The sequence below is a fragment of the Acinetobacter sp. 102 genome (assembly GCF_037028485.1).
Classification (GTDB): domain Bacteria; phylum Pseudomonadota; class Gammaproteobacteria; order Pseudomonadales; family Moraxellaceae; genus Acinetobacter; species Acinetobacter higginsii.
Genome location: NZ_JAZEZK010000002.1, coordinates 1 through 57,671 on the forward strand (window position 1 = coordinate 1; position 57,671 = coordinate 57,671).

50 protein-coding genes and 1 riboswitch (1 of these 51 running past the window's edge) are annotated in these 57,671 nt (G+C 40.3%); of the genes, 28 read left to right on the plus strand and 22 right to left on the minus strand.

Annotated features, from left to right (window positions below; translation table 11 throughout):
- The 5 genes from WA352_RS02255 to WA352_RS02275 form a co-directional block, all read left to right on the plus strand.
- A partial coding sequence (locus WA352_RS02255) for a hypothetical protein (RefSeq protein WP_336141100.1) occupies nucleotides 1-964 on the plus strand: 964 nt, incomplete at its 5' end.
- Between the two features lie 354 nt (nucleotides 965-1,318).
- A complete protein-coding gene (locus WA352_RS02260) occupies nucleotides 1,319-2,590 on the plus strand; it encodes a sensor histidine kinase (RefSeq protein ID WP_033133846.1) in 1,272 nt (423 codons plus the stop codon).
- Nucleotides 2,591-2,662: 72 nt separating this feature from the next.
- Complete coding sequence (gene glnE / locus WA352_RS02265) at nucleotides 2,663-5,410, plus strand: bifunctional [glutamate--ammonia ligase]-adenylyl-L-tyrosine phosphorylase/[glutamate--ammonia-ligase] adenylyltransferase (RefSeq protein ID WP_033133890.1); 2,748 nt, start codon at nucleotides 2,663-2,665, stop codon at nucleotides 5,408-5,410.
- 30 nt (nucleotides 5,411-5,440) lie between these two features.
- Nucleotides 5,441-6,367: a branched-chain amino acid transaminase gene (locus WA352_RS02270; protein WP_004652473.1), complete on the plus strand. Its 927-nt coding sequence runs from the start codon at nucleotides 5,441-5,443 to the stop codon at nucleotides 6,365-6,367.
- 175 nt (nucleotides 6,368-6,542) lie between these two features.
- Nucleotides 6,543-7,298: a hypothetical protein gene (locus tag WA352_RS02275; RefSeq protein WP_005206212.1), complete on the plus strand. Its 756-nt coding sequence runs from the start codon at nucleotides 6,543-6,545 to the stop codon at nucleotides 7,296-7,298.
- Between the two features lie 86 nt (nucleotides 7,299-7,384).
- Here the strand turns inward: WA352_RS02275 and WA352_RS02280 are convergent, their stop codons facing one another.
- The 3 genes from WA352_RS02280 to WA352_RS02290 are packed head-to-tail and all read right to left on the minus strand — an operon-like array spanning nucleotide 7,385 to nucleotide 10,493.
- Complete coding sequence (locus tag WA352_RS02280) at nucleotides 7,385-8,410, minus strand: NAD-dependent epimerase (protein WP_033133847.1); 1,026 nt, start codon at nucleotides 8,408-8,410, stop codon at nucleotides 7,385-7,387.
- Nucleotides 8,407-9,576, minus strand: coding sequence for a nucleotide sugar dehydrogenase (locus tag WA352_RS02285; protein WP_033133848.1), 1,170 nt, complete (start codon nucleotides 9,574-9,576; stop codon nucleotides 8,407-8,409). Before WA352_RS02285 ends, WA352_RS02280 begins: the two co-directional genes overlap by 4 nt.
- A 35-nt stretch (nucleotides 9,577-9,611) precedes the next feature.
- A complete protein-coding gene (locus WA352_RS02290) occupies nucleotides 9,612-10,493 on the minus strand; it encodes an ATP-grasp fold amidoligase family protein (protein ID WP_005206207.1) in 882 nt (293 codons plus the stop codon).
- A gap of 375 nt (nucleotides 10,494-10,868) precedes the next feature.
- Here WA352_RS02290 and WA352_RS02295 point away from each other — a divergent pair, with 375 nt between their 5' ends.
- The 3 genes from WA352_RS02295 (at nucleotide 10,869) to WA352_RS02305 (ending at nucleotide 13,610) form a co-directional block, all read left to right on the plus strand.
- Nucleotides 10,869-11,867 carry a Stealth CR1 domain-containing protein gene (locus tag WA352_RS02295; RefSeq protein WP_033133849.1) on the plus strand — a complete coding sequence of 333 codons (999 nt, stop codon included), beginning with the start codon at nucleotides 10,869-10,871 and terminating at the stop codon, nucleotides 11,865-11,867.
- Nucleotides 11,868-11,870: 3 nt separating this feature from the next.
- Nucleotides 11,871-12,629 (plus strand): glycosyltransferase family 25 protein, encoded by a 759-nt coding sequence (locus tag WA352_RS02300; RefSeq protein ID WP_005322391.1) that lies wholly within the window; start codon nucleotides 11,871-11,873, stop codon nucleotides 12,627-12,629.
- Nucleotides 12,630-12,698: 69 nt separating this feature from the next.
- Nucleotides 12,699-13,610 (plus strand): glycosyltransferase family 32 protein, encoded by a 912-nt coding sequence (locus WA352_RS02305; protein WP_033133850.1) that lies wholly within the window; start codon nucleotides 12,699-12,701, stop codon nucleotides 13,608-13,610.
- Nucleotides 13,611-13,628: 18 nt separating this feature from the next.
- Here WA352_RS02305 and WA352_RS02310 read toward each other — a convergent pair whose 3' ends face one another.
- On the minus strand, nucleotides 13,629-14,525 hold the full coding sequence (locus WA352_RS02310; RefSeq protein ID WP_033133851.1) for an LPS biosynthesis protein: 897 nt from the start codon (nucleotides 14,523-14,525) through the stop codon (nucleotides 13,629-13,631).
- Nucleotides 14,526-14,602: 77 nt separating this feature from the next.
- Nucleotides 14,603-15,505: a hypothetical protein gene (locus tag WA352_RS02315; protein WP_004802739.1), complete on the minus strand. Its 903-nt coding sequence runs from the start codon at nucleotides 15,503-15,505 to the stop codon at nucleotides 14,603-14,605.
- 115 nt (nucleotides 15,506-15,620) lie between these two features.
- Here WA352_RS02315 and WA352_RS02320 point away from each other — a divergent pair, with 115 nt between their 5' ends.
- The 4 genes from WA352_RS02320 (at nucleotide 15,621) to WA352_RS02335 (ending at nucleotide 20,500) form a co-directional block, all read left to right on the plus strand.
- Nucleotides 15,621-17,588 carry an HAD-IA family hydrolase gene (locus WA352_RS02320; protein WP_033133852.1) on the plus strand — a complete coding sequence of 656 codons (1,968 nt, stop codon included), beginning with the start codon at nucleotides 15,621-15,623 and terminating at the stop codon, nucleotides 17,586-17,588.
- A gap of 386 nt (nucleotides 17,589-17,974) precedes the next feature.
- Entirely contained in the window at nucleotides 17,975-18,787 is an 813-nt protein-coding gene (locus tag WA352_RS02325) for a glycosyltransferase family 25 protein (protein WP_081406954.1), read from the plus strand.
- On the plus strand, nucleotides 18,784-19,557 hold the full coding sequence (locus WA352_RS02330) for a glycosyltransferase family 25 protein (RefSeq protein ID WP_033133853.1): 774 nt from the start codon (nucleotides 18,784-18,786) through the stop codon (nucleotides 19,555-19,557). The genes WA352_RS02325 and WA352_RS02330 overlap by 4 nt, the downstream gene beginning before the upstream one ends.
- 136 nt (nucleotides 19,558-19,693) lie before the next feature.
- Nucleotides 19,694-20,500, plus strand: coding sequence for a glycosyltransferase family 25 protein (locus WA352_RS02335; protein WP_033133854.1), 807 nt, complete (start codon nucleotides 19,694-19,696; stop codon nucleotides 20,498-20,500).
- Between the two features lie 24 nt (nucleotides 20,501-20,524).
- Here the strand turns inward: WA352_RS02335 and WA352_RS02340 are convergent, their stop codons facing one another.
- The 4 genes from WA352_RS02340 to WA352_RS02355 all read right to left on the minus strand — a co-directional run bounded on the left by WA352_RS02340 (nucleotide 20,525) and on the right by WA352_RS02355 (nucleotide 24,474).
- Nucleotides 20,525-21,391 carry a lysophospholipid acyltransferase family protein gene (locus WA352_RS02340; RefSeq protein WP_033133855.1) on the minus strand — a complete coding sequence of 289 codons (867 nt, stop codon included), beginning with the start codon at nucleotides 21,389-21,391 and terminating at the stop codon, nucleotides 20,525-20,527.
- 4 nt (nucleotides 21,392-21,395) lie between these two features.
- On the minus strand, nucleotides 21,396-21,617 hold the full coding sequence (locus tag WA352_RS02345) for a hypothetical protein (RefSeq protein ID WP_004802750.1): 222 nt from the start codon (nucleotides 21,615-21,617) through the stop codon (nucleotides 21,396-21,398).
- A gap of 160 nt (nucleotides 21,618-21,777) precedes the next feature.
- Complete coding sequence (aspS, locus tag WA352_RS02350) at nucleotides 21,778-23,559, minus strand: aspartate--tRNA ligase (RefSeq protein WP_005322405.1); 1,782 nt, start codon at nucleotides 23,557-23,559, stop codon at nucleotides 21,778-21,780.
- 144 nt (nucleotides 23,560-23,703) lie between these two features.
- The gene (locus WA352_RS02355) at nucleotides 23,704-24,474 is read right to left on the minus strand and encodes a DUF4184 family protein (protein ID WP_033133856.1); all 771 of its coding nucleotides are present in this window, start codon (nucleotides 24,472-24,474) and stop codon (nucleotides 23,704-23,706) included.
- 202 nt (nucleotides 24,475-24,676) lie between these two features.
- On the opposite strand from WA352_RS02355, the gene WA352_RS02360 reads away from it, so the two are divergent.
- The 4 genes from WA352_RS02360 (at nucleotide 24,677) to WA352_RS02375 (ending at nucleotide 30,641) form a co-directional block, all read left to right on the plus strand.
- Complete coding sequence (locus WA352_RS02360) at nucleotides 24,677-25,933, plus strand: O-antigen ligase family protein (protein ID WP_033133857.1); 1,257 nt, start codon at nucleotides 24,677-24,679, stop codon at nucleotides 25,931-25,933.
- A gap of 224 nt (nucleotides 25,934-26,157) precedes the next feature.
- Nucleotides 26,158-28,236, plus strand: coding sequence for a zinc piracy TonB-dependent receptor ZnuD (gene znuD, locus WA352_RS02365; RefSeq protein ID WP_033133858.1), 2,079 nt, complete (start codon nucleotides 26,158-26,160; stop codon nucleotides 28,234-28,236).
- A 106-nt stretch (nucleotides 28,237-28,342) separates the two neighbouring features.
- Complete coding sequence (locus tag WA352_RS02370; RefSeq protein WP_336141109.1) at nucleotides 28,343-29,806, plus strand: phospholipase D family protein; 1,464 nt, start codon at nucleotides 28,343-28,345, stop codon at nucleotides 29,804-29,806.
- A gap of 25 nt (nucleotides 29,807-29,831) precedes the next feature.
- Nucleotides 29,832-30,641: a hypothetical protein gene (locus tag WA352_RS02375; protein WP_004802762.1), complete on the plus strand. Its 810-nt coding sequence runs from the start codon at nucleotides 29,832-29,834 to the stop codon at nucleotides 30,639-30,641.
- A gap of 84 nt (nucleotides 30,642-30,725) precedes the next feature.
- Here WA352_RS02375 and WA352_RS02380 read toward each other — a convergent pair whose 3' ends face one another.
- A complete protein-coding gene (locus WA352_RS02380) occupies nucleotides 30,726-31,163 on the minus strand; it encodes a hypothetical protein (protein ID WP_004802764.1) in 438 nt (145 codons plus the stop codon).
- 179 nt (nucleotides 31,164-31,342) lie between these two features.
- Here WA352_RS02380 and WA352_RS02385 point away from each other — a divergent pair, with 179 nt between their 5' ends.
- Together WA352_RS02385 and WA352_RS02390 are read left to right on the plus strand one after the other, a co-directional pair.
- Entirely contained in the window at nucleotides 31,343-31,834 is a 492-nt protein-coding gene (locus WA352_RS02385) for an RcnB family protein (RefSeq protein ID WP_336141110.1), read from the plus strand.
- A 152-nt stretch (nucleotides 31,835-31,986) separates the two neighbouring features.
- Entirely contained in the window at nucleotides 31,987-32,358 is a 372-nt protein-coding gene (locus WA352_RS02390) for an RcnB family protein (RefSeq protein WP_101235562.1), read from the plus strand.
- 41 nt (nucleotides 32,359-32,399) lie between these two features.
- Here the strand turns inward: WA352_RS02390 and WA352_RS02395 are convergent, their stop codons facing one another.
- A complete protein-coding gene (locus WA352_RS02395; protein WP_004652444.1) occupies nucleotides 32,400-32,897 on the minus strand; it encodes a phosphate-starvation-inducible protein PsiE in 498 nt (165 codons plus the stop codon).
- A gap of 189 nt (nucleotides 32,898-33,086) precedes the next feature.
- Complete coding sequence (locus WA352_RS02400; RefSeq protein ID WP_336141113.1) at nucleotides 33,087-33,797, minus strand: glutathione S-transferase family protein; 711 nt, start codon at nucleotides 33,795-33,797, stop codon at nucleotides 33,087-33,089.
- Between the two features lie 104 nt (nucleotides 33,798-33,901).
- Here WA352_RS02400 and WA352_RS02405 point away from each other — a divergent pair, with 104 nt between their 5' ends.
- Nucleotides 33,902-34,798, plus strand: a complete 897-nt coding sequence (locus WA352_RS02405; protein ID WP_336141114.1) for a LysR substrate-binding domain-containing protein — start codon at nucleotides 33,902-33,904, stop codon at nucleotides 34,796-34,798.
- A 77-nt stretch (nucleotides 34,799-34,875) separates the two neighbouring features.
- Here the strand turns inward: WA352_RS02405 and WA352_RS02410 are convergent, their stop codons facing one another.
- From WA352_RS02410 to WA352_RS02420, 3 genes are all read right to left on the minus strand, one after another.
- Nucleotides 34,876-36,657: an acyl-CoA dehydrogenase C-terminal domain-containing protein gene (locus WA352_RS02410; protein WP_004652441.1), complete on the minus strand. Its 1,782-nt coding sequence runs from the start codon at nucleotides 36,655-36,657 to the stop codon at nucleotides 34,876-34,878.
- Between the two features lie 162 nt (nucleotides 36,658-36,819).
- Complete coding sequence (locus WA352_RS02415; protein WP_005193034.1) at nucleotides 36,820-38,622, minus strand: acyl-CoA dehydrogenase C-terminal domain-containing protein; 1,803 nt, start codon at nucleotides 38,620-38,622, stop codon at nucleotides 36,820-36,822.
- Nucleotides 38,623-38,933: 311 nt separating this feature from the next.
- Nucleotides 38,934-39,308, minus strand: a complete 375-nt coding sequence (locus WA352_RS02420; protein WP_336141117.1) for a heavy-metal resistance — start codon at nucleotides 39,306-39,308, stop codon at nucleotides 38,934-38,936.
- 131 nt (nucleotides 39,309-39,439) lie between these two features.
- Between WA352_RS02420 and baeS the strand changes: the two genes are divergently transcribed.
- The 4 genes from baeS to WA352_RS02440 all read left to right on the plus strand — a co-directional run bounded on the left by baeS (nucleotide 39,440) and on the right by WA352_RS02440 (nucleotide 44,477).
- A complete protein-coding gene (baeS, locus tag WA352_RS02425) occupies nucleotides 39,440-41,113 on the plus strand; it encodes a sensor histidine kinase efflux regulator BaeS (RefSeq protein WP_336141119.1) in 1,674 nt (557 codons plus the stop codon).
- Between the two features lie 45 nt (nucleotides 41,114-41,158).
- Nucleotides 41,159-41,845 (plus strand): response regulator, encoded by a 687-nt coding sequence (locus WA352_RS02430; RefSeq protein WP_336141121.1) that lies wholly within the window; start codon nucleotides 41,159-41,161, stop codon nucleotides 41,843-41,845.
- Between the two features lie 164 nt (nucleotides 41,846-42,009).
- Nucleotides 42,010-43,365, plus strand: coding sequence for a hypothetical protein (locus WA352_RS02435; protein ID WP_171550212.1), 1,356 nt, complete (start codon nucleotides 42,010-42,012; stop codon nucleotides 43,363-43,365).
- 20 nt (nucleotides 43,366-43,385) lie between these two features.
- On the plus strand, nucleotides 43,386-44,477 hold the full coding sequence (locus tag WA352_RS02440) for a hypothetical protein (RefSeq protein WP_442892210.1): 1,092 nt from the start codon (nucleotides 43,386-43,388) through the stop codon (nucleotides 44,475-44,477).
- 552 nt (nucleotides 44,478-45,029) lie between these two features.
- On the opposite strand, the gene WA352_RS02445 is transcribed toward WA352_RS02440, so the two are convergent.
- The 3 genes from WA352_RS02445 to WA352_RS02455 form a co-directional block, all read right to left on the minus strand.
- A complete protein-coding gene (locus tag WA352_RS02445) occupies nucleotides 45,030-45,611 on the minus strand; it encodes a L,D-transpeptidase family protein (protein ID WP_336141123.1) in 582 nt (193 codons plus the stop codon).
- 9 nt (nucleotides 45,612-45,620) lie between these two features.
- Nucleotides 45,621-47,063: a protein adenylyltransferase SelO gene (locus tag WA352_RS02450; protein WP_336141125.1), complete on the minus strand. Its 1,443-nt coding sequence runs from the start codon at nucleotides 47,061-47,063 to the stop codon at nucleotides 45,621-45,623.
- Between the two features lie 137 nt (nucleotides 47,064-47,200).
- Complete coding sequence (locus tag WA352_RS02455; protein WP_005208818.1) at nucleotides 47,201-48,370, minus strand: acyl-CoA desaturase; 1,170 nt, start codon at nucleotides 48,368-48,370, stop codon at nucleotides 47,201-47,203.
- A gap of 211 nt (nucleotides 48,371-48,581) precedes the next feature.
- On the opposite strand from WA352_RS02455, the gene WA352_RS02460 reads away from it, so the two are divergent.
- Complete coding sequence (locus tag WA352_RS02460) at nucleotides 48,582-49,106, plus strand: META domain-containing protein (protein ID WP_004802787.1); 525 nt, start codon at nucleotides 48,582-48,584, stop codon at nucleotides 49,104-49,106.
- Between the two features lie 37 nt (nucleotides 49,107-49,143).
- Here WA352_RS02460 and WA352_RS02465 read toward each other — a convergent pair whose 3' ends face one another.
- The 3 genes from WA352_RS02465 to WA352_RS02475 all read right to left on the minus strand — a co-directional run bounded on the left by WA352_RS02465 (nucleotide 49,144) and on the right by WA352_RS02475 (nucleotide 52,420).
- Entirely contained in the window at nucleotides 49,144-49,860 is a 717-nt protein-coding gene (locus tag WA352_RS02465) for a glycerophosphodiester phosphodiesterase (protein ID WP_336141128.1), read from the minus strand.
- A 23-nt stretch (nucleotides 49,861-49,883) separates the two neighbouring features.
- Nucleotides 49,884-50,471 carry a cob(I)yrinic acid a,c-diamide adenosyltransferase gene (locus WA352_RS02470; protein ID WP_004652430.1) on the minus strand — a complete coding sequence of 196 codons (588 nt, stop codon included), beginning with the start codon at nucleotides 50,469-50,471 and terminating at the stop codon, nucleotides 49,884-49,886.
- Nucleotides 50,472-50,575: 104 nt separating this feature from the next.
- Complete coding sequence (locus WA352_RS02475; protein ID WP_336141130.1) at nucleotides 50,576-52,420, minus strand: TonB-dependent receptor plug domain-containing protein; 1,845 nt, start codon at nucleotides 52,418-52,420, stop codon at nucleotides 50,576-50,578.
- A gap of 37 nt (nucleotides 52,421-52,457) precedes the next feature.
- Nucleotides 52,458-52,671, minus strand: a riboswitch (cobalamin riboswitch).
- Between the two features lie 119 nt (nucleotides 52,672-52,790).
- Between WA352_RS02475 and WA352_RS02480 the strand changes: the two genes are divergently transcribed.
- The 3 genes from WA352_RS02480 to WA352_RS02490 are packed head-to-tail and all read left to right on the plus strand — an operon-like array spanning nucleotide 52,791 to nucleotide 55,182.
- Complete coding sequence (locus WA352_RS02480; RefSeq protein ID WP_336141132.1) at nucleotides 52,791-53,447, plus strand: phosphoribosylanthranilate isomerase; 657 nt, start codon at nucleotides 52,791-52,793, stop codon at nucleotides 53,445-53,447.
- Nucleotides 53,431-54,660 carry a tryptophan synthase subunit beta gene (trpB, locus tag WA352_RS02485; RefSeq protein ID WP_336141134.1) on the plus strand — a complete coding sequence of 410 codons (1,230 nt, stop codon included), beginning with the start codon at nucleotides 53,431-53,433 and terminating at the stop codon, nucleotides 54,658-54,660. The genes WA352_RS02480 and trpB overlap by 17 nt, the downstream gene beginning before the upstream one ends.
- Nucleotides 54,661-54,669: 9 nt before the next feature.
- Nucleotides 54,670-55,182, plus strand: coding sequence for a DUF1543 domain-containing protein (locus WA352_RS02490; protein WP_336141136.1), 513 nt, complete (start codon nucleotides 54,670-54,672; stop codon nucleotides 55,180-55,182).
- 61 nt (nucleotides 55,183-55,243) lie between these two features.
- Here the strand turns inward: WA352_RS02490 and WA352_RS02495 are convergent, their stop codons facing one another.
- Nucleotides 55,244-57,022: a bifunctional metallophosphatase/5'-nucleotidase gene (locus tag WA352_RS02495; protein ID WP_442892212.1), complete on the minus strand. Its 1,779-nt coding sequence runs from the start codon at nucleotides 57,020-57,022 to the stop codon at nucleotides 55,244-55,246.
- A gap of 213 nt (nucleotides 57,023-57,235) precedes the next feature.
- On the opposite strand from WA352_RS02495, the gene WA352_RS02500 reads away from it, so the two are divergent.
- Nucleotides 57,236-57,671, plus strand: partial view of a DUF2804 domain-containing protein gene (locus tag WA352_RS02500; RefSeq protein WP_004802803.1) — the start only. The gene runs 560 nt beyond the window's last position; 436 of the gene's 996 nt are visible here — the first part of the coding sequence; its start codon is at nucleotides 57,236-57,238; its stop codon lies off the right edge, out of view.

Below are 57,671 nucleotides of genomic sequence, written 5' to 3' on the forward strand. Positions count from 1 at the left end.
GCTTTCTCCAATTCAAAAAATAATTTTCAATGATTTTAAATTTTTAGTTGAAATTTTTTTACCTATTTTTAAATTTGGCATGGGTTTAGGAGCAGCATGTTTAATTTATTATCTTATAGAAATTCAATATTTACCTAATGAAATTTCTTTGGGTGATGGTTTTGTTCTCTTTTTTATCGCAATGGTTTTTGGTTTTTTACTACTATTTTTTATTTTGTCTGAAATTGTAATAGGGATGATGATTTGGAATGCTATTTCTTCTATTTTTGTTAAAATTTCAAGTAAAAACTTTAGAATGTTATTAGATTGTAAAGTTAATAAATGGTTAGGTGCAGAGAAAGGAAGAAATAGATTTCTCACCCCTAAAGTAAAAAAAAGTACTTATATTTTTCTCTCACCATTAGTTTTAATTCCTCTTATATTTTTTGAATTTGATAAATTTGGAATCCTTTGGGCTGTACTAATTGGCCTCTTTTCTTTCCTTTTTTTTAATGTAATTTATACTTTGTCTAAGGAGTATAACTTTTTTTATAGATTTAAAGATCATGTTGATATTGAAGGGGATTCATCTTTTTATAAAGGTTTAATAAATAGAATTAATTTTAAAAATATTGACAATCAAAATACTGTTAGGTTTTCACTTTTGGTGGTTGTGTTTTTCCCATTTTTTTATAGTGCATATCAGTTTAATGTACCCTTTAAAATGATTTCTTCTTCTATGAATTTAGTTAGTATGAGGAAGGAGAGAACAATTATCTATGTCAAGAAAGAGTATGCAGAAATAATAGTAGGCTCTAAAGCCGCAACTTCAAAAGAAAATTACTATCCTATATCTGAAGTCACAATACTTTTTAAAGGTATTGGGAAAAACACCTATTTGCAATTTGAAAAAAATGACACGATTCAAAGGTTAGAAATTCCTAATGACGCAATACTTAACACGGTCATTATGAAAGAAGACTAAATTGACGCTTCAAGCTCAAGTTGCATGGTCAAGCCACTTGTTGAATAACGATAAGTGGCTTTTTCTACGATCCATTTTAGCTTGTCCACCTGTGATTTAAAGTCATCAAGGTTAATCCGTATTTTAGTCAAAATTGAGGTAATGCCTAAAGCATTGATAATACTGTTAGTTGCTTTGTAGGTAGCAGGTGTGGAATTACAAAGTTAAAATTTAATGAAACTTCACGTTTTGTTGCGAATTGATTGAATCAACAATTGCCTTTTCTGTTAAAGTTTGTTAATACTAAGTGATAGTTTTCACATTTTTTTTATAAAACGTAAAGAACCGTATAACGAAAATATTCGAGAGGCGGGAATGACGATTCAATTATTAGAACTACAGCAAGCCGAAAAGTTAAGTGCTTGTAAAATCTCTCTTTCTTTGGGGCTAACTTCAGAGCAGAATTTGCTTGAGCAATTTTTACAGTTCAACCGAAAACTGATGCAGGCCAGTACTGCATTACTGTCATTTCACCAAGAACCCTATCTGTGGCATCGTTGCCCTGAAAAACTCAAAGCCATTGATTCTGCAAAAATTACTAAAAGTCTAAATACGCTATTTGTGAATGGAGATCTGGTTGATAGCGATCATCCGCAATACTCAACCTTACTGGCATTCCTTGCACCACTGAAAAAGAAAATCCAAACTGCGGTTGCTCTACATCTCAGGCATCCAGATCAAACTTCACTGGGTTATATCATCCTGTTTGATGAAGCTGCACAAGGCTTTAGTGACTTGCAAAAACAACTGCTGCAAGAACATTGCATCAACTTCATGCAACAACTGGAATTGAAGTTTAACCATGACGAGCTGAAAGAATTATACGAACAAGAAGCTGCACTCAATTTTAGTAAAACCAAATTCTTTTCGATTATTTCCCATGACTTACGTGCACCATTTCATGGGCTATTAGGCTTCTCGGAAATATTGGCGAAAGAACGTGAAACCTTAGATGAATCCAGTATTCAGAATATTGCCGACTATCTTTATGATACTTCGCAATCGACTTATAACTTATTGGAAAGCTTACTGAATTGGGCGATGGCCGAAGGTGGGCGGTTCGTCTATCACCCCATCAACTTTAAGCTGCGCCAGATCACCAATATCGTGACCGATATTCTTAAAACTTTAGCAATTAAGAAGAATATTCAACTGATTAATGAAGTCGATGAAAATCTTAAAGTCTATGCTGATATGAATATGATCACCTCGGTGATTCAGAACTTGGTGTCTAATGCGCTGAAATTTACCGATGTCGATGGTACGGGCAAAGTCTATATCCAAGCACAACATAAAGGCACTTATGTGGAAGTCTATGTCAAAGACACCGGTCTTGGTATGACTCAACAACAAATCAACGATTTGTTCCAGCCACGGATTACTATGAGTTATAAAGGCACTGCAGGAGAGAAGGGTGCAGGTCTGGGCTTAAGCTTGTGTAAGCGCTTTGTGGAAATGAATTTGGGTGAAATCAATGTCAGCTCCAATGAAGGCGAAGGTACGGTGTTTACCGTGTTGCTGCCAATCGAACGTGAACAGGTTGATTTATGTACGGATCAACAAAAAAGCAAAGCGAAATTAGTCTAAAGAGATTTTAAAGATAAGCTTGTAACTGATATAACTAACCTAGATGACATGACATCAGTCGAGTTTTTTTATATGAATGCGCAACAGCTACAAAAAACCTTAGTTGCAAGCCAATATGCTGAACAAGTTTTAAATTTATACACATTACAATTAGAACAAGACTATTCCGAAGATCAATTTCTGGACTCGCTGTCGACCGAAACCATCTATCAAAAAGTGCAACTGGCTGTGGCTGAGGTCAGCGATGAACAATCATGGATGAAAGCCTTACGCATACTCCGTGCCAAGCTGATGTTTCGCTGGATTTGGCAAGATGCCAATCAACTCACCAATGTGGTGACACTAACACGTGAGCTATCAGATTTTGCTGATGCCAGTATTTGTGCCGCCAAAGCTTTTGCATTACCGCCTTTATTAGCCAAACATGGCGAGCCAATTGGTTATTCAGGTCAGTTACAAGATCTGATTGTGATTGGTATGGGCAAGCTCGGTGCGCAAGAGCTGAATCTTTCTAGTGATATTGACCTGATTTTTGCCTTCGATGAACAAGGCGAAACCAATGGGCGTAAATGTATTGATGTACAGCAGTTCTGCATTCTGTGGGGACAGAAGTTGATTTATCTGCTCGATCATATTACTGCTGATGGTTTTGTATTCCGTGTTGATATGCGTTTGCGTCCGTGGGGCGATGGTTCAGCCTTGGCGATTAGCCATAGTGGCCTAGAAAAATATCTGAGCCAGCATGGGCGTGAATGGGAGCGCTATGCCTGGATTAAGGCGCGGGTGATTACCGGTGGCAAAGCGGGCGAAGAGTTGCTAGACATGTCACGTCCCTTCGTATTCCGTCGTTATGTCGATTATTCCGCTTTCGCCGCCATGCGTGAAATGAAGGCCATGATCGAACGCGAAGTCATGCGCCGTAATATTGAAGAGGATATTAAGCTAGGCGCAGGCGGGATTCGTGAAATCGAGTTCATCGTGCAGGTGTTCCAGTTGATCTATGGCGGATCGAAGCGCGAACTACAAGATCGTCAATGTCTGGTCAATTTGCATCATTTGGGTGAAGCGGAGCTGCTGGATCAGCAAGCAGTGATTGATCTGGAAGATGCTTATTTATTCCTAAGACGAGTTGAACACGCTATTCAAGCCTTGAATGATCAGCAAACCCAATCTTTACCCACTGAGCCTGAACAGAGACAACGGATGTTGGATACGCTTGGCTTTGCTGATTGGGCTGCCTTCTTGGATGTGTTGAATCAGAAACGTGACAAGGTCAAAGTCCAGTTTAAGCAGTTGATTCAGGAAAAAGAGTTTGCTGAGCCAGTTGATGATTTTGTGCAGCTTGAACAAAAACTTAATGCCGTATTGGATGATGATGCCAAGAATTTAATTCAAAACTTTTGGCATGGTCAGGCATTACGCAAAATCCCAGCCAGTGCCTTAGAGCGTTTAAAGAAATTCTGGCCACATTTGATCGAAGCGATTTTACAGTCGGATCAACCACAAATGGCGCTATTGCGTTTGATGCCATTGGTTGAATCGGTGCTACGTCGTACCGTCTATCTGGTGATGCTGATGGAAAGTCGTGGCGCGTTACAGCGACTGGTCAAGATGGCAACGGTCAGTCCATGGATCTGTGAAGAACTGGCACAGTATCCAGTGTTGTTGGATGAATTCCTGTCCATGGATTTTGGTCTGCCACAGCGCAAAGATTTGGAAGATTCATTGCGTCAACAATTGCTACGCATCGAGATTGATCAAGTTGAAGATCAGATGCGGGTACTGCGCTTATTTAAAAAGAGTAATGTATTGACTGTTGCCGCCAGTGATGTACTGGCAGAAAGTCCGTTGATGAAAGTCTCCGATGCCCTGACTGATATTGCTGAAGTCAGTGTACAAGCGACTTTACGTTTGGCTTATGAGGCGGTTGCACAGCGTCATGGCTATCCAGTTGGAAATGATGGACAGCGTTGCAGTCTCGATAACAAAGGCTTTGCCGTGATTGCCTATGGCAAATTGGGTGGCATTGAGTTGGGCTATGGTTCAGATTTGGATTTGGTGTTTATCCATGCCTTTGAAGAGCAAAGTGAAACCGATGGCCGTAAGGGCATTAGTGGGGCCGAGTTTGCGATTCGTGTGGCACAGAAGTTTATGTCCTTGATGACCACACAAACCTTGGACGGGCGTGTCTATGAAATTGACACTCGTCTGCGACCATCAGGTGAAGCGGGGATGTTGGTCACCAGTTTAAAAGCTTATGAGCAATATCAACAAAAGAGTGCCTGGTTATGGGAGCATCAAGCTTTGGTGCGTGCTCGCTCAATTGCAGGAGATCGTGGATTATGCACGCAATTTGAACAGATTCGCTGTCAGATCCTGACCCAAGTACGTGATGAAAATGTGGTGCGTGAAGAAGTGTTGAAAATGCGCCAAAAGATGAAAGATCATTTGGGATCATCTTCTGAGCAAAAAAAACATGGGATTTTTCATTTAAAACAGGACTCAGGTGGTATCGTTGATATCGAATTTATGGCACAGTATGTTGTGCTTGCATGGAGTGGGACGAATACAGATCTCGCCCATTTTTCCGATAATGTAAGAATTCTAGAAGATGCTGCTAAAGCAGGCTGCTTATCCAGTGAAGATGCCACAGCATTAATACACGCTTATCTCCGTGAACGAGCTGAGAGCCACCGTCTAGCGCTTGCAAATCAATCTATGCAAGTCAATGCTGCGGATTGGCACGATACCCGCGAGATCGTTTGCAAGTTATGGCAAAGATTAATTGATCCAACTGCGCAAGCATTGGAAAGTGAATAATTGTGTAAAAAAGAAAATGGAGTATGTGCGATGAGTTTGGCTGATCGTGATGGTTTTATTTGGCAAGATGGAAAATTAGTTGACTGGCGTGATGCAAAAATTCACGTCTTAACTCACACACTACACTACAGCATGGGTGTCTTTGAAGGCGTCAGAGCTTACGAAACCCCAAATGGTACAGCAATCTTCCGTTTGCAAGATCATACTAAACGCTTATTAAATTCAGCAAAAATTTATCAGATGAATGTTCCATTTGATCAAGCGACATTAGAACAAGCACAAATTGATGTAGTGCGTGAAAATAAATTAGCATCTTGCTATTTACGTCCATTGATTTGGATTGGTTCTGAAAAACTCGGTATCGCGGCAACAGACAACACCATTCATGCCGCGGTTGCAGCATGGGGCTGGGGTGCATACCTTGGTGAAGAAGCAATGGCACGTGGTATTCGTGTGAAAACCTCTTCATTCACGCATCACCATCCAAACGTGACCATGTGTAAAGCAAAGGCATGCGGTAACTATACCGTGTCGATCTTGGCACATCAGGAAGTGGCACGTTCAGGTTATGACGAAGCAATGTTGCTTGACCCACAAGGCTTTGTTTGCCAAGGTGCGGGCGAGAACGTATTCCTGATCAAGGATGGCGTGTTGCATACCCCTGATTTAGCCGGTGGCGCGTTAGAAGGGATTACCCGTCAAACCGTGATTACCATTGCTAAAGACCTGGGTTATGAAGTGGTTGAACGTCGTATTACTCGTGATGAATTCTACATTGCAGATGAAGCATTCTTTACAGGTACTGCTGCGGAAGTAACCCCGATTCGTGAATATGATGACCGTGAAATTGGTTGTGGTTCACGTGGTCCGATTACCACTGTGATTCAAAAGACTTTCTTTGATGCAGTACAAGGTCGCAATGACAAATATGCACACTGGTTAACTTATATTAAATAAGCTGTAATCGTGCACAAAGGCGAAGCTTAGGCTTCGCTTTTTTATTGACGAATTAATACTAAAAAAAACAATCCGCTCTATGCTAAGATGAGCGTATATTCAGTGCATATGATTGAACACTTTTGTTTTTTTGGACAAAGTGTAGCCTCGTATCTCAAGCATTTAAGGTTTTCAGATGGTAGATATTCAACAAAATTCGGCAACTCATGAAGACAATGTGATCTTGTGCATGAAGTGGGGAACCAAGTATGGTGCTGAGTACGTCAACCGTTTGTATAACATGGTCAAACGTCATTTGACTCTGCCTTTTAAAATGGTGTGCTTGACTGATCGTACCGAGGGCATTGATCCGAATGTTCAATGTTTTCCAATTCCATCTCTAGATTTACCTGCTGGTAGCCCTGAGCGTGGCTGGAATAAACTCTCGACTTTTGAACCTGATCTGTATGGCTTAAAAGGCAATGCTTTATTCCTCGATTTGGACGTGGTCATTATTGATAATATTGACTGCTTCTTCCAAGCGGAAGGTGAGTTCTTGGTGATTCACGACTGGAAACGCCCTTGGCGTATCACAGGCAATAGTTCGGTTTATCGTTTTAAACTGGGTGCTTTTCCAGATATCTTGCCGTACTTCCGTGCAAACTTTAAAGAGATCAGTCAAAAGTTCCGTAATGAACAAGAGTACCTGTCTTGGTTTGTGCATAAAGAAGGCAAATTGAGTTATTGGAATAAAGAGTGGTGCAAAAGCTATAAATACCACTGTTTAAGACGAGTGCCATTTGCATATTTCCAGCCGCCTATTAAACCAAAAGGCGCAAAAATCATTATTTTCCATGGTGAGATTAATCCACCTGATGCGATCAGTGGTGGTGGTGGTAAGTGGTATCGCTATGTATTGCCATCGGATTGGATTAAAGAGTCTTGGCAATAATCCAAGTGTTATTCATCTTGAAATTGAATAGATGAATAGGATAAAAAAATCAGGCGGAATGCCTGATTTTTTTGCTTTAGGAGTTATTAAATATTGTGATATTGGCGATACCAATCGACAAAGTTTTTCACTCCATCAACCACTGAAGTAGCTGGTTTGTAGTCCACATAATTTTCTAGCGCAGAACTGTCGGCAAAGGTATCTGGTACATCGCCAGGCTGAAGAGGAAGCAGGTCTAAAATTGCTTCTTTACCTGCTGCTTTTTCAATCGCCTGAATATATTCAATCAGTTTTACCGTACGGTTGTTACCAATATTGAAAATTCTAAACGGAGCATTGCTGGTGGATGGATTTGGATGGTTACTGTCCCAAGTCTCATCAGGGGTCGCAATCTTGTCGCTAGTACGGATAATCCCTTCAACAATATCGTCGATATAGGTGAAGTCGCGGGTGTGATTGCCATGATTAAACACAGGAATCGGTTTGCCTTCAAAAATATTCTTGGTGAACTTAAACAAGGCCATATCTGGACGTGTCCACGGACCATACACGGTGAAGAAACGTAAGCCAGTGGTCGGTAATTTAAATAAGTGGCTGTAGCTATGTGCCATTAATTCATTGGCGCGTTTGGTTGCAGCATAGAATTGTAGCGGATGATCTACACCATGTTGTTCGCTAAATGGCATGGTGGTGTTGGCACCATAGACACTACTGGTGCTGGCATAGGTTAGGTGGGGTGTTGCGGCGTAACGGCAGGCTTCCAAAATGTTGGTAAATGCAATTAGGTTGCTCTCCACATAGCTATGTGGATTTTCAAGTGAATAGCGTACACCGGCCTGCGCGGCCAAATGAATCACACGCTCAAAACGATGATCTTGGAAGCATTGATCCACCACGGCTTTATTGGCGAGATTGTCACGAATCAGTGTGAAACTGCCTGTATCGTTGCGCTCAGCCAGTAGTTGTAATTGCTGAGCACGGGCCTCTTTCAGGGATGGATCATAATAATCGTTAAAATTATCAAAACCGACCACATCATCACCGCGTTCCAGCAGTTTTTTTGCAACACTAAAGCCGATGAATCCAGCAGCACCTGTGACTAGAACTTTCATTCATCGCCTCCAAAAATATCTCGGGTATAAACTTTATCTTGTACATCTAGCAATTCATTGGAGAGGCGATTGGCAATAATCACATCACAAGATTGTTTGAACTCATTTAGATCTTGAGTGACTTTAGAGTTAAAAAAGCTGTCTTCGTGAAAGGTCGGTTCGTAGATAATGATTTCCAGACCTTTGGCTTTTAATCGCTTCATCACGCCTTGAATCGCTGAAGCACGGAAATTATCTGAGCCACTTTTCATCACTAGCCGATAGATTCCCACCGTGCTTGGGTTTCTTGCCAGAATCGAATCCGCAATAAAATCTTTACGTGTTCGATTGGCATCCACAATCGCTTTAATCAGATTGCTAGGTACGTTGTTATAGTTGGCCAATAACTGTTTGGTATCTTTCGGTAGACAATAGCCGCCGTAGCCAAAAGATGGATTGTTATAATGACTGCCAATACGAGGGTCGAGACAAACACCGTCAATCACTTGTTTGGTATCTAGGCCAAAGCTTTGTGCGTAAGTATCCAATTCATTGAAGAAGGCCACCCGCATCGCCAGATAGGTATTGGCGAACAGTTTAATCGCTTCAGCTTCAGTTGAATGGGTCAGCAAGACTGGAATATCCTGCTTGATTGCACCTTCTACCAGTAAGTCTGCAAATTGCTGGGCACGTTCAGACTGTTCCCCAACGATAATACGCGATGGGTAGAGGTTGTCGTGCAGCGCTTTACCTTCACGTAAAAATTCAGGTGAGAAAATAATGTTTTCAGTCTGATATTTATTTTTGACTTGCTCGGTGAAACCCACAGGAACTGTAGATTTGACGATCATGGTTGCATTGGGGTTAATGGCCAGTACATCCTGAATGACGCTTTCTACACTTTGCGTATTAAAGTAATTGGTTTGAGGGTCATAGTCAGTTGGGGTGGCAATAATAATAAAATCAGCATTTTGAAAAGCCTGCTGTTTATCGGTAGTCGCCGTGAAATTGAGCTGTTTTTCTTTTAAAAAAAATGAAATATCATGATCTTGAATCGGTGATACTTTGTTGTTCAGTAAATCTACTTTACTTTGTAGGATATCCAGGGCAATGGTTTCATGGTGTTGTGCAAATAGCATTGCATTTGACAACCCGACATATCCTGTTCCAGCAATCGCTATTTTCATAAGTACCTAACAGATTCGATATACATGATGGACGGCTAATAGGATAACCAGAGTGAGCCTAATTTTAAATCCCATTCTACAGGTGTAATCACCATTCGTCCTGCATTTGGAGTGAGCGTGATTTCACTAAAGTACACATGATCTTGAGAGAGTAAGAAATCTACTCGGCTATAACCATACGCAAAACAAAGCTTTTCTGACAGTTGAATGATCTCTTGCAATTGTTTCGGTGCAGCTAATGCGGATGGTGAATTATCTTTTAGATCGACCCGAAATGGTTGTAACTGCCATTGTGTATCATACATATTTGAGTAGTCGTTGCCTTGAGCATCTTGGACATCAATTTCTAGATATTCCGGACGGCCTTCAAAACAGTGCACACGACACGTGGTAATGGCAGATTGACTGGCAGGATCGACATAGAGCTCTACATATTCTTCAACTAGTACTTTAGGGCAAATATCTTTGTAGTGCCATTCACGCTTTCTAAAATACATATTCATTTTAAGATGATTTTTGATTTTAGCGGTTGCTGCTTCGACACTAAACTTGCTTTTATCGCGACAGACCATGGCGCTGCCACTGTCATGAGTGCATTTTAAAACAAATTGATTGGGTAACTGGTTAAAATCAATCTCATCAATACATTTGTAAATGCCAATCAATGGAACAAAATAGGCATCACCAACCTTTGCTGAAACCAACTGTCTGACTGCACATTTATCTGCTAATTTTGTGAACAGGGGGCTCCGCTCGAAAATCATTCGGGCAGTGACTTTTTCATTGAAGCTTTTTGGCGAGCAAAAATCAGGGGTATAACCTAATTTGCAGATAAACCGTTTAGTGAGATACGCTTTATCTGAAACAAATTTAGTTCTAATTATTTTTGCTTGATACTCAAAGTAGTTATAAATCATCAGTCAAAAGATTAAATCCCGTCAAAGTAACCTGTAATTATAATAAAAATACCCAAATTCGTCTAATAAAAATGTGGTGGTTTTAGGTGTAAAATGATTCCAAAAGGTTTGATTTTGTTAGGGATTGTCAGGGGTTAAGCTGATGTTAATAAAGCCACTAAATAAGGTGGAATTATAGATCTGCTGATTACCTCATCGATATTAAAATTTAAACAATTATAATATATTGATTTATATGGAATGATTGCACAATGAATACCTCCGCTATTACGAAAAGAGACTGACTGTGAACAGATCAGTGGTGTTATCATATGCTCCTAGATTAAACATGTTTGGCCGTATTTTCGGGCTTTCGGATCGTTTAAGAGTGAATTGATGAGTGAAATGATGCAACCGGTTGATGTGGTGATTGCTTGGGTGGATGGCAATGATCCGAAGTTGAAACAGAAGCGCATGCAGTATCAGGGCAAAACACAAGCTTCTGATGCCGTTAGTGATACCCGTTTTGCCAGCAACCATGAAATTTATTATAACGTTGCATCTATTTTAAAATATGTCCCATTTTGTCGACATATCTATATTGTGACAGATGGTCAGCAACCGCAATGGATTGATGACTTTGTTCAGGATGGGATTTGTGAGGCGGGTAAAATTCGAATTGTTGATCATCGTGAAATATTTATGGGGTATGAGCAATACTTACCTACTTTCAATACACGTTCGATTGAAACCATGCTCTGGAATATTCAGGGTTTATCCGATTACTTTTTCTACTTGAATGATGATTTCTTTTTTAACGCGCCAGCACAATTAGAAGATATTCTGATTGATCAGAAAATGGTGATTTACGGGCATTGGCAAAGCAGTTTTGTGCTCAAGGCCAAGCTTTGGTATCGTCAGGTTTTAAATCAATATTTTTCCAAGCCGATACAACCTAAACATATGATTGCGCAAATGTTAGGTGCAGATATGCTTGGATTTAAAAAGTTTTTTGAGATTCACCATTATCCGCACGCGGTTGACCGTAAAATATTACAAGATTATTTACTTGCTCATCCTAAGTTTCTAGAAAAACAGATTCAGTCTAAGTTCCGCAGTGTCGAACAAATCAATCCGATTTCATTGATGAATCATTTGAAAATTCAAAAGGATGAGGCCTTGTTAAAGCCTGACCTTGAGATTGCCTATTTGAAAAATGAAAGCAGTTTAAGCAGCTTCTTGCAAAGCTTGGGTAATGAACAGATTAAATATGGGTGTATGCAAAGTCTGGATCAATTGAGTGATGCGGCAGCGGCAGAAATTTATGCAGCTTTAAATCAAAAATTGGCAGGCTATATCCCGAAAGTTTTATTGGCTGAAACGGCCAAAGGATAAATGATGAAAGTTGAAACTTATCTAATTAACCTTGATGGCAGTGATCAGCGTCTGGCGAGTGCGACCGCACAATTACAGCAACAGGGATGGCCGTTTACCCGTTTTTCGGCCTATGATGGGCGTGGTAAGGCCTTATCAGAGTTTAAGCAATATGATGATGCCGAAGCTCAACGAATTTTAGGTCGTAGTCTGATGAATTCAGAGTTGGGATGTTATCTGAGCCATTATGGTTGTGCTGAAAAGTTTCTTGAAAGCGACGCTGATTATTTGGTGGTGTTAGAAGATGATATTCAGGTTTTGCCCAACTTTAAACACAAGCTTGAGTCGCTCCTCAATTATCTGGATCAGCATAAAGAACTGGATTGGTATGTGGTCAATATGGCGGCGAAAAAGAAAAAACTCGCCAAAGATATTGTACAGATGGATCAATACAACCTGTGGCATGCTTATTATTTCCCGATTCGTGGGGTTGGGCTGCTTTGGTCGCGTAAAGGGGCGGAAGAGTTTGTAAAACTTGGCAAACAAATACATGTGCCTGTCGATATCTTTTTCCAAGGTTGGCTCAGCAAGAATGGAAAAGGTCTTGGTGTATGGCAGCCTTTTGTTAAACCTGCTGGATTGGACAGTGATATTTTGGGTACGGTTGCAACACAGGGTATTCAGCGTAAAGACTTGGAAAAGCGCGATTCGTCTCATGGTCTAAAGAAACAGAAACGAATGTGGCGTGACCGTTTTTATGCTTTTAAGCATCTTTACTTTTAATTAAATATTCTGGGCAAATCACTTGAGTAAAAAGCTGAGGTGATTTGAAGATATGGCTGAGTGATCTGTATGAAAATATTTAAAAAAATATTCTATCTCTTAAAGTTCTATACGATGTATTCGAACAAAATGAGAGGGATTAATGATGCCATAGACAATGAAGCAGATCTGATTGTACTTAATCCGACTATTTCTGATGCACTCATTCCAAAGAAAATCTGGATGTATTGGGAAGGACCACTGGCTGGATTTGTGGAAAAATGTGTTGAACAGGTTAAAAAGACCAATCCGGATTATGAGGTTCATTTTCTCACGCCAGATACAGTGAAAAGCTTTTGTGATATTGATTTTACTCGTTTCCCAAAGGCAACGCCGCAACAAAAGGCCGATTTGCTTCGTTTTGAGTTGATTTATCAATATGGTGGTATTTGGTTGGATGCAAGCATCCTTGTTTATGAAAGCTTAGACTGGATTCAGGAACTGATTGCGAAGAATCATACCAACAGCTTTGCCTATTACCGTGCCAAGAATACAACACTTAAAGATTTTCCCGTCTTAGAGAATTGGTTATTGGCCAGTGCAGAGAAAAATATTTTCTTTAAAGAATGGTTTGATGAACTGGCGAAAGCGATTGAAATGACGCCTAAAGCCTATCTGCAAAAATTGAAAGAAACAGAACTTGATTATCAAGATATGTTTCAACAGATTGGTCGTCTGGAATATCTAGTGGCCTATGTGGCCTGTCAGAAAGTGATGCGTCATCATTTGCCGAGTATGTGCTTAATTAACTGTGATCAAAATGCGCTGTATTTTCAGGTAAAGCACCAATGGGTGAAAGAAAAAGTGCTGATCGATATGGCAATCAATTACCCGCCTCAGCAAATGCCAAGGTTGATCAAGCTTGCAGGAAAGGAAAGAAAAACCCTGAGTCATTATTATGAAAAAGGCATGTATCTGGAAGGTTCATTACTCGATATTTAAAGCAAGAGCTTTCAGTGTTTAAAGCAAGGTTCTCGGGTCAATCTTCTCAAATGTTTGTACAGCACTGCTTTGAGACAGGTTAAAAACTTTAATTTCTTTTTCTCTAAATAGTGTTGCAGCGACATCAAAGGCTTGAAATACATCATCGACATGATGATTTAGGGTTGTTGGTTGCTGTCCGCCAATACTTTCATAAAAACGTGGCTGAGAAAAATTATTCATGTCTAAACCCGCAATATAGATTTCTTTATACCCCAGCGTAAAGAGAATCTGAAGGGCAACATAAGCCACGGTAAAATAGTCAAAAGTACCTTTATAGACATCGAGTGAGAAACCCATGCCTTTGTGAATAAAGAAGTCAGTTTCATTTTGATCAAAGTGTCTAGCATGGTCTAGAAAGGTTTCGACTTGACCATCGGTAATTGTTTCAATGGTTTTGATCTGACAATGAATATCTTCAATCCGAACGTGTCTTAAAATCAGGTCTAGGCAACGTGGTGTGGTGTAAAAGGTGCAATCGCTATTTAAGACTTTTTGGACCAGATCGAAACGGCAGTTCACAAAGTTATGGTCAATAATGACATAACTAGAAAATGGAATTGAATCAAATGCGATAGCGCCATTTACACCGATATAATCTCGATCACTTTGATGCAGAATTTTGGAATCTAGTTGTTGAATAGAAGGGCCTGTCGCCACCAACATGCATTTTTTATGAGAAATTTTTGCTGGAAGGCGATTATTGGACACCAGTTTTTTCTTAAAATAAATTTTCTCAATACGATTCTGTGAATCGCGCTCCACGCTATAAAGTGGCCAGTAGCGACGATTATGTTTTGCTGCTTTAGGGAATAAAAGCTTATAAACCAATTTATAAATACTTCTAGAAATACGATCTGAAAAGAAGTGAACCATTTAAAAACTCATTTATAAAATCATTGAGACGAATGAAACTAGATAACTTGGTTTAGGTCATCTAGTTTCGATTGATATTAGTCGTCTAAAGAAAAGCTTTTCTTTTTCAATTTGGTTTTTAGACTATGTAATGAACGAGCAAACCAATTTCTATCTTCTGGGCGAGTTACTTTGTTGCCGCGATAATGAATTTGGGTCGCTTTAGAAAAATCACCAAAGGGCTCAATGCGATAGTTCTCTGGGCGATAACCCGCTGCAATGGCTTCTTGATAATATTGGTCGAACAGTTCAGTCAGGTCTTCACGTGGATGCGGCATGATTTTACCGTCGAACCAGTGTTTTTGCCCTTCAGCCTCTAAACGAGGTAAGGAGTATTTATGGCTGAATTGTGTGCCCATATCTGAATAATGCAAGATTTTGATTTGATCAGCAGCCAGACCTTCACCATCAATATTATTATAGGAGTCTTGATAGGGCTGAACTAACTTAGGTTGATCTTTTAACAGCTGCATCAGCTTTTTATGGCTTTGCGGATCCGCTTGAATATCCTTTAATGAAGGAAGGTATGCTTTGGCTTTCTCACAATCCCAAACACACGTACACAGTCTGGCTGAGTTTTTACCGCCTTTGGCAATCACGATTGCTTCATCTTTTTTAGGATGTGCCCATAACTCCGCAATATCACATAACACCACAACATCCGCATCCATATAAATGGCACGGCCTTCGAAATTGCATGACTCTGGGATTGCCCATCTAAAACCTGAAAAAGGGGTCGCCCAATGTTCTGTATGCCAGCCTTCGTCTGTTTGCTGATTGGTATACCATGGACTATTTTGATCGTGGCTAAGCTGCATCCATACAATTTCAACAGGATGTTTGGTATGCTTGCGGACACTATAGTCCAGAACCATCATTTGTTCTAAGTCGCAGTTATTGGGGTCGCAACCAACAAAAATTTTAATTGTGGAGTTAGACATGACTAGCTTCCATTTTTAAGGCTTTATTCATAATTATAGTCTAAAAAGAGGGGCTTTTTTTGAAATATTTCTCTACTTCTGGTTATATTGTAAAGTGATTATGTGAGGCAATGTAATGATAATAAATACATTTATTGAAAAGGCAAAGAGGAAAATTGCCCAAGCAGAGATTGTCTCTTTTGATATTTTTGATACCTTATTGCTACGTCCGTATTTATCTCCACGAGATTTATTTTTACATATCGAGATTGATCAATGCTTGGAAGGTTTTGCTCTGGCTCGAAGAGAGGCTGAATTTAGAGCGAGAAAGAAAAATCCAGATCGACAAGAGATCTGCTATGACGATATTTATAATGAAATTGAGGCTGAGTTTAAGTGCGCCAAAGAAATTGAATTAAACTGGGAATTTATGGTTTTACAGCCGAACCCAGAAATGAAAATACTTTGGGATTATGCTCTTGAATTAAATAAAAAAGTTATTGTAATTTCGGATATGTACCACTCATTTGAGAGTTTACAGAAATTACTGATTAAAAATGAATTTCATGCTTTTGAGCATTTATATGTGTCTAGCAGCTATGGTAAAACCAAGAAAAAAGGCACACTGTTTGAGCAGGTCTTTTCTGATTTAAAGGTGAGCGCACAAGATATTGTTCATATCGGTGATAATAAGAAAGGAGATTATAGAGCGCCTGCGAAACTAGGTGTCCAAGCAATTTTATATAAACAGGTTGCACAGCAGTTCTTAGCTGTTGATGAACGGGTAAGACGATTTACAGAACAAGGCACGCTCAATTTAGGCAAGAGTATTTTGGTCGCAATGCTAGCAATGCGGTGGTTGAACCAGTCATTGGTACAGAATAGGCGTCCATATTGGCAAGAGATTGGTTATGGCTATGCTGCACCTCTGGCTTATGGTTATAGTAAATGGATTGAAACTACAGCACTAGAAAAAAAGCTAGATCATCTTTTGTTTGTTGCTCGAGATGGCTATTTACTGCAAAAGGCTTTCAAACAATTTCATGTTGGTGGAATTAAAACCAGTTATGTATATGCACCACGCCTACTCAATCTGGTTTACCGACTTGATTATGAGAAGCAGAATATTGAAAGTGCTAAAGCGATTGTCGATTTTTATGCGCATAAATATGCAGATATTGCTGCATTAACAGAAGGGCGATCTTTTAACAAAGCCAGTCATTATCACGATTTTATTCAAGAGCATAAACATCATTTTGAACAGCATGCTGAGCAAATGTACGCTGATTATCATCATTATATTGATATGATCATAGGCAAAGATGAACAGGTCGGAATAGTTGATAGTAAGACCGTTGCTTTGACCTCTCAGAAAATGTTAGAAGATGTATTACAGCGTCCAATCAATGGTTTTTATTGGTCTACGTTATTGCCGTATCGCACTAAAAAATATGCATTCGATACATTTATTCCCAATAATTTAAATACTTTAGACTCAAATGTATTTACTAAAAACTGGAAATTTGTTGAGTTGCTTTTAAGTTCACCTGAGTTTCCAATTTATGGCGTTTCGATGAAGGGGCAGCCGATATATAAAGATAATCCAAGTAAGGATGAGCGTCTCATTAAGGAAAACTATGCAGAAATTGTTCAGGGAGCTGAAGCATTTTTTGCAGATATAAAAGCTATTTTTGGTCAAACCAATCTTTATCTAGAAGGTGGAGATCTTGTCGCGTGGACCAATATCTTTTGTGACTATCCACGTGGCGTTGATGTTGAAAAAATGACAGAGGTTCGGTTAGCCGTTGATGTTTCACATCATCGCGCTATACCACTATTTTCGATGAAGACCTCGTTGGCAGATTTCCTTAAACAGCCTAAAACAACCTTAAATATATGGAAGGGGTTAGTTTGGAGAACCCCTATACAATCATTGCTTTTACATGTTTTTAAGCCATTAAAGGTGAAGAAAAGTCATGCTAAGCACATTAAAATCGGTGTTCTGCCATATCTTAAGACAAGATATTTTATCTGGACATTGTTATTGTTTAAGCGGTTTTCGCTGCAATTAACCTTAGGAAATTATAACAAACATCATTCTTGAGTTTAAAAGGCGCTGGTCGTGCCCTATGTGGAATTGCCAGCTCTTATCTTTTAATTTGAATAAGAGCATATAGTTTGGGCCTGTTTTTAGTGTCGGTGCTGCGGGGGAAATTTATCTTCTTGTCAGTAATTTGTTGTCTTTATTTTTATTCTGGAAAAACTAGTGTTTTAAAATTTAATTTATAGCTTTGATTTTATTTGATTTATTGTGGTTCTATTTTGGGTTTTGTAATCTTGTCTGTGTTCGCTGTGAGAAGAAAAAAATAACTATTTTTGAAATGTTGATGCTTATCCATAACTTACATGTTGTTAGCTTAGGCAACAGTCAGGCAAGATTGAAATCATGTACATCATAATCAAAAACAAGTATTCTTAGCGCCTGTAGGTATGTCGCCTAATTTGTCTGAATTACTCCTATCCCATATGAAAAAGTTTGTTGTCAGTCTCTCAAGCGCAATCGAGCGCCGTAATCATATCTCATCTCAATTTGAGAGACAGGGAATAGAGTTCAGCTTTTTCGATGCAATAACTCCTGATGTGGCCGCATATGATGCACAAGCCATGAATCTTAGTGTGCATGAAAACTATATTGCCAAAGGTGAACTTGCCTGTTTTATGAGCCATGTACATTTATGGAAGAAGATTGTCGATGACAATATTCCCTATATGGCAATTTTTGAAGATGATATTCATTTAGGGGAAAAGGCTAACAGGTTCTTAAATCAATCTGACTGGATCGAACCAGACTGGCATCTCATTAAGTTAGAAGCATTTACGCCGAAAGTGATATTGGGGGCTAAATGTAAAGAATTCCCGCAAGAAGGGCGAGAAATCTATAGGTTAATTGGAAAAAACTTAGGAACTGCGGGCTATATCCTGTCATTGCAGGGCGCAAAATTTTTATTAAATGAAATTGAAAAGATTGACTATATTATTCCCTTAGATAACTTGATGTTTGAGCATGTTGTTAAAGATCATAAGTTTATAATGTGTCAAATGCAGCCCGCACTGTGTATTCAAGACACCATATTGCATTATAGATCAACCAATATTCAGCTTAAAAGTCAGCTCACCTCGGAAAGAAAAAAGAGGATGAGAGCCAATAAAGCCAATGGTCTGCAGAAGATTTTTTTAGAATTGGTTCGTATTAGCACCCAATTAAAAATTATATTTTTTGCTCGTCGGGTAACATATAAGTGAAAACTTTTGTCATCAGTTTACAGTCCGCAGCTGATCGTAGAATACATATTGAAGAACAGTTTGGGGAAAAAGGAATTTCATTTCATTTCTTTGATGCCATCGAACCTCCTCTGGTCGATCTCCAAGCTGAAAAGATTGGCCTTACGCTTCGTCAAGGTGATTTAAGCCGAAATGAATTGGCTTGTTTATTAAGCCATGTATCGTTGTGGCAAAAAGCTGTTGATGAAGAAATGTCAGCCATTGCAATTTTTGAAGATGATGTCCATTTGGGAGATGATGCTGAGCTACTCTTAAAACAATCAGACTGGTTAAAGGTTGATATTGTGAAGCTCGAAAAATCTTACGATAGTGTTATCTTAGATTTAAATAAAACCCAAATCTTTGATCATAAAGATTTTATTTTAAGACGTTTGAAAAACCCCCATCTTGGAGCAGCAGGCTATATTCTCTCTTATCAGGGAGCAAAGGCATTGCTTGAGTATATGAAAGAACAACCTGTTTTAGATCATGTTGATCAAATTGTTTTTCGAAAATATATTGCTGAAGGTCAGCTTGGTATCTATCAATTAAATCCAGCATTATGTATGCAGGACTATTTATTAAATCCACAAAATCAAAAGTTTAAAACAACACTTCAATGGCGTAATAAACAAAAAATTAAGTCCAGAGGATTACAGAAGTTATCTCGTGAGTTCAAGCGTCTTTTGACTCAATTGAAAGAATTTCCTTATAAAACTAAATTAAAGTTTACAGTGACTAATAAAAATTAAACTATGGTATTGTTTATTAATGGATTATCTTTGTTGATTTGCACTGTGAAATAGTATGAATATTCCTTTGAGGTTTATTTCATATATTTTAATTGTATAATTCTGCTGTTTTTTCTCAAATATGATGGCTTTCTAAATGAGTGTTTTTGTTATTAGTTTGGATTCTGCAATTGAGAGAAGACAACATATAAATGCAGAGTTTAAAAAATATTTAGTTGATTTCCGCTTTTATGATGCAATTACACCAGTTACATCTGATGATGCAGCAAAAAGTGTAGGAATTGATTTGGCTCGGCGAGGAAGCTTAACGAAAGGTGAAGTTGCATGCTTGTTAAGTCATATTATGTTGTGGAAAAAGATTGTTGATCTCGACTTAGACTATATGGCAATTTTTGAAGATGATGTGTATTTAGGTGAGAATATACAGTGCTTTTTCAATGACTTTTCATGGATACCCAAAGATGTTCACATTATCAAATTAGAAGCTTTTGATAAAAAAGTTGATCTGTCTTTTTTCTTAAAATTATCAAAAAATGGAAGAAGCTTATATCATCTTAAAGGGATGCATTTGGGTGGGGCGGGTTATATTTTATCAAAAGCAGCGGCTGAGCATTATCTTGAACTGATTGCAAATATGCCAGAATTGGTTCCTGTAGATCATATTCTGTTTGGTCGGAATGTTAAAAAGGGGAAGTATAAAGCTTACCAAATGACGCCTGCAATTTGCGCTCAAGATTTTTATCTAAATGATAAATATCATAATTTTGGAAGTCATCTCGAAGAAGATCGCGCGGTTCGGCATCAGGCCGAAAAACTAGCAAGACTTCAACAAAAGCAGCAAATGACTGTATTTTTCAAAATCAAAAAAGAGATTTTAAGATTGTTTTTGCAAATTTTGAAACTTAAGGACCTTTCAGCTTATCGTACAGTGAAGTTTAAATAGTTTTAAGACGCTTGAAACCCATACTCATTTGTAAGCAGATTCAGATTTTCCGCCTCTAAACCGTTTATAACCCCACATATATTCAGCAGGAAAGCGGTTAATCATCTGTTCAACGGCTTGATTGAGTGCGGTTGTGGCAACTTCGATATCTCGATCATACAGTTGCGGATCATTCAGGTCATCACAATACACATCAAAACCTTCACCATCTTCACGACGGAAACAGCTTAATCCGACTAGGCGACATTGGGTTTTTTGTGCCATTTTACTGGCCAGTGTGCTGGTGAGACATGGAACTCCAAAAAAAGGAACCACAACACCACCAGACGGGTCTGGGACATGATCGGGCAAGATGACACTGAAGCCACCTTGTTTTAGGTTTTTAAACAAGGCCTTTACACCAGACGCGTCAGTAGGAACCAAAGTCGCATTGAGGCGTTGACGGGCATGTAAGGCAAAAGCATTAAAGCCAGAATCTTTCATGGGTTTGTACATGATGGTTGGAATACCATATTGATGTACCCATGCATTCATCATTTCCCATGTGCCCAGATGCGGGGTAATAATCAGTGCGCCTCTTGGATCACTGAGCGCATCGGTTAATACGTCCAAATGATGTACCGTATGAATCTGTTGGATGCTCCATTCAGGTGGCATTGCCCAACATTTACCAGATTCAATATAACTGAGGCATTGTTTGGTGACGCTTTCTCTCGCGAGCTGTTCTTTTCGTTCTAGACTAAGTTGAGGGTAGGCTAGCCCTAAGTTGACTCTGGTTTTCCACAGCATACTTTTATTCGGATTTTGATTGATAAAGTATGCCGCCACTTTTGCGATACTACGTAAAAGTGCTAAAGGGAGAATACGAAGTAGGGTAGTGTAAAACGACATGATCTTAGTCTTGTTTATCTACGTTGCCTTTAAGGACCATATAGATTAATGCGACAAAAATCAGTAGAGCACCCGCCAAACTACTGACACAGAAGTATAAAATGCGTTGATTGGTGTCCATATTGAAGAGTTCATTTGCCAAGATGTAACGCATGAAAAACCATTGAGCAAGTGAAAATACAATAAGTACAATTGCATGTCGACGTACATCAGGACGCATTGCCATAAGACGGATCTCTCAATAAAAAGCAGCCTATTATGCCACTAGCGGACTTGTTCGCAAAGTATAAATTACCTCACCTAACCTCTCCTAAAAGGAGAGGGATTGTATGGATATAAAAAACCCTGCATGAAGCAGGGTTTTTGTTGAAGCATAAACTCAAGGTTTATTTTTCTTCAGCTTTTGGCTTTTCGCGTAAACGAATACCTAAGTCGCGCAATTGATTTGCTTCAACTGGTGCTGGTGCTTGAGTCAATGGACATTCAGCTGTCTTGGTTTTCGGGAATGCAATTACATCACGAATCGAAGAAGCACCTGTCATTAACATGATCAAGCGGTCAAGACCAAATGCCAAACCACCGTGCGGAGGTGCACCATAGCGTAATGCATTCAATAAGAAGCTGAATTTCTCTTCTGCTTCTTCTTCACCAATACCTAAAGCTTCAAAAATTGCTTTTTGCATTTCTAAAGTATAGATACGAAGTGAACCACCACCGATTTCAGTACCGTTCAGTACCATATCGTAGGCAACAGAAAGGGCTTCACCTGGATTGCTCTTCACGTCTTCAACACTTGATTTTGGTAGCGTGAATGGGTGGTGAACAGAAGTCCATTTGCCATCATCCGTTTCTTCGAACATTGGGAAGTCAACAACCCAAAGTGGTGCCCACTCACACGTTGTCAGTTTCAAGTCATGACCGATTTTCACACGAAGTGCGCCCATCGCATCATTTACAACTTTAGCTTTATCCGCACCAAAGAACACGATGTCGCCATTTTCAGCGCCAACACGTTTTAATAGATCCAGCACGATTGGCTCGATGAATTTAACGATTGGAGATTGAAGACCTTCGATGCCTTTTTCAAGTTCGTTGACTTTGATGTAAGCCAAACCTTTTGCACCGTAGATGCCTACGAATTTGGTGTATTCGTCGATTGCACTACGTGGCAATGAACCAGCACCAGGAACACGTAAAGCAACGATACGACCTTTCGGGTCTTTTGCAGGGCCAGCGAAGACTTTGAACTCTACGTCTTGCATTAAGTCTGCAACGTCAACCAATTTCAATGGAATACGCATATCTGGTTTGTCAGATGCATAGTCACGCATTGCGTCGGCATAAGTCATACGTTCAAACTTATCGAATTTTACATTCAATAATTCATTGAACATTTTAACCGTTAAGCCTTCCATTAAATCCATGATGTCATCGTCACTCATGAACGATGTTTCAACGTCGATTTGGGTGAATTCAGGCTGACGATCCGCACGTAAATCTTCGTCACGGAAACATTTCGCAATTTGGTAATAACGGTCGATACCACCCACCATCAACAACTGTTTGAACAATTGTGGTGATTGTGGAAGTGCGTAGAAGCTACCATTTGAAACACGACTTGGCACTAAATAGTCGCGTGCACCTTCTGGTGTCGCACGTGTCAAGATTGGGGTTTCAACGTCTAAGAAACCATGATCTTCAAAATAGTTACGGATCAAGTTGGTCACTTTAGAACGGAAACGCAAGCGCTCTAACATTTCAGGACGACGGATGTCCAAGAAACGGTATTTCAAACGAATTTCTTCTGAAATATTGGTGTTTTCGTCATTCAATGGGAATGGCGGAGTATCAGAAGCTGCAAGAACTTCGATGTCTTTACCTAAAACTTCAATCTGACCACTCACCATGTTGGCATTTTCAGTACCTTCATAGCGACGACGAACACGACCTGTAATTTTTAATACAAATTCTGAACGTGCTTTATCTGCTGTTGCGAATGCTTCAGGCGTATCTGGATCGATCACCACCTGTACGAGACCATCACGGTCACGCATATCAAGGAAAATTACACCGCCATGGTCACGGCGACGGTGAACCCATCCGCATAAAGTAACGGTTTGATCGATTTGGGCTTCTGTTAAAGAGCCACAGTAATGAGTGCGCATCATATTGAATTATGTATCCAAACTATATTGGCTGTAGAAGGTGAATGCGTAAACAGCGCACCACCAATGAAGGGGAGATTATGCCTTGTTGAACGTATAGTCTCAAGTCTTAATGTTTTCAAGCGAATTTTAAAGCAACACTTCTACTTAAACTGATTTCAGACGAGCGATCCAATCAAAAAATAAAAACAATAGGCAGGCTACGGTAAACCAGCTTAGGCTTGCCTGTGTAAATTCATTAATCGATTTGCCTATATAAAAATAGCGTTCACTATTCCATAGATCAGCGCTGATCTGTTGGCTGTAGTCTAAGACTGCGATTAGTCCTACGATGATTGAAACACTGAAGCTGAGTAGTGCAAAAGTTTTTATTTTGGTTGAAACAGGATGGTTATGTTTATGCCTAAGGTAATAATGCCAAGACATGACCAGAATGATAGGTAGGGTGAGCACTGATGAGGCAATTTGTAAGACAAAATGCAGGGGATAACTTAAGCCAAGAAGTGAAATGTTTTGGGCAAGCGTTTCTTTGAATGCAAATGTTCGAAAGTCGAGATGAGTAAGTCCATCCCAAATTAAATGTGTAGCAATACCTATGCTAAGGGCAATACAACTCATCAAGATAAAAGTTAAGGCATGATCAAAGGAACTGACTTTTAGCGGATGATGAATACCTAAAATGCGGTAAATCACAGGGCGATAGATCAGATACCACAGTAGACAGAAGAGCAATCCGATTGGAAGATTGGGAAATAAAAGACCTGCCCATTGGTGGGTTAAGTTGATATTTTCTTGTGTAAATAATCGATAGATATCTGGTGTCATACAGCCAATTGCTAATGCTGCAAGTGGTAAATGGCCTTTGCTTAATTTGGATAAAGGAGGGGCAAGTACTGCATGAGAAAGAGTGAAAGGCATAATAAAAAAAGCATTATAGATAATAAAATCTTACGCGAAAGAATAGTAAATAAATAATCAGATTTGTAAATAGGCTGACCGATCATACTTGTTTTTTACAATGTTGTATTGTAGGTGTGTTTTTGCTTAAATAATGCAATGAATTTTGGTCTATTTTGATGGTTAATCAGTTTGCAGATGTTGATGAGGTTTAAATTTTGTAATGGGGTGTAATTTAAATTTTTTGGGTGAGAATAAAGTTGCAAAACTTATCTCGTTGACGATATTGATTCTATTTTTTTATTATATTTTTAATGAAAAATTTAGAGTTTGGTATGTTTCAATTATCTATACTTTAATGTTTGCCTATGTTTTTATTAAAAATAAAAAAATAATCATGAATATGCCCTTGATGCTATTCTGTCTGATTAGTTTTTTTACTTTTAGCTTAAGTTATTATCTTTTTGATCGGTTGGATGTTATTCCACAAGATGGCCCACATAGAACATATAAAAATATTGTTAATCAGTATCTGTGGGTAATTCCTTTCTGCTTTTTACCAACGATCTATCATTATTTTAGTTTTAAAACTAAACACTTTTTTGCTGTCTTATATATTATTATTGGCTTCTTGCTGGTCTATAGTTGGATTGTCGGGTTTCAACTCGATTTCCACCGTGGGTTGCTGGCAGATTTTTATAATCCAATTATATCGTATGATATTGTGTTTGTTTCTTTAAGTATTTTAGTTTTTGTTTTTTCATTTTATTTAAAATCGAGATCCTCATATCTGATAACAACTATAAGTTTATTGACTTTATTTGTGTTTATACTACATGGTTCTAGAGGGACATGGTTGGTTATACCATTTTTACTGTTATTTTTAACGTTATTTTATTATAAAACTCAGAAGAAAAAGCTACTTTTTAGTGGGTCACTGCTTTTAATCTTTTTGATTGTTAATGCTGTTATTCCAAATTCACCTGTATTTAATCGATTTGATGAGTTTCAAAAAGATAAGACTCATATCGAAAACCATAGCTATAATAACAGTACAGGTTCTAGATTGGTGATGTGGCACAATGCAATTGAACTATTTCAACAACAACCTGTTATCGGTGTTGGTGTTTATGGTGTTGAAAAGGAGCATTGCCATCTAGCTGAGCAAGGTATTTTACCAAGTTGTTTTCAGCATAAGCATAATATTTTCTTTCAAGATCTGGCTGCTAATGGCTTGATTGGTTTGGTAGGTCTTATTATTTCATTGCTTACGCCACTGATATTCTTCTTCTCTCAATTTTTTAGCAGAAATGAATTGGTTAGGAATTTGGCACTTGCTGGATTTTTATTTGTATTTTCATTTCTCTTGAGTGGATTAACAGAATATTATTTATTCTTTCCCCATGTCACTTATATATTCTTTTTTATAACGGCCAGTTTAATGAGCTTTATCATATTGAAAGACAAAAATAAGCTTTGATAAATTAAGCAGAATTCAACCGGCATATCGAGAGATAATGTCGGTTTTTTTTATATAAAAATTAGACTGATATGAGGGATAACGTTTCTCGTACGCTGGAGGTCTTTCATTGAATCATGGAGAAGCAGTGTAGCAAATGTTCATTGTTGCAGTGTTTTTTATTGCAAAATAAATGAAATGTTATAATATAACAAAAACAACGATCGACTGATTCGAGACCCGATATGTCATTTCCACAGAATATTTTGACCTTATCTATTTTAGCTGTTGTATCTGTATCTACTTTTGCAGCAGAAAATGAGCAAGTGACAAGCTTAGAGACAATACGAATAAAAGCACATCCATTAGAGCAAACATCGAAAGATTTTGCGGTTGCCGATACCGTCGTAGATCAAAAACGCTTGCAACAGGGCGCTGTCACCATTGGTGAAGCATTGAGCAGTGAACCTGGGATCTATTCCAATCAATTTGGCGCGGGTTCAAGCCGTCCTGTGATCCGTGGTCAAGATGGCCCACGGGTAAAAGTTTTGCAAAACTCCTCTGAAAATATTGACGTATCAACTTTATCTCCTGACCATGCAGTGACTGTAGATCCTGCATTAGCGCAACAGGTTGAAGTGATTCGTGGACCATCGACTTTGTTGTTTGGTGCAGGAACAGTGGGTGGTTTGGTGAATGTGACGGATAGCAAGATTCCAACCAAAATGCCTGAAAATGGTTATGAGGGAAATGTGGGCTTACGTTACAACACTGGCAGTGATGAAAAACTGGCAACGGCTGGTGTAACAGTTGCTTTGGGTGATCAAGTGGCCTTACGAGTTGAAGGCTTAAATCGTGAAGCCAATGACTATATCGCGCCGAACTATGTGCACGAAGGTGAGAAAGAGCGTCGTGTCGGTAATACCTTTGCCAAAGGTGAAACGGTGAATGTCGGTTTGTCTTGGATTTATGATCGCGGTTTTACGGGAATTTCATATAGCAATCGCCAAGATAAGTATGGTCTACCTGGACATAGCCATGAATATGAGAGCTGTAGTGCTCATCTTTCAGGACGTCCTCATTTACATTGTGGCGACCATGATCACGAAGATGGCGATGATCATGACCATGGTCATGACGATCACGACCACGATCATGCACATGAGGCAGGCCCTTGGATTGATCTAAAATCTGAGCGTTATGATGTCCGTACTGAATTGAATGATCCGTTTGCAGGATTTAAAAAGTTACGTGCTCAGGCCAGCTATACTGATTATAAACACGATGAAATTGAAGAAGACACCATCGCGACTCGCTTTAAAAATAAGGGTTATGATGGCCGTTTAGAATTGGTACATAACCCAATTGGGCCATGGGAAGGGGTAATTGGAACCCAATATGGTCAACAAAAACTGGAACTCACCGGTGAAGAAGCATTCTTGGCACCCAATACCACGAAGAAGTGGAGCATCTTTGGTTTAGAGCATGCACAATTTAATGATGTCCATGTTGAGCTGGCAGCACGCGCAGAAAAACAAAAAATTGATATTGATGACTCAAGCAAAAAAGATTTCGACGGTTCAGCCTTTTCTGTTTCTGGCGCTGCCAACTGGGAGTTTGCGCCCAACTACAAACTCTCTTTGGTGACTTCACATCAAGAACGTTTACCTTTAGCGCAAGAGCTCTATGCCAATGGTGGACATTTTGTGACCAATACCTATGAACTAGGTAATGATCAATTGAAGAAAGAAAAATCCAATAATGTGGAACTCGGTTTCCATTATGACAATAACAAGTTTGATTACCATGTGCATGTCTATCACAACTGGTTTGATGACTATATCTACGCTCAAACTTTAGACCGTTATAAAGATTTCCGCTTGGTGCAATACGCCCAAGATCAGGCACGTTTCTATGGTGCAGAGGCAGAAGCGGGTTATCAGATCTCGGATATGTATAAAGTCGGTGTATTTGGTGACTATGTGCGCGGCAAGATCGACAATGAAAATGCCCCACGTGTCCCAGCAGGTCGTCTAGGAACAAAAGTAAATGCGGACTTTGGCGATGGCTTTAGCGGTTCAGCTGAATACTATCATGTGTTCCAACAAGACAAGATTGCGGCTTATGAAACTGATACGCAAAGCTATAACATGCTGAATTTAGGTGTGGCTTACACAGGTAAATATAGTAAGGCTACAGATTATCGTGTTTATCTGAATGCCAATAATTTGCTCGATGATCAGGTGTACCAACATGCATCATTCTTATCAACGATTCCACAAGTGGGACGTAATTTCACGGTTGGGGTGAATTTTAACTTCTAAGTGAAAATTTAATTTTTGATTTTTTAAATGATCACCAAATTAGCATTGAAAAATCAAAGCATAAGCTCTAGCCTTAAGCCATTAGGCTAGGGCTTTTTTTGTTTATATGCGTATCTTCCAACGAATCCATCGAAAATTAAACTGGTCAGGTCGACGTTACATGGCAGTCATATTGTGTATTTTTGCGATTGGATACATTGCTTCGGCAATCTATCATACCGTAAAACCACTCCCAAAAGGGTTGGATTTTACTGGGCAGTTGCGTCATGCCAATGTGAAATTCTTAGCAGATCAAACCTATATCGATGCGCAAGGTCAACAACAGGTTGATCAGTATATTTTCAAAGAAGTGTTTCAGTTGATTGATCAGGCACAGAGTACCATTGTGCTGGATATGTTCCTGTTTAATCAGGAAGTGGGTAAGTCGACAGTCAAACAGTTTCCTTTGATGCAAGAGCTCACCGATGCCTTAATCGTGAAGCGCCGTTTGCATCCAAATGTTGAAGTTGTGGTGATTACCGATCCGATTAACTCGGTTTATGGTGGGTTAACTCCAAAGCATTATCTACAACTACGCCAAGCAGGTGTGGATGTCATCGAAACTGATTTAAAGCCATTGCGTGCTTCGAATCCATTGTGGTCAGGTTTTTGGTATATCTGTTGTCAGAACTTGGGCAATAATCCTGAAGGTGGCTGGTTAAGTAGCCCATTTGGCAATGATAAAATTACTCTGCGTAGTTATCTGGAATTGTTTAATTTCAAAGCCAATCATCGTAAAACCTTGGTGGTTGATACTGTGGATGGCTGGAAAAGCTTAGTAACTTCGGCCAATCCGCATGATGGTAGTTCACATCATAGCAATGTGGCCTTGGTGGTGGATGGGCCAACAGCGATTGATGTGTTACAAACCGAGCAAGCTGTGGCCAATATGTCTAAAGGTTCGAGCCCATTTGTGATTATGGGCGGGCTAGCCGAAGATAAAACATTACCACAAGTGCAAGTGCTGACTGAAAAAGCGATTTATGACGCCGTTCTGAAAATGATTCAGACTGCGAAAAGTAAAGAGCATTTGGATATGGCGATGTTCTATTTATCAGAACGCAATATCATTGATGCACTCAAGCAGGCACAGCAACGTGGTGTCAACATTCGTATTATGATTGACCCGAATAAAGATGCTTTTGGTCGTCAAAAGAATGGCATTCCCAATCGCCAAGTGGCTTCGGAACTGAATGCAGTCGGTATTCCAATTCGTTGGTGTGATACCCGTGGCGAACAATGTCATAGCAAAATGCTGCTCAAATACAATGCACAGCAAGCAGAGATTATTCTCGGTTCAGCCAACTTAACCGCGCGTAATCTAAAAAATTATAATCTTGAAACCGACATGCGCGTGATTGGTGCAGCACAAGTATCTGTGTTTAAAGATGTGGGACAGTATTTTGATGCAGCATGGACAAACGCAAACGGCCGTCAAATCACGGTGGATTATGCAAAATATGCTGATGAGTCAAAAGTAAAGTACTGGATCTATCGTTTTATGGAATGGTCAGGCTTATCCACTTTTTAATTCAGCATAACGAGGGTTCTACGCAATGGCGAAAATTAAACTGAATATCAGACAGGATGATGAGATTGATTTAGAGGTACATCAATTCAATCATTATGCAGATATTGTTGAAATTCAAAGTTGGGCAGAACTCTTAGAATGTTATCGCTCCCTTAAACAAGATGTTTATCCTAAAAAAGTGTTTCTGGTTTTGGATGATGCTGCACAAGCAAAATATACCTCGATGCATGCGGTCGAGGATGAGCGCTTGTATGTCGATTTTAGTGACGACATCAAGGGAATTGAAGTCGATGATCCACGATGGGAGCAAAGCTATCAAAATGTTTGTGTTCCAAAGCAATTGCAGCATTATCTTCATCAGTTGAATGATCCCGCACAGCAGCAGCGTTTTGAAAGCCTGGCTGAAAAAATGCAGCATTATGATGAAAATGACTTAGATGCATTGCTTTATTTCAATCAACATCTATTGATTTCACTGGATAGTGTCATTGAAGTAAAAGTGGCTGATATTGAAACCGAAGCATTAAAACTGGCGATGCTACCGAATGGCTATTTTTCTTGTGATTTTGATCCCTTCGAGAATTATGCACTGATTCAGAGAATGCAGCACTATGGCTTCGAATTTATCGGACTTGGAGCAGCGTTATTGGGATGGATTAAAACCCCAGATTTTAATGCAGAAAAGATGGACGATTTAATTCAGGATATTGCTTTGATTTATCCTTTGGAATTTAGGCATCAAGAACAACTGAAAGCGCTCATTTTAAAAAATGATTATCTGATTTTACCTTATTCAGAATCCCCACAAGAATATTTGGGTTATGACTTATCGTGATTTAGATCGTGAGTTCAACAAGCTGAATGTGGATGTTTATTTGCGATTCAGCTTGTTGAAAGACCTACATCCTCAATCAAAAAATTAAGGGCTTGGCGGGATTAATTGATCTAAATCCTTATCAGCCATTTGCTCGAGTTCACTTAAATCTGTTTTAATTTTCCACTGACTTTCATCATCCACAGGATTTGGTAAGCGGGCTTCTAGCCAGTCACAGACCACATCTGGAGTGAATTCTGGATGATTACACTGGATTACCCAAGCCAAAAAGTCTTTAGCTTCGCCGTTCATATACGGTGGCGGAGACACAGGGAAGAACTGGGTTGGTAAACGTTCATTGGTGGATAAATAATTGAGAACATGCCCAAGTTCTTGAACTGTTTGCCATGCCAACGGATGTTCAACATCAATATTGAATTTAAACCACCATGCATGTTGACCATCTGCACCGTGCGCAACGATACGTGCTTCTTGCACACTTGGAACTTTGCAAAAGAATTGATAGAGACGATCAAAATTCATTTCAGCCACAGATGTTGCCTTAAAACCAAAAAAATGATTTTAGCATATCTCGGCGGAGCTGTAGCTCGCTGCTGTTTATCTTGGGAATTCAACAGCTAATCTGAAAAAATATTATTACAACAGTTGTGCTTATTTTTTATTCTAAAATAGACAGATACTCTGCTTTTAGGGAGATTACGATGAAGCAATTTCAACCTTATATTTATGGCTTGGCAGCTGTATTGAGCTATCTCCCAGTGATGAGCTATGCGGACAATGCTTGGAGTGGCTATAGTGGGGTAGAACGTCGCTCCTCTCATCAGACTACTCCTGCCTATCAGCAGCCCGCACAAGATCCATTCGCTTTTTCGAACCAGCGTTATACACCGACAGCGCCGCCGAAAGGTTACTACTATCAACCCAATCAAAATAACTACTATCCTCATCCGAATCATCGACCGGGTGTTCGGGTCGAATATTATCCAGACACACAATATGACGGTAGCTATCGCCGTGAGTCTTTTGTGGTGGGCAATGAATTACCAGGTGAGTTTCGGAGCGAGCGCTATGTGATTCGAGACTGGGACTATTATTCATTACGTGAACCGCCACGTGGTCGGCATTGGGTCGTCGTGGATGGACGTTATCTTTTAGTGACCGATGATAATTTTACCATTGAGATTATTCGCTGATTTTGATGGCTTTTTAAAATGAAGCCTCTCGAGGATTCTCCATAATTTCTCGCTATTCATTACAAAGCTTTGCAATGTCGTGGGTTTTATTCATGCTTTCTCCTTGAGTTTTTCTTAATCTGATTTCAGATCGAAAAACAGAGGATCAAAGAATGAAGAAGACAGCCGTATTACTGGTATCAACGCTTATGTTAGGGATTTCTGCCTCAGCCATGGCAGATTCAAATCGTTGGAATCATGATCATAAAGATCGCTACGATAACCGCTATGATCGTTATGACCACCGTTACGATCATCGTGAACAACCACGCTGGTCGAATGGCGATCGTGGTAATCATTATGGTCAACGTATTAACTTCAAGCGCGGCGAGCGCTTACCCTCAGAATTCCGCAGTAACCGCTATGTAGTTTCTAACTATCGTACCCACCGTTTATATGAACCACCTCGTGGTTATAACTGGATGCAGGTACAAGGTAAATATGTGTTGGTGGACTCGAAATATCGTGTTTTCCGAGTTGCATAATAGATGCAATAAAAAAGCAGGCCATATGCCTGCTTTTTTATTTATGCCAGTTCGTCATCTTGTGGGCGAGGTGTTTTGTTGGAAGGCAGTTGTTGTTCTTGATCCTTGCCCCGAATCACAGAAGGGTAGTTCCATGAGGCAAATCGGACCACCAAAATCGCCACCGCTAAAATCAAGATCGAACCTGTGGTAATCACCAAATCCATAGAAGCTTTATGGTTGTGCTGAATATCGGCAATCAACAGACGGGTGAGTGCGGTAATCGCGACATAAATCAAAAAGCGCACTGGCATGTGATTGGTCTTGAAGTAAATCCCCACCATCGCGCCTAATTCTAAATAGATAAACAGCAGCAAGATGTCATCAATGGTGGCGTACTGTTTTACGGTCAGAATTTCAATCACGGTATGCACGGCTGACCATGCAATCATACAGCCAATAATAAATAAGGCTAAATAATGAAAGGCTTCAACCGCGTAGTGACCAAAGCGATCAAGTAGGCGAGGTAAGCCTTCAAGTTTCTCTCTTGAATTAGACATGGCGATTTATATTCTCAATATGATCGTTAGAATGTTATGCAAGTTTTATGCTGATTTTATTATAGCGAATCAAAATGACCTCAATATAGTGATTGAGGTCATTTTGATTCGAGATAAGCACTTGGTCGAGCTACTACAACTTATACTTATCTTCTCTTTAGGATAAAGGCTTTGTATTGCTTACAAAACTTATTTCAAATGTGGATGTATTTGAAGAACCTGTTCAAGTGAAACATGACCTAGAAAATTGCCAGAACTCTGAGTGGGTTGTTGCTGTTCAATCGCATGGGCAAATTTCACTGCAGTTTGATCCTGCAATTGCTCTTGAAGACGTTGGCAGTTGGGAAAATTTTTAATATCAATCACATCATGGTACTTAAGCCAACGTGCGATACCTGCATAGTAGCCATCCACAAAAGAAATGTGATCACCCATGAGCCATCTCTGATGGCTCAATGTGCGTTCTAAAGCAGTAAATGCTTTTTTGATTTGTGCAGTACCATAGTCACGCAAGGCCTGGGGGGAATCAGTAGATGAGGCATGTTCAAGGCTATACCACAAAGGGCTGAAAGCATTGAATAAGGTCGTATTTAAAAAAGCCAGTTGCTGATTAAACTGGTTAAATTGGGTGGTTGCTTGTGGATAATGGAGCGAGGGATTTGGGCTTATTGCCATGATGTGATTCAAGATCGCCATGCTTTCAGTAATCACCTGACCATTGCTGTCCAGCAGTGCTGGCGTTTCACCTAATGGGTTGATGCGGTGGTAGACCTCTGTATCGCTCTCAGCGGGCATTTCGATTCTGCATAATTGATAAGGCAGACCGGACCATTCCAGTGCAACGATTGAACCAAATGAACAACCAGAAGGAACACCATAAAATAGGGTTAAAGTGGACATCATCATTACTCTACTGTGGAAGATAAACTCATATTAAGACGAGAGAAAAGTTTCGAATAGTCAGGTAATATGCAACTTATCGTCTACATATATGGACATTGCTCATGCTGCTTAGACAACATTTAAATGATGTTTTCCTGTTTGTAGTTGCTGTGGAGCATCAGGGCTTTTCCGCTGCTGCCAAACAGCTGAATTTACCCAAGTCCACCATCAGTAAGCGGGTTGCGATTTTAGAAGAGAAATTGGGCCTTACCCTGATCCATCGGAGTTCACGGAGTTTTGTGCTGAGTGAAGCAGGCAAGCTGTTTTATCAACATGCTAAAAATGCAGTGGATGAGTTCCGTTATGCAGAAGAAAACTTATTGATGCAGCAGCAAGAGCCGACGGGTGTAGTTCGCTTGAGTGCTTCTGTGCCTGTTGCGCAATATATTTTGTCAGATTGCTTGCCTGAACTGGCGGAGCGTTATCCCAAACTGTTGCTACAACTTGAAGTGACCGATCGCTATGTTGATGTGATAAGCGAGAACTTTGATATCGTGATCCGCAGTCATTTTAGACCCTTGGCTGATTCTGGGTTGATTCAGCGGGTGTTGACGCATGACAAGATTATTGCCTTTGCTGCACCGACCTATTTAGAGAATGCACAACCGATTCATCATCCAAAGGATTTAGCTCAACATCAAGGTCTGTGGTCAGACTTACATATGAATCCGTGGCATTTTCAACATATGAATGGAGAAAGGCAGATTGTTCGACCGAATCTCCGTTTTATGGCAAATGAATCTGAGGTTTTAAAAGGTACTGTAAAAAGAGGGTTGGGCATTACACTTTTACCAGAAAGCTTTTGTAGTCATGAGCTTGCAAACGGAACTTTAGTGAATGTGTTGCCGGAATGGACAGCGGGTGAGGTGACCACCAGTTTACTGATGCTGACCCGACGTGGTTTATTGCCAAGTGTAAATATGACGGCTGATTTTCTGGTTGAGAAATTAAAAAGGTAAAATGATGACAGCACGGTTAGTTGCTTGAAAGAAAAAAAGCGCCTGAATATTCAGACGCTTTTTTTATGCTTAATCAATTAAGCTTGATTGGTGAAGTAATCTTCGCTGAAGTTCATGATCAAGTCTGAACCTGCTTTGATTTTCGCTAAACGCGCATCTAATTCAGGCAAGATACGGTCTACAAAGTACTGTGCTAATGCAATTTTGTTTTGGTAGAAATCACCAGATTTATCTTTTGCAGCGGCAGCAATTTTTGCAAACATATAGGCGAAGCTGAGTAAGCCTACTGCATGTAAGTAATCAACTGCAGCTGAGTTCGGGAAGTCAACATTTTCAGCTGCTTGCTCGATAATGAACTGCGTGATGGCTTCAATTTCAGTTGCAGCGTCTAAAGTTGCATCTTTAATGAAGTTCAAATCAGTGTCTAGATCATTGGCAAAGTCACGGATTTCGGTGATGTACTCAGCAATGAATGCGCCGCCACATTTAATTGTTTTACGACCAATTAAATCTTGAGACTGAACACCGTTAGTCCCTTCGTAAATTTGAGCAATACGAAGATCACGGATACATTGTTCCATACCCCATTCACGGATATAACCGTGACCACCAAACACCATTTGCGCATCTAAGGTTGCTTGGAAGGCTGTATCAGTGAGGTAAGCTTTTGCGATTGGTGTTAACAATGCAACACGGTTGTTCGCTTGCTTCACAGCTTCTGCATCAGTCGAGAACTTGGTGATATCCAGTTGTTGACCGACATAAACGGCAAATGCACGTGATGCTTCGTTATTGGCACGTACGTTGAGCAACATACGACGCACATCACCGTGAACCAAGATGCTGTCTGCTGGTTTATTTGGTGATTGAACACCTGCTGCGCTACGGCCTTGCAAACGGTCAGTCGCGTATTGTGCTGCATTTTGATATGCAAATTCAGAAGCACCAAGACCTTGGATACCCATCGACAAACGTTCGTAGTTCATCATGACGAACATTGCAGCAAGACCTTCGTTTTCTTTACCCACGAGGTAGCCTTTGGCACCATCAAAGTTCATCACGCAAGTAGCAGATGCCTTGATACCCATTTTGTGTTCGATTGAACCAGGACCAACTGGGTTGCGCTCACCTAAAGAACCATCTTCATTTAACAGGAACTTTGGAACGATGAATAACGAGATACCACGTGAACCCGCAGGAGCATCAGGGGTTTTTGCAAGTACCAAGTGAATGATGTTTTCAGCTAGGTCGTTATCACCACCGGTGATGAAGATTTTAGTACCGGTAATGTTATACGTACCATCTTCATTGCGTTCAGCTTTGGTTTTGATAATACCTAAATCTGTACCTGCATGGGGTTCAGTTAAGCACATCGTACCTGACCATTCGCCAGAGTAGATTTTAGGTAAATAGGTTTCTTTTTGCTCTTGTGATGCATAGCTGTTTAATGCCATACCAGCACCCACAGAAAGCAGTGGGTAGAGCATGAATGAAGGGTTGGTCGCGAATAACATTTCATCAGACAGTACAGTCAGCATTTTTGGCATTGCCTGACCGCCCCATTCTTCATCAGCACCTAAGCCGATCCAACCACCATCAGCGTATTGACGGAATGCTTCTTTGAAACCTGCTGGGGTGAAAACTTCGCCATTTTCCCAACGCGCGCCTTCTTCATCACCCGTACGGTTTAACGGATGCGTCACGTTTTGGGCAAACTTCGCCATTTCTTCTAAAATTGCTTCAGCTGTTGCAGCATCTACATGAGCCAGTTTCTCATTAGACTGCCAAAATTGTTCTGCTTTAAATACATCATTTAAGATGAATTTCATGTCTGCTAAAGGAGCATTGTAAATTGGCATAATCGTTCCCTTCTACGCACCGTTTCATGTGCAAAGTGATCAAATAAAACGAACAAATAAATTGAATCGTATAAATTTAGCATTGATTAAACAAAAAAAGGACGGTCAAAACTGACCAGTCCTTTTTCTGTGATGAACGTTGCATCTCATTCTAAACTATGTTTAGAAAGCGAAGTGTTCCGCATCAAGTTCAAACAATGGCGCAACGCCAGTTGAAAGTACGTCTACATGTGAGCGAACACGTGGCAAGATCTTCTTGAAGTAGAAGCGAGCAGTGGTCACTTTCGCATTGTAGAAGTCAACTTCAGTTGAACCTTCAGCTAATTTCTCTTGAGCAACAAGCGCCATACGTGCCCATAAGTAAGCAAGCGTTACATAGCCAGAGAAGTATAAGTAGTCAACCGCAGCTGCACCCACTTCATCTGGGTTTTGCATTGCACGCATGCCAATTTGCATGGTGATGTCGCCCCATTCTTTGTTGGCAGCAGCCAATGGCGCAATGAACTCTTGCATCGCAGCATTGTCTTTGTTTGCTTCAACAAATTTATGGATGATCTTGGTGAAGTCTTTCAACATTGCACCTTGAGTTTGCAAGACTTTACGACCTAACAAATCAAGTGCTTGAATCTCAGTGGTACCTTCGTATAAGCAAGCAATACGTGTATCACGTACGATTTGCTCCATACCGTGTTCAGAAATGAAGCCGTGACCACCAAAGACTTGTACACCGTGCTTCGCAGATTCAGAACCAGTTTCAGTTAAGAATGCTTTTGCAATTGGCGTTAACAAAGACAAGATATTGTCAGCAAACTTACGCTCTTCTTCAGTTTCGCCTTTTTCAACGATATCTGCATATTGAGCCAATAAGTAAACCAACGCACGACCGCCTTCAGCAAATGATTTTTGCGTTAAAAGCATGTTACGAACAGCTGGGTGAACAATAATTGGATCAGCTTCTTTTTCAGGCGCTTTAGGGCCAGAAAGAGAACGCATTGCCAAACGATCTTTCGCATACGCTAAAGCGCCTTGGAAAGAAGATTCAGATGCAGATAAACCTTGAACCGCTGTACCAATACGTGCTGTGTTCATGAAGGTGAACATGCAGTTTAAGCCACGGTTTTCAGGTCCGATCAAGTAACCTTTTGCTTGGTCAAAGTTAATCACACACGTTGCGTTACCATGGATACCCATTTTGTGTTCGATTGAACCACAACGTACTGCATTACGCTCGCCAACTGAACCATCAGCATTGACGTGGAATTTAGGTACGATGAATAAAGAGATCCCTTTAGTGCCTTTTGGCGCACCTGGTAAACGCGCAAGTACGATATGGATGATGTTCTCAGCCATGTCATGTTCACCAGCAGAGATAAAGATTTTCTCGCCAGAAATTGCGTAACTACCGTCAGCATTTGGTTCTGCTTTAGAACGGATGATACCTAAGTCAGAACCTGCATGAGATTCAGTTAAGCACATGGTACCTGTCCAAACACCTGAAACAAGGTTTGGTAAGTAAGTGTTCTTTTGCTCATCAGAACCGTGATGTTCTAAAGTACGAACTGCACCGTGAGAAAGACCAGGGTACATGCCCCATGACCAGTTTGCAGTACCCACCATTTCAGAGATAGAGATCCCTAAAGAGTTTGGTAATGCTTGACCGCCAAATTCTTCATCAGCAGAAAGAGATGGGAAGCCAAGTTCGATATATTTTTGATACGCTTCTTTAAAGCCTGTAGGTGTTGTTACAACACCGTCATTCCAAGTACAACCTTCACGGTCGCCGACTTGGTTTAAAGGAGAAAGTTCGTTTTCGCAGAAATCAGCCGCTGCTTCTAAATATTGATCAACCAATTCACGGCTTACAGTGTCTTGAAATGCAGGAAGTTTCGCGTAATGTGCTTCAGCATTTAATAATTCGTGCAATACGAACTGCATATCACGTAAGGGTGCTTTGTATTGTGGCATAGCGGGTTCCTCAATACTGGTTAAACCAGAGTTATAATCTTAGTCAATGATAAATGTGCCCAACAGCACCATTTTGTACTGCTAATCGTGCAACAAGTTATAGTTCGGTACAAGCTTTTGCAGGTCATTTCTTAGTGACTGTGAAGTCAAAGTTTATGGTTCAACCTGTTTAAGCGTTTAGATTGTAGGTGCTTTTTGGGCTTTTGAGTGAAACTGCAGCGGTAAAATCGTAAGCAGCTGTGTACTTAAAAATGAATATGCTTTGGCCATAAAAAAAGGCGCTTAAAAAGCGCCGATGAGGAACAGGGAAATTAAGTGGTTGCGTTGGCTTGGCGTTTGAACTGTGATTTATCTGGGGTAAAACGAACTTCACAGGTGCCTTCAATTACACGCTTATTCCATTGAACATTCACGCGTTCTCCAACACGCTTTCCTTGACAGGCTTGCTCAATCTGGGCACGTTGTGCTTGATGTTCTTGGCGCATTTGTTCGCGTTGCTCTAAACGCTGTTCACGTTTGGCTTGCCATTCAGCACGTTGTTCTGGTGTAAGTGGTGCACGTTGCATATTATGGCGGTGATGGTCACGATCCATTGACTGTTCCGCTGGTGTGGTTGACTGACAAGCAGCCAAACCTAAAACAGAACCGAGTAGGGTGGTCATCAATACGATTTTTGTCTTGTTCATTGTTTTATCCAGCATGATCAGTTGTGATTCGATGGTTAAAGATTAGATAATAAAGATGAAGAAACAATGGAGAGTTTTTTTCGACCATGTTGGTTACAATCCACAAATAGAACACTATTGAGAATCTGCTTTTGAATGTTCGCCGCGTGCCCTTAGCCTTACGCCTGTTTTTAACGGTATTACTGACCACCTTGTTGATCGCAACGATTAGCTTGGGGATTTTGCATTGGACCATGCAAAAGAACTTTGCGCGTTATGTGGCCGATGTGGAAATGCAGAAGCTAGACCGTTTGATTGCCAATTTAGGCAACGTCTATACGGTTTATCATGACTGGGGCAATGCAATTCAGGCGCAGATTCTGCAAATTGAAGGCACGGCAGCACCCGATGACTATGATCGCCTGTCTCAGTGGTGGTTGCGCCGTCAGTATGATATTGCCTTACAACAACGTTATTTTAATGACCATACCTTACTTAGCCTGTCTCCAACGCTGGCGCAAAATAATGTCGAGATCAAAAATCGGCAGATATTTAATGATGAAGAATTAAAAATTCTCAAACAGAATTTACCTTCGGAGTATCAACCTTTTGAAGGTTTACGCTTTCCTTTAAGTCCACGTCAATTTCGTTTAAAGACGGATAGTAAACAAGATAAACAGGACAGTAAACTCAATGCTGCACCTGCTGAGCAGGGCAAAAAGCGCTTTGTCTCGATTCCTGATCGTTTAGGTTTGAGCTCACGACTGTCTTTATACGATGAGAATCAGCAGTTTATTGTGGGTGAACCTGCAACGGACCAAATTTCGTTCCGCCCCATTGTCGTTGACGAGAAGGTGGTCGGTTACCTCGGATTAAAGCCCGTACTGGATCAGGATGATGCATCCAGTATCAATTTCTTTAGTAATCAAAAACGATATTTGCTGTTGGTCTATGCTTTAACGGTACTTTCAAGTTTGGTTGCAGCATTGTTGATGGCCACTTATTTTAAAAAACCGATTCAACGTTTATTAAAAGCAACTTTAGAACTGACCGATGGCAATTATCAACATCAAGTTGTGATTAAAAGAAATGATGAACTCGGTGATTTATCCAATCAACTGAATCATTTGGCTGATATTTTACATCAGCATGAAGAATCTCGTCGTCAATGGGTGTCTGATACCTCACATGAATTGAAAACCCCTCTGGCGGTGTTGCAGGCACAGATCGAAGCGATGCAGGACGGGATTCGTAAGGCGACGCCTGAACACCTGAATGCCATGATGCGTCAGGTCAGTACCTTGAAAAAGTTAACCCAAGACTTGGCAGATTTGGCGCAGGCCGATGCACAACAATTGAAATGCTATTTTGCTGAGGTCAATCCGTGGGATGTGGTACTGCAAGAAGTTGAAAATTTTAGATCTACGTTTGAGCAAAACCAGCTTGAAGTGACATTGTCCGGAGCAGGGGCATTCCTATCTTTAGATCGGGATCGTTTTAAACAGATTATCGTTAATTTGTTAGGGAACTGTGTTCGTTACACCGAACAAGGTGGAAAAATACAGATTCACACTCAACAAGATGAGCAACAATGGATAATGTATGTAGATGATAGTCCATTGGGCTTAAATGATGAACAACTGGCACGTTTAGGTGAACGTTTCTATCGTGTCGATGATTCGCGTACACGCAGTACGGGTGGTACAGGTCTAGGTTTGGCCTTGTCGTGTAAGTTGGCACAAGCTTTAGGTGGTTCATTGACTTTCGATCATTCACCATTAGGTGGATTACGTTGTGTCCTGACTTTCCCAAAATCAATTCAATAATTTTTAGATCCTCTTGTGTTGAGGATGATGGATAGGATGAAAACCATGAAACATATTATGTTGGTTGAAGATGAGGTTGAACTCGCACAGTTGGTTCGTGATTATTTAGAAGCTGCTGGTTTTGAAGTCAGTATGTTTCATGATGGTCAGGATGCTTATACCCAGTTTCAGCAACGTAAACCGAGTTTGATGATTTTGGACTTGATGGTGCCACGCATGGATGGCTTGACCATTTGCCGTAAAGTCCGTGAACAGTCTGATCTACCGATTATTATGGTCACCGCGCGTACTGAAGAAATTGACCGCGTTTTAGGTTTGAATATGGGAGCAGATGACTATATCTGTAAGCCATTCAGTCCAAAAGAATTGGTTGCCCGTGTACAAGCAGTATTACGTCGTTTAGAGCGTAAAGCAGAGCCTGAGCAAAACGATTTATTCCGTATTGATAAAGCGCAGCAACGTATTTGGTATCAACAAAAAGCACTGACTTTGACCCCTACTGAGTTCCGTTTATTAGAGTTGTTCTTGGAGCACTTGGGTCAGGTTTATTCTCGTGCGCAATTACTTGATCATATTAACCCGGATAGCTTCGATGTAGCCGATCGTGTAATCGACAGCCATATTAAAAACCTGCGCCGTAAGATTTCAGAGGCGGCGGATACCGGTAATCGTCATGAATGGATTCAGGCGGTGTATGGGATGGGTTATCGCTTTGAATATCCAGATGAGTAAAATATTAAAAGCCCTTTATTTATAAAGGGCTTTTTTTTGTTGAATAAAAAATTGTCATTATAAATATAAATCGCTATTATTCCTCGCAAAGCCTATATATGGGTTTTTAAAATCCTAAATTTAAAACAATTTAGATAATAAGTTTATTATAAAAGGGGTCTCCAATGTTTAAAAAGACATTTTTAGCTTTCGCTTGTTCTACAGTTTTAGTTGCTTGTGGAGGAGGTGGTGGCAGCTCATCAAATAATACGGATAATGGTAATCCAGTCGCACCTGTTTCAGATTTAGATAAAGCAAAACAGCTGATTGATACAACCAATAGCATTGTTGCTTATTTTGATAGTTTTGATAGTTTGCAATCTCAATATCAACCAACCTTTGATGCAGTTAGCGATGCTGGGAAGGATATTGACAATGCAGCAGGGCTGGTGCTCACACTTGCTACCTTAGCCTATAATGATGCTCAAGGATCAAATAAGACCTATAATGCAGCACAATTGCAGACTTTACTCGATAATGATGATTATATTGACTATCAATTAACGGATAGTACATTTGCTGTGACAGTAAATGCATCATCCGTGACAGTTTCAGGTAGTGCAAAAGCAAAATATTGGACAAATACGATTTGGGATTTTAAAACCAATACATTGAAAGATATTTTTGATGAGGGGGCTCAAGTTACGGTTAATGCTGTGAAACTAGAGGCACCTTATACAGCTGTAACGGATAAATATAATTTTAAAATCGTTGCTGGTGGGAAAATCCTAACCAAGAATGATGCAAATAAAAAAGATGCTTCTTTAGAGTTTAAGAGTGATAGCACAGCACAAGCGATTTATAGCACTGCTGCATTATTAGAGAACCGTGGCGATTCACGTCCTGAGACTGCGGAACTTAAATTCTCAAATGTTGTATTGAAAACAACTGATGCAGAAATTGAATTAACCGAGCTGGCAAGCAAAGCTAAAAAAGTTCAATTCAAAGATGGTAATAATGTTGGGACAGAGATCATTCCAACTGAACTTACGTTGAAAGGTAAGGCCATTAGTGGTTCGGAGAGTCTAAATTTAGATGCAAGTATCAAACTAAATAATGATTTAACCAAGACAATTGATATCACAAATGGTGAATCTGCTGCATCATTTATTAATGCAGACCTCGTGGTAAAACTATCAGGCAATGTTAAAGGTGGCGCTAATGCGATCAAGCCATTTAATATTGATTTATCTGCTAAACGCAGTGATTATCAAAAAGGGACTGCAAATATTAAAATCGCAGTTGATAAAAATGCTTTAAATGTGGATGTTAAAACAGAAAATTTAGTTGCTGAAAAACCAGCTGTTTCTGCAAAAATCTCTCATGCAAATGGTGCATTTGTAGATATTGCAAATGTAGATCAGTTTACTTCAGCTGATATTAAAGTTGGCAATACCAAGTATGGAACAATCAATAAGGTTTCAAGAAGCGTTTATTCTGCCACTTTTACTGATAACACCACCAAAGCCATTGCACCATAATGATTAAAGGAGAGGGGTAGATGCTACCCCTTTTTTATATGCTAAGAAAAAGTTTCGTGCCCTCTATTTTATTGATAGCTGGCTCTTGTAATGCCCAAGAGCAATTGTACTATCAAGTACGTGCCGATGTTTATAGTGAACCTTTATCGATTCAATCATTTACAGATGATTGGAGTGATCCAAATTTTAAATCTGGAAAGAATGCTTTTGCCCATGGATTAATGCAACTCGGTGTAAAACAAGGTGCATGGGATCTAAGTTGGATCTGGCGTTATGATTATGTATTAAGATTCAGTAAAGATACGGCTAAACTTTATTATCAAATAAAAAATGAAAAACCAATTGATGCGAATACTCAATATAATTTACAGCTTGAGGCGCAGCATGTGGATACAGTCGGGTCTAGATTTGCCTATACATGGCAGTTGAGTCCGAACTGGAGTTTAACGACGGGTGCAACCGCATTAATTGGGCGGCATTATGTGGATGGTCAAGTCAATGCCTTGGCTCAAACAACGGACCAGATACAACTCATGGATCGAGTCAAATGGTTGAACGGTCAAATTGACTATAGCTATGATCAGCCTGCGTTAAAAGAAGATAAAATGGGATGGAAAGAGCAAGCCAACCAAGGTTATGGTTTTGCTTTAGATGCTTCAATTACAGGGACGATTGCGAATAATTTTAAGATTCATGTCAATATTCAAGATGCACTAGCCTATTTATATTGGCAAGATGCGCCTTATACCCGATATAAAATAAGCTACGATCAGGATATGCGTCCGCGCTTTGATATTCAGGGGAAATTTAATACATATCAGCAATACACGCAGAAGCTACCTTATAAAGTTTATACTGATATGAGCTACCAGTCTGATCAACCATGGAGCGTTGGGCTCAGTTCGATAAGCAATGAATATACGAGCCTTTGGCAAATGAATGCGTATTGGGATACGATTTTGAAGTGGGGAGTACACTATGAACCCCAAACTCATGCCATGGGAATCTCTATTCAGCATGATAACTTCGGTTTGAAATATATCACTGATGATCTGAATACCAATCAAGCCAAGAGGATGGGCGCGCAATTATTTGCTCAATATCAATGGTGATAATGATTGAATAGCCCATCATTTTTGTTTTGATACGAGACTGAGGGGAACGTAGTGTCTTATGAAGGCACTATTTGAAGGAAGGCAAAAGTTTTATCCTGCGACTCCCCCTTGCGCCGCTACAACGCCTTGTACTGCTATAGTCGCCCTTGCACCGCTTCAACGCGGCTCATATCCAAGAAAATGTGGAATAGTTTTCATAAATTAACTCATGGTTTTTCTTTGGATAGAGGTGCTGAAAGAGGGAGGAACTTTGTGAGGATAATGGGCGAAGCACTACAAAAAAATTATCCTGTGGATAACCACAGCGTTATCCACAGAAAATGTGGATAGTTTCGCAAAGATTTTGTCGAAATTATCTTCTTGTCTGGTTTTAAGTTGAGCATTCGTTTATTACAAGCCAATCAATATTACATTACTTTACAAAAGGTTGTGAGGATATCAGTGGCGTAATTGAGATTAATTCCAGTTGGTAAACTTATCCCCTGCATAAGCCTTGTGCAGTTTGATCATCGTATTTATCCGCAAAAGTTGTCCTGAATACTAGCCCGTTTATGGATGAATGATAATAGGCGTATGATCTGTAACCAATTGCCATATCTCATCCATATCTGAGTTAGTTACCGCAATACAACCCAGTGTCCAGTCTTTACGTGGCATATAGCTTGCGCTTGTAGGAAATGAGGTTGCACGTGTTGGTACAGTGCCATGAATCATCACATCACCGCCAGCGGATTGACCTTGCTGTTGGGCATAGGCACGATCTACTTTATTCGGATAGGAGATATGCAAAGACTTATAGTAAGCGCTTTGGGGATTGCGCCAATCGATAGAATAAGTCCCTTCAGGAGTTTTACCATCACCTTCAAACTGTTTATGTCCGATTGGATCAAAGCCTAAACGGATTGGATAGCTGCGAATGATTTCCTGCTGGTGCTTCAATTGTAGAATGCGCTGGCTTTTAAACACTTCAATTGAAGAGATGGGTTTGGTCAGCTTGAGTTGCTGTATTTCTTCGGCTGATAGAGGCTGATGTGTCGATCCTAATGTTGGGATGAACTTACCATACTGGAAATAAGCCAGTCCCAATAACAGGATTAAAATCGCAGATCCGATCATCAGCCCAATTTTCATAGATTTCTTCTAAGATGAACAACTGACAGAAATTTCAGGTACATCGCTTGGTAACGGTCCAGTATCCTGTTCAGTTTCTAAATCAACTTGTTTTTGATAGGGTTGATTCAATAACTTAAATAAACGGTCAACCTCGCTAAAATCACCACGCTCCGCAAGCTCAATGGCTTTCTGCGCCATATGATTACGCAGGATATACTGTGGATTGACCTGCTGCATGATCTCATCCAAGGCATCAGTATCTTGATGTTGTCGGATATTTTGATAGCGTGTTAGGAAGTCATCAAACTGTTGTATATGGATACAATCATCTCTTAAGGCTTTGTAATCCTGTTGCTGCAAACGAAGAAAACTTTGCGTGTAATCTAGCTGCTCTGTTTGCAAAATACCAAGAAAGGCAAAACTACAATCTAGACTGTCTTTATGAAATTCTGGCAGCCCCATTTTTTGGCATAAGCCTCGACCATAATGTTGTAAGAAGGTCGGCTCAAACTTTTCTAAACATGTTGCTAGATCGAGTTTGAACTGTTCTTTATTTTCTGCGCTCGCCAACGGAATTAAATTATTCAGCCACGTCCAAAGATTCCAATGACCAATACTCGGTTGGTTTTGATAGGTATAACGACCTTGGTAATCGGAATGGTTGTTAATCCAATTCGGACGGAAACGCTCCATAAAACCGTATGGGCCAAAGTCGAGTGTCGAACCGGTAATATTTAAATTGTCGGTATTCATCACCCCATGTGCAAAGCCAACCAATTGCCATTTAGCAATCATGATCGCGGTTCTCTCAATCACGGCTTCTGCGAAAGACAGAATTGGATTTTCAGCTTTCAGGCACTCTGGATAATGCCATTCAATACATTTCTGAGTGAATTCAGCCAAAAGTTCAGGTGCATATTGATTGATCCACTCAAAATGCCCCAAACGAATATGACATTCGGAGGTACGTAATAGCATCGCACCCAGCTCTAGGGTTTCACGCTGTACGCCTTGAGTTGAGCTGGTAAAACCAATAGCATGACTCGATGCAACACCAAGGGCATTCAATGCATGGCCCGCTAAATATTCACGAATCACTGAACGTAGGACTGCACGTCCATCGCCCATACGCGAGTAGGGGGTAGAACCTGCACCTTTCAGATGTAGATCAATGGTTTCGCCATGTTTATTCAGGATTTGTCCGATCAGCAATCCTCGACCATCTCCTAACTGACCAGCCCATTGTCCAAACTGATGGCCTGCATAAACCATAGCAAGTGGGGGAAATTCAGCAAAGGTTTTTTGTCCGCTACAAATTTCAACCCAGTTGGCTTTATCTTCTTCGCTCCATTGCAATTCATCTGCTAAAGCTTCATTGAAATGACCTGCTTTGGCACCATGCAATGGACTTGGCTGCTGCTGGTGATAGAGCTTAGGATTGAGGGAAGCATAGCGGGGATTGAATTGCATAAACGAAACATCGGAGAGAGCTGAATCCTGACTATAGCAAATATCAGTGTGAAATGGTGAATCGTCGGGAGAAAGGAATGGTAGATGAACAGGCATAAAAAATGGCCTCTATTGAGACCATTTTCGTTATCGATCATTTATTCAGAAACTGGTGCTTTTTTGATATTACGCATTAAGGTTTCTAAACATTCACGATGGTGACTTAAGCGATGTTCAAGTAATTGGAAATCAACTTTCAGTTTGTGATCCATCTGATGGATTTTCTCAGCCATCGCTGCTTTCTTCGCTTGAAGTTCTTGTTCTTTCAGCTTAGCCCAATCATTTAAAGTATGGGTGAAAGCTTCATATTCTTGTGCGATACGTTGTTTCATTTGCACGATGTCAGTGTTGACATCATGACCATAAATCGCCAAGTCACGTTCCGCATATTTGAACCGCATCGCAAGCTCTGCTTTTTTGATATTAAAGCTAGGAATACGACGTAAGTTTTTTGCTAAACCAAGTTTAGAGCTAGTCCAAATTAACCATTTGGTTGGGTCATATTGCCACCATTTCACACCATTACGGTAATCGTATTGGAAAATGTGGTGATAGTTATGGTAGCCCTCACCCCAAGTGAAAATGGCTAACACGAAGTTGTCACGCGCCGTATTTTCATCTGTATAAGGACGTTTGCCCCACATATGACATAGTGAGTTGATAAAGAAGGTGACATGATGGCTGATGATCAAACGTAATAAACCACCGAGTAAAATTACACCCCAGATATCGCCTGTTGCCCAACCAATTAAGCCTAATACACCAACGTGAACTGCAATCACCATTGGCACATAGTAGTTGTGTTGGAACATCACTAATTTGTCATTCATCAAATCAGGAGCATTTTTAAAATCTGGTTTAGATGGAGAATGATCGCGAATCATCCAACCTAGATGGGCATACCAAAAGCCACGTTTGATTGAATACGGGTCTTCATCAACATCATCGACATGGCGGTGATGGGTACGGTGACCTGAAGCCCAGAATAAAATACTGTTTTGAACAGCAAAGGTGCCGCCAATCATGAGTAAGATTTTAAGCGGTAATGCTGCCTCATAAGCACGATGTGCCCATAGACGGTGATAACCTGCTGTAATTCCTAGGCTACTGAGTGCCAATAGGAAAATCATACTCACCCATGCACTTACACTAAAATCATAATAATAGGCGTACAAAGGAATTAATATAGCAGCAAGAATTGGTGTTCCAATTAAGGTAATGCTAGCAGTCCAGTTAATGGGTGCTTTTTTGAGTGGGGCGGAAGTCATATCCGTCAGCGCTCCTAAAAACCTTGTTTGCACAAGATAATAAAACTAAACGAGATAGCAAAACCAATCATGACGATATATTGCTATTTTATCACTGATATTAGCATGTCCAAATCAATTAGCACTAGCATTATTCTACAGTTGTATCGAAAGAACAGTAACAGAATTCATTTGTAAAATTAATCAATGAATTAAAAGGTGAAATAAATCAATGTCTGAGCAAATTACCATGAAAAATCCCATTTTTTCTTTGAAGGCATTTTTTAACAAAACTTTAATATTCTCGGCTGCAGTCATGCTTGCGGCTTGCCAAAGTCAACCCAAACCTGTGCCCAAAAGCACCCTGCAACCTAAGCGAGTTGTTCAGCCACCAGCAATGCAAGTACGCAAAAGTGTAGATGGGGTTCAGGATGTGGAATGGCAGATTACAACGATTCAGGGCAAGCGAGCATTGTTCTTTAATCAGTATCCAAGCTTCTTGCTTAACTCTGTCTCAAAAATGGTGACAGGGCATACAGGATGCAACAATATTTATGGTCGCTATAAATATGATTTCACCCAACGCATACTGGATTTTGATGTGATGGCACAACATCAGAGTTGTAATCGTGCTCTAGCACAAGAGGCCGACTTGATGGATGCAATTCAGCGGGTTGAACGCTTCCAGTTGGATGGGGCAAACTTATATTTATTAGATGCTAAAGGGCAACGTCTTATTCAGGCGCAACGTAAATAATAAAATAAAAAAAGGTGGAATTTATTCCGCCTTTTGCTTACGTCAAATGCTGTAACATCGTGGTGGGTACATCGGTAATCAAACCTTGAATGCCCAATTGCTGAAGATGTTTGGCACGTTCAACTTCATTCACTGTCCAGACACTAATCTCAAGATTGGCCTGTTGGGTACGTTGAATAATCTCATCTGTTGCCAAGGCATCTCCCCAGCCAATTTGACCGCAGCCATATTGCTGTGCCAGTTCGATTGCATATTCCCCAATGGGAATTTCCACCAACAACCCGCGTTTAAAATGGCTCTGATGTTGCTGTAATGCTGCCAAGATTTTGACATCAAAACTGGTAATGGTCGCGGTTGCTTCAAAACCTTTTAAATCTTGATGCAGTTGAGAGACCAAACGCTCAGCTGCAGCTTCATCTGCAACAGCTTTAATTTCAACTTCGATATGCTCAAAATCAGCTAAACAATCTAAAACATGTAACAGGCTCGGAGTGTATTCTTCAAATGCCCATGCTTGCCATTGATGGCGGTGATCGAATTGTTGGGCTTCTACTAAGCTACAGTTTTCTACCTGTTGTGAACGACCTGCAGTACGGACAAAATCATCATCATGAATCACCACCAAGTGGTCATCTTTCAGTTGACGTACATCAAATTCAACGGCACGTATACCTAAATCATGCAGATAGCGAAAGCCGCCTAAGGTATTTTCAGGGGCTTCACCACGTGCACCACGATGACCAATAATTCGCATTTGTTTCTGCCTTTATTGAAAAATTATGCTTGATCGATACTGTCATTAATATTCTTTTGCCACAGCACTTCGTTACCGCCTTCGGCACGTTGTAAGGCACGCGAAGCAACAAATAACCAGTCTGATAAGCGATTCAGTAATTGTAATGCGGTTGCCTGAATATTTTGGTCACGATGATGTACTGATAATAGCGCACGTTCTGCACGACGGCACACTGCGCGAGCTTGATGTGCATAACTACAAGCTAAAGTGCCTGATGGCAAAATAAAATCTTTTAACATCGGTAAAGATTCATTCATGTGATCGATTTCTTTTTCGAGAAACTCGATGCATACAGGTTGTAGTAAGTGATAGTTCGGGATACAGACTTCGCCACCTAAATCGAATAACCAATGCTGAATTAGACTTAAGCTTTTATCCCAATGGGCTTTATTTTCAACTGTACTAGCACTGATTTGTGCGCGGAGCACACCAATGGTTGCATTGAGTTCATCGACATCACCCAAAGCTGCGATGCGTAAATCATCTTTGGCAACACGTGAGCCATCTCCCAGACCTGTTGTGCCTGAGTCACCTGTACGTGTATAGATTTTACTTAAACGATGTCCCATAGTTCTGTTTCTCTGATCCTGAAAATAAAAAGGGGATAATGTCGGTCAGAACATTACCCCGAAACTGGAGTTAAGAAAATATTTTTTATTATTTTATCACGCGATTAATAACGGAATGTGACACCCGCAGAGGCTAGGCGACCTGTATTAATGTACCAATCATTCGAAGGATAGGTGTTTAATACCTCACGATACTCAACATCGCCTACGTTTTGAATGTTAGTAAATACCTTCACATTTGGATTGATATTCCAATAAGCATTTAAATCTACGGTTGCATAACCAGGTACTCGAGTCGTATTTGCCGAGTCTGCATAAGATTTAGCACGTGCGATTACTGAGGCACTGATTCCATAAGTTGCATTTTCTAACCCTGTACTGACTGTTAAGGTTTGACGTGGGCGATAAGCAATTTCTAGATCAGTCGCTTCATTTTCTGTTTTCACATAAGCATATTGTGTTGATAAAAACAAATCATCTTGATGCCATTTGATACCAGCTTCGCCACCTGTGAAATTTGCTTTCGCTACATTTTTATTTGTACCAGCATTATAGGTAATGAGGTTTTTAATCTTTGTATGATAAACAGAAAGATTAGTACTTATATTCGGTGTGATATCGTAATCAGAACCGATTTCATAAGAAGTGCTTTCTTCTGGAGCAAGGTTTTCGTTGCCACCCCATTGTGAATAGAGTTCATTTAGTGTTGGTGCGCGGAATGCACTACCAATATTTGCATAAACACTTGCATTAGGTAAGAAATGATAACGAATTGCAGCTTGTCCAACTGTATGATCGCCAAAACGTTCATTGTCTTCTAAACGAACACCTACTTGCGTATCAAATTGTTCATTTTTAAATTGATGTTGTAGGTAATAGCCTGTGCTATCAACACTCTGATCACCTTTCAGAATTGTGTTGGTTTTATAATTTGCATCCGTGTAGGTTGCACCAATTAAGACGTTTTGATTTGGTGTGAATTTCCATTTTAGGTTTAAATCACCTTCGTTATTTTCAGTGTCATAATGCGAGCCATAAGCGGGTACATTTTGCTTGTCTTGAGCATTTGAATAACGTGCGTTGACGATTAAATCAGGCAAAATATTGTAGGAAACTTTGGCATTAATGACGCGATTTTCAAATAAACGCTGTGCTGTATTGGTAATATAGTCATTACTGAAAATATTAGTTCCCTTATTTTCACTAATCGATGCAGAAGCATCTATGGTATTTTCTTGATAAAAACCGACTTTGGCATGATAGCCTTTTTGGTCATAACTTGCTTTTTCATTTTTAGCTTGGCTTTCAAAGATACGAGTGCCATCGCTTTCTAAGCGTTGGCCACCTACTTGTGCATAAAAACCTTGATCAGTAACTAAATTGGCATTAGCAATCGTTTTATAAGTATTATTTTCCCCATAAATACCTGTTAAATCTGCCCCTGTTTTTTCAGGTTTTTTTGAAATTAACTGAACAACACCGCCAATTGCATCACTACCATATTGTACAGATGCAGGTCCCTTTAAGATTTCAACTTGTTGAACATCGGTTGTATCTAAAAAAGCTGGATATAGTGGGCCAAGTTCATTTTGACTATTTAGACGAGCACCATCTTTAAGAACGAGTGTGTGAACTGATTTGGTGCCACGAAGTGAAATCTCAGAAATTTGTCCTAAGCCACCACTTTGTTTGATATATACCGATGGATCACGTTGAATCACATCAGATATATTTAATAAAGGATTTTGTTCAATTGTCTTTTGATCAATTACAGTTAGACGTGCAGGAACATTCTTTAATTTTTCTTCAGTACGAGATGCTGTCACAACAATCGTATCTAGCGTCGCAGTTTTATCGCTTGATTGATCTTGAGCAAAAGCAGGTGAAGAAAACCCCATCGCAATAGCGATAGCACCAACTAAACGAGTCGGTTGAAAAACAGTAGACATGATGTCGCTCCAGACATTCACCCGTCGTGAATGATAATGTGGAAATAAACAACAAGCAGGTCTCCGGACTTCACTATAATCATCAAATGAATGATGTTACTCATCATCTTCCCACATCATACCGATGCAGTGATTTGGCGTTGAGCTGAGATGAGTGATTCGGTGTTACCGTTGCGAGGGCAGTGTTGGACTTACACCAACTTCCCTATAAACAAAAGAATTTGCTTTAGACTTGTTGCAAGATTACGCAAAGTATAAAGTGTTAACGTTTTTTAAACAATTGCATTTCCGAATGAACTTTGCCCAAAGCAAGTCAAATTGCATTACAATGCGAGAGTTTCAAAAATATTCAGTTTAAATTGGACAGCTCATGCGCCAAAGCCAAATGCGAACTCGTGCCAAGATTTGTGGAATTACCCGAGCACAAGATATCCAAGCCGTTGTAGAATCAGGGGCAGATGCGATTGGTTTTGTATTTTTCCCACCCAGTCCACGACATGTCAGTATTGAGCAGGCCCAAAGCTTGGCAAAGCTGGTACCACCTTATGTGCAGTTGGTCGGCTTATTTGTAAATGCCAGTGCTGAAGAAATCCAAACGGTGCTTGATTCCGTTCCTTTAGATGTATTACAACTACATGGCGATGAAACACCAGAACAATGTCAATTAATTGCAACACACTGTAAACGCCGTTGGTATAAGGCCATTCAAGTCAAACCTGATTTAGATGTTGTGACTGAAATCCAGCGTTATCAAGCAGCGGGAGCCAGTGCAGTGCTGTTGGATGCATGGCATCCCGAACTGAAAGGCGGCACAGGACACAGTTTTGACTGGGCCCAATTTCCCCAACTAGATATTCCACTCATTTTGGCAGGTGGCTTGACCCCTGAAAATGTCAGTGAAGCTATTGATACTACAGCGGCTTTTGCTGTGGATGTCAGCGGAGGCGTCGAGTCCGCAAAAGGTATAAAAGACCAACAACTGATTGAAAAATTTATGCAAGGAGTCCAACGTGGATCAGCAAAATAACGTGATTGACTACACCCAGTTTCCAGATGCGCAAGGGCATTTCGGTATTCATGGTGGACGTTTTGTATCAGAAACGCTGATGGCTGCACTTGAAGACCTCGAAAGTCTTTATGGTCGTATGAAGAATGATGCACAGTTTCTAGCAGAGTTTGACCGTGATCTTGCGTTCTATGTTGGTCGTCCTAGTCCACTTTATTATGCTGAGCGATGGTCTCAGCACCTCGGCGGTGCGCAAATTTACCTGAAACGTGAAGACTTGAATCATACTGGTTCGCACAAGGTCAATAACACGATTGGTCAGGCTTTATTGGCAAAGCTATCGGGTAAGAAGCGCATCATTGCGGAAACAGGCGCGGGTCAGCATGGTGTGGCGACCGCAACCATTGCAGCACGTTTAGGCATGGAATGTGTGGTGTACATGGGCGCTGAAGACGTGAAACGTCAGGCCATGAATGTCTACCGTATGCGTTTGTTGGGCGCAACAGTGGTACCCGTGCAAAGTGGTTCAAAAACATTGAAAGATGCCATGAACGAAGCGATGCGTGATTGGGTCACTAATGTTGATAGTACCTATTATGTGATTGGAACAGTGGCAGGTCCACACCCCTACCCACAGTTGGTTCGTGATTTCCAGTCGATTATTGGTCGCGAAGCACGTCGTCAAATTCAAGAGCAAGCAGGGCGTTTGCCAGATGCTTTAGTGGCTTGTGTAGGTGGTGGTTCAAATGCGATGGGCTTGTTCTATCCATTCCTGAATGATCAAGATGTGAAAATGTATGGTGTCGAAGCTGCTGGCTATGGAATAGAAACAGGTAAACACTCTGCGCCGTTGAATGCAGGTCATGTTGGAGTGTTACACGGAAACCGTACCTATTTGATGTCGGATGAACAAGGTCAGATCATTGAAACACATAGTATTTCAGCGGGTCTGGACTATCCAGGTGTTGGTCCTGAGCATAGTTTCTTAAAAGACATGAACCGTGTTGAATATGTGCCAATCAATGATGATGAAGCTTTACAAGGTTTCCGTGATCTTACTCAAATCGAAGGGATTATTCCTGCACTTGAAAGTTCACATGCGATGGCTTACGTCACGAAACTTGCGCCAACCATGTCGAAAGATCAAATCATTATTGCAACAGTTTCAGGTCGTGGTGATAAAGACTTGATGACCGTTGCGCGTATTGATGGCGTTGAAATGGTCGAGATGTAAGTTTTTACAATGCCAAGTTTGTTTATGGTGATGTTGGGTGGCCGACATGCCAGAGCCAATACCGAAGTCCATGATGTGGTAATGGCAATAGGTGAATCATTGTCTGAAGTCATACCTCAGCTCAAACAAGCTTGGTTTGGTGAGTCGAAAGGTTTACATATCGATGCTTGGGCACAGATTTCAGGTGTTCAATCACAAGGCGTGAATTATCAAATTCAGTTTTCCGATGCCGCACCGTCGGCTTTGGATGAAAAATTATATTTGATTAACCTAGGTGGATATTCACTTAACGCTTTTGGTGAATTACATCGCTACCATTTGGTGATTGCACCAGATGCAGTGATTGCAAAACAGTTGGGTAAACAATTTATCGAACAAGATTGGCATAAACCGCATACCGATCGTGTGGTGGATGTTGATGATTGTATTCCAATTGATCATGTTGCAGGGCGTTATATCCATTTAGTTCAAGGTGAGTTTAGCCCAACAATTTGGGAAAATACTTATCTAACCTTGGATTAATCGATAGATAAAATGAAAACAGGGAAGCAATTGCTTCCCTGTTTTTTTATTGTGCATGTAGTTAAGGAATCAGTTTGATTCGATCGGTTTTCGGTGCATTCAGCGGTGAGTATTGCACCACATATTTTTCTAAGGCATCGATATCTTGTCCACCACCGACTGGATTTTTACCTTCTTTTAATACCGTGAAGTTATCACCACCATCCGCGAGGAAGCTGTTGACCGTCACACGGTAAACCTTGCTATCATTCAGCGCTTGTCCTGCAACCAAGATATTGCTGGCGCGTGGTGAAGTCGAGTTGTCTTTCTTATACGAATAACTGAACTCTTTTGATGGCTGTAAGATACGAACTGTGGCTGCGTTTGCACCAGACCATTGCTGTTCTAACACGTCACGGATCTGTTTACCTGTTAGACTCAGCGTCACAATTGAATTACCAAAAGGCTGTACGGTAAAGACATCACCAAAGGTGATCTGATTGCTGCTATTCACCAATAAGTCGGCACGAACCCCCCCCGGATTCATCAGGGTAAAGTCAGAACCTTGATTACTTGCTGCGAGTGCCATGGCTTGTTGTGCATCAGCAATTAAATTTCCGAGTGGGCTTTCTCCACTTTCGGTGGCATTACGATTAATGACACCATTGGCTGTACCGACCACACGGGCTGAAATGGTGGTGACGGCTTGGCGATATTTATCCAGAATCGCCTCAATGCTTGGGGTTTTATTAAATTTTTCGTATAGATCCGTCAAGTTCACTGTGGTTGTACCAGAGGTATAGGCTTCACTTTGAATCGGAACTTGTTTGGCGTCCTTCTTAATCACATCACCTGTTTTGCCATCCAGTTCTAATTGAATATTGGTAATGGCTGTGCCGTATTGGCCCGCAGAAGTAAGTAAGAACGGTTTTTGTGGATTCTTAGTGGCATAGTCACAGATATAAGATTGATGCGTGTGGCCAGAAACCACCACATCGACTGCAGGATCTAAGCGATCGAGGATACCAAGTAATGGGCCACTAAGACCATCACAAGTTTTCTTATTAAATTTAGTACTTGGTGCCACACCTTCATGCACCACCACCACAATCGCTTCAATCCCTTGTTTTTTTAACTCAGGAATCAAGGCATTCACCGTATCGGCTTCATCATGAAAGTCGACATCTTTAATGCCAGCAGCTGACACGATACTTGGTGTTGCTTTCAGGGTCATCCCAATAAAGGCCACTGGAATGCCGCCATAAGTTTTAACTTTATAGGCTGGGAACAGGGTTTTCTTGGGATCATCTTTCATTGAGACGTTGGCGGCCAAGAAATTGAATTTTGCACCTTCAAATTTTGGATTGATCTGGCAGGGTTTGGCACTGGTATATTGCTGACAGCCACCATTTTGCAAACGACGTAATTCATCTGTACCGCGGTCAAATTCATGATTACCAACCGCGTTGAAATCAATCTGAATGTCATTCATTGTTTCAATGGTTGGCTCATCCAAGAACAATGATGACGTGAGTGGGGAAGCACTAATTAAGTCACCCGCTGAAACCACTGCATTGTTTGGATATTGCACACGTAGTTTTTTAATGGCATCGGCAAAATAACTCACCCCACCAACAGGAATACGTACTGTTTTACTGTTATCAGTTGGATCATCTGCTTCAATGAAACGTTTTGGTGGTTCTAAATTACCGTGAAAATCATTGAAGGCGAGAATGTTGATATTCTGATTTTTACGTTCAACGGTCGGTGTCTCGTTATTGTCATCATTGTCGTTACAAGCTGTTAAAGCAAGCATCATGAGACAGAGCACGTTTGCTTTTAATAGTCGTTGAGTCATCATGGTTTTGATCGAGTGGTATAAGATTGTTTTTTAAAATAAAAGGTCTGTATGAATATTTGATGAAATTGTGAGCTAAAAAAGTCCATTAAGGGCTTGGATTTATCCGGTAAAATGTGAATTTCGTTGCAGTTATTTATATAAAAATAGTAGTAAATTTGATCACTTACAGTCTATTATGGGCGTAGATGCGACCTAGCAATCATGGAATATAAAATGGATTTGATACAAGCCAATGGTCAACCGCGTTACGGACGTTTTGAGCAAGTCCCTTCGCGGATTAATCTGGACGACTATATTTATAAAACGCCTTTTGGGCAGGTGCTAACAGGCTGGCGCAAACAACTTAAATATAAAAAATTTAAATTCTGTGGTTTGCAGCATGAGCACTACAGTATTGGGGTTGCGATTGTTGATTTGTCTTGGGCAGGGCATGGTTTTTTCTATGTCTACGACCATCAATCAGAGAAAGTGATTGAGTGGAATGCGATTCAGCCATTGGCTCTAAAGACCCAATTGGATGAACAGCCCTTATTTAGCCAAAGTTCGTTTAAAAAATCGGCTTATCAATTCGATATGCAGCATGCCAATGGGGTGCGCTATATCCAAGTGACCAAACATGGTGAGGTTCAATTGAAAGCCCGAATTTTTT

Excerpts from the sequence above, each read along its gene's own strand:
- WA352_RS02260 (WP_033133846.1), top strand. The coding sequence starts at position 1,319 with ATGACGATTCAATTATTAGAACTACAGCAAGCCGAAAAGTTAAGTGCT.
- glnE (WP_033133890.1), top strand. The coding sequence starts at position 2,663 with ATGAATGCGCAACAGCTACAAAAAACCTTAGTTGCAAGCCAATATGCT.
- WA352_RS02270 (WP_004652473.1), top strand. The coding sequence starts at position 5,441 with ATGAGTTTGGCTGATCGTGATGGTTTTATTTGGCAAGATGGAAAATTA.
- WA352_RS02275 (WP_005206212.1), top strand. The coding sequence starts at position 6,543 with ATGGTAGATATTCAACAAAATTCGGCAACTCATGAAGACAATGTGATC.
- WA352_RS02280 (WP_033133847.1), bottom strand. The coding sequence starts at position 8,410 with ATGAAAGTTCTAGTCACAGGTGCTGCTGGATTCATCGGCTTTAGTGTT.
- WA352_RS02285 (WP_033133848.1), bottom strand. The coding sequence starts at position 9,576 with ATGAAAATAGCGATTGCTGGAACAGGATATGTCGGGTTGTCAAATGCA.
- WA352_RS02290 (WP_005206207.1), bottom strand. The coding sequence starts at position 10,493 with ATGATTTATAACTACTTTGAGTATCAAGCAAAAATAATTAGAACTAAA.
- WA352_RS02295 (WP_033133849.1), top strand. The coding sequence starts at position 10,869 with ATGAGTGAAATGATGCAACCGGTTGATGTGGTGATTGCTTGGGTGGAT.
- WA352_RS02300 (WP_005322391.1), top strand. The coding sequence starts at position 11,871 with ATGAAAGTTGAAACTTATCTAATTAACCTTGATGGCAGTGATCAGCGT.
- WA352_RS02305 (WP_033133850.1), top strand. The coding sequence starts at position 12,699 with ATGAAAATATTTAAAAAAATATTCTATCTCTTAAAGTTCTATACGATG.
- WA352_RS02310 (WP_033133851.1), bottom strand. The coding sequence starts at position 14,525 with ATGGTTCACTTCTTTTCAGATCGTATTTCTAGAAGTATTTATAAATTG.
- WA352_RS02315 (WP_004802739.1), bottom strand. The coding sequence starts at position 15,505 with ATGTCTAACTCCACAATTAAAATTTTTGTTGGTTGCGACCCCAATAAC.
- WA352_RS02320 (WP_033133852.1), top strand. The coding sequence starts at position 15,621 with ATGATAATAAATACATTTATTGAAAAGGCAAAGAGGAAAATTGCCCAA.
- WA352_RS02325 (WP_081406954.1), top strand. The coding sequence starts at position 17,975 with ATGTCGCCTAATTTGTCTGAATTACTCCTATCCCATATGAAAAAGTTT.
- WA352_RS02335 (WP_033133854.1), top strand. The coding sequence starts at position 19,694 with ATGAGTGTTTTTGTTATTAGTTTGGATTCTGCAATTGAGAGAAGACAA.
- WA352_RS02340 (WP_033133855.1), bottom strand. The coding sequence starts at position 21,391 with ATGTCGTTTTACACTACCCTACTTCGTATTCTCCCTTTAGCACTTTTA.
- WA352_RS02345 (WP_004802750.1), bottom strand. The coding sequence starts at position 21,617 with ATGGCAATGCGTCCTGATGTACGTCGACATGCAATTGTACTTATTGTA.
- aspS (WP_005322405.1), bottom strand. The coding sequence starts at position 23,559 with ATGATGCGCACTCATTACTGTGGCTCTTTAACAGAAGCCCAAATCGAT.
- WA352_RS02355 (WP_033133856.1), bottom strand. The coding sequence starts at position 24,474 with ATGCCTTTCACTCTTTCTCATGCAGTACTTGCCCCTCCTTTATCCAAA.
- WA352_RS02360 (WP_033133857.1), top strand. The coding sequence starts at position 24,677 with ATGGGGTGTAATTTAAATTTTTTGGGTGAGAATAAAGTTGCAAAACTT.
- znuD (WP_033133858.1), top strand. The coding sequence starts at position 26,158 with ATGTCATTTCCACAGAATATTTTGACCTTATCTATTTTAGCTGTTGTA.
- WA352_RS02370 (WP_336141109.1), top strand. The coding sequence starts at position 28,343 with ATGCGTATCTTCCAACGAATCCATCGAAAATTAAACTGGTCAGGTCGA.
- WA352_RS02375 (WP_004802762.1), top strand. The coding sequence starts at position 29,832 with ATGGCGAAAATTAAACTGAATATCAGACAGGATGATGAGATTGATTTA.
- WA352_RS02380 (WP_004802764.1), bottom strand. The coding sequence starts at position 31,163 with ATGAATTTTGATCGTCTCTATCAATTCTTTTGCAAAGTTCCAAGTGTG.
- WA352_RS02385 (WP_336141110.1), top strand. The coding sequence starts at position 31,343 with ATGAAGCAATTTCAACCTTATATTTATGGCTTGGCAGCTGTATTGAGC.
- WA352_RS02390 (WP_101235562.1), top strand. The coding sequence starts at position 31,987 with ATGAAGAAGACAGCCGTATTACTGGTATCAACGCTTATGTTAGGGATT.
- WA352_RS02395 (WP_004652444.1), bottom strand. The coding sequence starts at position 32,897 with ATGTCTAATTCAAGAGAGAAACTTGAAGGCTTACCTCGCCTACTTGAT.
- WA352_RS02400 (WP_336141113.1), bottom strand. The coding sequence starts at position 33,797 with ATGTCCACTTTAACCCTATTTTATGGTGTTCCTTCTGGTTGTTCATTT.
- WA352_RS02405 (WP_336141114.1), top strand. The coding sequence starts at position 33,902 with ATGCTGCTTAGACAACATTTAAATGATGTTTTCCTGTTTGTAGTTGCT.
- WA352_RS02410 (WP_004652441.1), bottom strand. The coding sequence starts at position 36,657 with ATGCCAATTTACAATGCTCCTTTAGCAGACATGAAATTCATCTTAAAT.
- WA352_RS02415 (WP_005193034.1), bottom strand. The coding sequence starts at position 38,622 with ATGCCACAATACAAAGCACCCTTACGTGATATGCAGTTCGTATTGCAC.
- WA352_RS02420 (WP_336141117.1), bottom strand. The coding sequence starts at position 39,308 with ATGAACAAGACAAAAATCGTATTGATGACCACCCTACTCGGTTCTGTT.
- WA352_RS02430 (WP_336141121.1), top strand. The coding sequence starts at position 41,159 with ATGAAACATATTATGTTGGTTGAAGATGAGGTTGAACTCGCACAGTTG.
- WA352_RS02435 (WP_171550212.1), top strand. The coding sequence starts at position 42,010 with ATGTTTAAAAAGACATTTTTAGCTTTCGCTTGTTCTACAGTTTTAGTT.
- WA352_RS02440 (WP_442892210.1), top strand. The coding sequence starts at position 43,386 with ATGCTACCCCTTTTTTATATGCTAAGAAAAAGTTTCGTGCCCTCTATT.
- WA352_RS02445 (WP_336141123.1), bottom strand. The coding sequence starts at position 45,611 with ATGAAAATTGGGCTGATGATCGGATCTGCGATTTTAATCCTGTTATTG.
- WA352_RS02450 (WP_336141125.1), bottom strand. The coding sequence starts at position 47,063 with ATGCAATTCAATCCCCGCTATGCTTCCCTCAATCCTAAGCTCTATCAC.
- WA352_RS02455 (WP_005208818.1), bottom strand. The coding sequence starts at position 48,370 with ATGACTTCCGCCCCACTCAAAAAAGCACCCATTAACTGGACTGCTAGC.
- WA352_RS02460 (WP_004802787.1), top strand. The coding sequence starts at position 48,582 with ATGTCTGAGCAAATTACCATGAAAAATCCCATTTTTTCTTTGAAGGCA.
- WA352_RS02465 (WP_336141128.1), bottom strand. The coding sequence starts at position 49,860 with ATGCGAATTATTGGTCATCGTGGTGCACGTGGTGAAGCCCCTGAAAAT.
- WA352_RS02470 (WP_004652430.1), bottom strand. The coding sequence starts at position 50,471 with ATGGGACATCGTTTAAGTAAAATCTATACACGTACAGGTGACTCAGGC.
- WA352_RS02475 (WP_336141130.1), bottom strand. The coding sequence starts at position 52,420 with ATGTCTACTGTTTTTCAACCGACTCGTTTAGTTGGTGCTATCGCTATT.
- WA352_RS02480 (WP_336141132.1), top strand. The coding sequence starts at position 52,791 with ATGCGCCAAAGCCAAATGCGAACTCGTGCCAAGATTTGTGGAATTACC.
- WA352_RS02490 (WP_336141136.1), top strand. The coding sequence starts at position 54,670 with ATGCCAAGTTTGTTTATGGTGATGTTGGGTGGCCGACATGCCAGAGCC.
- WA352_RS02495 (WP_442892212.1), bottom strand. The coding sequence starts at position 57,022 with ATGATGACTCAACGACTATTAAAAGCAAACGTGCTCTGTCTCATGATG.